Raw genomic sequence first — 54,399 nt, 5'->3', positions numbered from 1 at the left:
CGGCGTAGGCCGCCTCCAGCAGTTCTACCCGCACACGCCCGTCATCTCGTACCGCCTGCCAGCCTGGTTCAACGATCGCGTCGCGCGCTGCATCCCTGTTCACGTCACCAGCGTGCATGACGGACGCGGCATTACTACCCAGGATGGGGAACGGCTGGAAACGAAGAAGATCAGCGCGGCGTTGGCCAACCCGCAGCGCGACGACGTGGTGATAGTCGAACGCTTCCAGCTGGAGTACCGAGAGGGAGCTCCGGCCGAGCACCACCAGACGTGGACCATCTCCCGGGAGAAGGTCGTCACCGCCGTGCTCGGCTGGGCAACGGGCGAGCCCGACTGGAAGGCCGCCGCCCTGATGCCTGCTTCACCGGGGCCGCCATGGCGGCCCTGTTCCTGCTGCTCTACGCCCCAGGCTGCGACTGTCTGTGAGGCCGCTCGGCGCCACTGGCAGCCTGTGGCCACAGCCCCAGCTGGGCCCCGGCGGGTCTTTCGGCCTGTGCGCGACCGCGGAGAGGTGGGGCGGTGTGATCATCCGGCCATCACCATGATTGCGTGAGAGGTGACACCGAACGGGGGATCACCCATGAGCGAAGGCAAAGCCGCGGGCAGCGACGGCAGGGCCACAGGGGACGACCGGCTTCCGGAGCCGGACGAGGCGAAGCTTCCGCTGTCCCCGGACGAGATCGAGCGGCACAAGGTCCTTCCCGGTTGGGAGGGCCACTGCACCGCGCCGCCCGCGGACAGCACCGCCGACCCGCTGGACCGGCCGCAGCTGAGCCCGGACCCTCCCGGCCTCCTCCGGCCGCCGCCGCCCTCTGGCGGACGGCCGGTCGACCTGAAGATCGCACCGGGTGTGCTCAAGAAGGCCGCCGGCCGGATCGACGACATCTACGACCACTTCTATAAGCCGGCGGCCGCGTCGCTGGAGGAACCCGCGCTGAAGGCGGTGGGCGCGCTGGAGGGGCTGGAGTCGGCGCGGGCGGTCCGGCTCGCCCATCGGCAGTGGGAGCGGCAGGCCGGCACGGTCACGGCATGGCTCGCGCACATCGCCGAGAGCCTGCGCCTCAGCGACGGTACCTACACCCGGGCGGACATGGCTGTGGGGCAGACCGTCGGCCAGGTGCCGCTCCGCTCGGCGCTGGAGGACTACTGATGGCGGAGACCTTCTACCTCTCCCTGGCTGGCCGTGGACCTGACGGCGCTGGACGGCCTGGCGGACCGCGGGGAGAGCATCCACCGGGACATCAAGGGACTCGGCAAGCGCATGCACGACGAAGCGCTCACTCCGCTGCGCGACAAGGGCTACTGGGAAGGGGCGGCGGCGCCGTACGCCTGGAGGATGATCGGCGATCGTCACCGGCGACGAAGACCACCTGGGCGAGGCGTCCACCGGCTCGTACAACCTGAACTACACGGTCAAGGGCCAGGACCCCGACGGCTCGCAGGTGGTCGAGTACACCCTGAAGAACAACACCAGCAACGAGTCGTTCCTGCACTACATCGGCTACTACGACTGGCTGGAGAAGAACAACCGCGAGGAGGGCGTCTTCTCGTTCGTGGACCAGAAGGTCATCTGGACCGAGCGCATTCCGGCGAAGGAGAAGTGAGCCGGTGACCCGAGTACGTCTGCCGGCGGCGGCCGCCGTGCTGGCACTGCTGACCTGCTTGCCGGGCTGTTCGTCGGCGCCCACCGCCGTCGAGGGCTGCATGGGCAAGCAGGCGGTCGGCGCGACCTTGGGGCAACTCATCGGCACCTACCGGGGCGAGGGCGACGCGGAGGGCGTGACGCTCACGCTGAAGGCGTCCAAGAACAAGCCGGGCAGCGGCACGGTCACCGTGCACGACTGGCCGACCGGTGACTGGTACCAGAGTGAACTCGGCGAGACCTTCGACGGGTCCGGCATCTGGTCCGTGGTGCAGGGTGGCACCTCGGCCACCGAGTTCGCGCACGTGTCCCTCTCCTTCACCGCGCCGGAGCGCTTCCTGAACGGGGACACCCTCGACTCCCTGTCGATCGCCCAGGGCAACGGGCGCACCTACCTCTACGCGGACGACGACCCGGACGTCTGCCCCGCTTTTCGGCTGTGGCGCCAGGGCGGCTGAGGCCGTCGCGACCCGTGGCAGCCGGTGAGGGCACCCCGTCCCACGGGGCCCTCACCGGCTGCCGATGCCGGAGGCAGTACGTCAGGCGCGTACCAGCTCCCCGGCCTCTTTCCGGGCTCATTGAGTACCTGGTCGATGTGCCCGCGGTGCTCGGCAGGCACCCGGCACACGCCCCGGGTGCTAAGGCCGTGTATCGGAAGTGGATCTTGGACTGTGAATGATCTCGGGTTATGGGTCGGGGAGATCTCGCGGACGAGCAGTGGGCGGCGTCAGAACCGTTGTTGCCGAAGGGTGTCGTGGCGGGGCAAGCATCCGTCTGGCCTCGGCGGCAGTTGCTGGACGTCCTGCCCATCCGTCTCGCATGGATTCCCTATGTGCAAGAACTGCGGGACATGGGTGCCCGGCATGGTCAGAAAGGTACACACCGGATGAGGGTTGTTGGCACCAGAGCCTGCCCTGTGACCTCCGCCCACTGGTCGACATCGCTCACTGAAACGATCGACACAGTTACTCTCGGTCTCCACTCCAGCTTCCCCTCATAACCTGATTTTCGCCGATCTATTCGGCGAGTCCCAGGGCATTGTCGCTGCCAGCGACACCCGGCGAACAGCGGGACATGCGCCAACAACCGTGCCCTGCTCCACTGAGCGTTTTCCAACTCAGACTGACGGGCCCAGGGTCAGTGGCGGGTCTGGCAAGGTCAGCGCGAGCAGTCGGGAGGAACCAACACCAGCGAAAGGACGATGGTTTGATCGGTCACGCTGAGATCCGAATTGGCGACACCGTCGTGTTGGCCTTCGACCGACACGCACTGGCCCACCATGCCGAGCCTGCTGCGCGTGTTTGTCGCCGATGCGGACGAAACGTTCTCACCAGAGTCATTGTCAAGATCTGTGGATCGGTCCAGGCTGAGGCGGCTTGGTGGACATCCTGATCTTGATGTTGTTCTCGCCGTGACGATTGACTTCGTGCAGGCCCAGTCGCCGGTAGAGGGCCTGGGCCCGCTGGTTGACGACGAGGACGTCCAAGGTGAGGTCCCGGCCCTGCTGGCTGGCCTGGTGCAGGAGGCCGCGGATGAGCTGACCGCCGATGCCGCGTCCCTGGTGGTCGGGGTGGAGCTCGATCCGCGCCAGGTAGGTCTCGGTGGGCCGGTGCTCGACGTGCAGCATGCCGGCGTCCGTGCCGTCGACGGTGATGATCTGCCATCGGTCCGGAGCGAATACACGGGCGTGGAAGTCGCGTTGGGCCTGTTCGTCCCAGCCCCAGATGGCCGTGATGTAGGCGCCCATGGCGGCCTTGTGCAGCTGGAAGCAGTACTCGCTGTCCGCAGAGGTGGCCGGCCGCAGGCCGATAGCCGTCATGCCGCCCGCTCCTGGGGCCGTTCGATCAGCCGGCCGCCTTCGAAGCGCGCTCCGGCGCGGACGAGGGCGACGAGGCGGGGTGCGTTCACGGCCCGCCACCGCTGCTGGGCGGACTCGACGAGCTTGAAGACCATGGCCAGGGCGGCGGTGCGGGAGCCGGCGCCGCGGGTGACCTTGGTCCGCAGCAGGACGGTGGAGAAGGTGGACTCGATGGGGTTCGTGGTGCGCAGGTGAATCCAGTGCTCGGCCGGATAGTCGTAGAAGGCCAGTAGCCGCTCCTGGTCGTCGTCGGTGATCTTCTTGACGGCCTTGGGAAAATTCGCTCCGTAGAGCTCGGCGAACGTCTTGACCGCCGCCTCGGCGTGGTCGCGGTCCTCGGCGTTGCAGATGTCCTGGATGGCCTTCTTCGCGCCGGGCTGCGCGGACGTCGGCAGGGAGTCGAGCACATTTGCGGTCTTGTGCACCCAGCACCTCTGCTCGCGGGTTTCGGGGAACACCTCGGCCAGAGCCTTCCAGAAACCCAGGGCGCCGTCCGCCAGGACGGGGGCGCGCATGCCCCGGCGGGCGCAGTCGCGCATCAGGTCGGCCCAGGACTCGCCGGACTCGCGGTAGCCGTCCTGGAGCGCCACCAGCTCCTTGGAGCCGTCGGCGCGCACCCCGATCACCACCAGGACGCAGGCTTTGGCCTCCTCCAGGCGGACGTTGAGGTGGAGGTCGTCGGCCCACACGTACACGTAGTCGACCTCCGCGAGGTCGCGGTCCATGAACGCGGCGTGGTCGGCCTGCCACTGCTTTGTCATCCGGGTGACGGTGGCGGGCGAGAGCCCGGCCGAGCTGCCGAGGAACTGCTCCAGGGCCGGGACGAAATCGCCGGAGGACAGGCCGTGCAGGTAGAGCAGCGGAAGTACCTCGCTGATCTTCGGGGATGTGCGGCACCACGGCGGCAGGATGGCCGAGGAGAACCGCTCGCGCTCGCCCGTGGCCTCGTCGGCGTGCTTGTCGTTCACCCGCGGGGCCGTCACCTCGACCACTCCGGCCGCGGTGGTGACCTTGCTGGGCTGGTGGTAGCCGTTACGGACCACGAGCCACCGGCGGACATCGTCCCGTTGGTCCGCGAACTCGGCTGTACAAGCGTTCACTTCGGCCTCCAGCGCGGCGGCCAGCATCCTTCTTGCACCCTCCCGGACTATCTCGTCGATCAAGGAGGATCCGTTGGCGGTGACGGACCCGCCCAGGATCTCGTCGCTCACCGAGACGACCGTGCGCTCCTCCAGGCGCAGGTGGCGGCGGCGCCGCAGGTTCATGGGGTGGACCGGGGTCGCCTCGTAGAAGGGCCGGGCCGCGTTCGCGCGCCAGTCGACGAGCAGCGGCAGGTCGTCCTCCTCCGTGTGCAGTCCGATCCACCCGATGCGCAGGGCCATGCCGTCCGTCCAGTCGATTGCGCCCGAAGACCAGCCCCCTTTCGGCGCCCTCCAGCCGGCTGATTTCCTTGGTCGAACGCTCCGTGGCGATTTCTCTCTCGTATGCCTCGTCGGGGCTTTCCGGCGGGGCCTTCAGCGCACTGGCCCGCTGTTCTCGCGCCTCGGAAGTCCGCTCCGCGAGCACCTTGTACAAGAAGGACACATGATCCTGCTCCGACGCAACCGCACGCTCCGCGGGATCATTGATCGCCGACAACAGGGCTCCTTCGATATCGAGCCGTACGGTCAAACGTTCCCTGACCGATAATGGTGGAGCGAGGCTCGGGGCCGCAATCCTCTTCATGGTCCGGTTGCGGGGCTGGACCCTTCTTCTCCCCGGTCTTCTTTCCGACAGCGGAAAGGGCGATCACCAGCACGGCCGCGGCGAAGAGGGCGATGACCATGATCCAGACCGCGCCGACGTGCATGGCGTGAATGAACGCGTGATCGGCAGCCTGCGCGAGAGTGGGCCGGTCGAGGGTGGCGGCGACATGCCGAGCCTGTTCCGCGGAGATCCCGGCGCTGTCCCGGTAGGCCTCCGGGACCTCGTTCAGGGAGGGTTCGATCGCGCTCCGATAGGCGATCGACATGATCGTGCCGCCCACCGCGATGCCGATGACACTGCCGACCTGCCGCGCCGTGTTGGTGACGGCGGATCCGGCACCGGACCGTTCCAGTGACAGGCTGCTGATCAGTGCCCCGGTCACGGGGGCCATCACCATGCCGACGGACAGGCCCTGCGCCAGCAGCAGGATCTCGATCCAGACGAGAGGAGTGTCGAGCTCGAGGAAGCCGACCGCGCCGAAGCTGAACGCGGCCACAGTGAGCGCCGGCACCGCGACGGGGCGCAGCGACCACCGGGCGACCAGCCGTGCGCCCAGGGGCGCCCCCACGACCGCGCCGAGGGCGGTCGGAACGTTGGCCAAGCCGGCCTTCATCGGCGAGTAGCCCAATGCGCCCTGCATGTAGAAGGCGTTGTAGAAAGTGACGGCGGCCACACAGAAGAACAGCAGCGCCATGGACGCGTTGCCGGCGCCGAACATCCGCTGGGCGAGCATCCGGGGATCGAAGCTCGGTTCCCTGGTCCTCGCTTCGACGAGCACGAAAGCGGCCAGCAGGACGAGCCCGGCCGCGAGCGGTGCCCAGACGTCCGGACGGCTCCAGGCGCCCACCTGCCCCGCCCGGATCAGGCCGTAGGTCAGCGCCGCGAGTCCGCCGATGGACAGCAGCATCCCGGCGGGGTTCAGCGGCCGCACCGCAGCACTGCGGAAGTTGGGAACCAGCAGGACGATCCCGGCCAGTGCCAGCACGACGATGGGGACGTTGACGAGGAAGACCGAACCCCACCAGAAATGGTCGAGCAGCACTCCCGCCAGCACCGGGCCCGCCGCCATTCCGACACCGGTGGACGTCGAGGAAATGGCGATGGCGGTCGCCCGCCCGGGGCCGGTGAAGGTCCACAGCAGGATGGCGAAGTTGGCGGGCATGATCAGTGCGGCACCGACGCCCATCGCGGCCCGGGCGGCGATCAGCTGGCCCGCGTCGCCGGCGTACGCCGCCCCGATCGAGGCGCCGGCGAAGACCACCAGGCCGACCGCGAGCACATTCCGGTGGCCGAAGCTGTCGCCCAGTGCGCCGGCGGTGAGCATCAAGGTGGCGAAGATCAGGGTGTAGGCGCCCGTGGCCCACTGCAGCTCGGCCGGGCTGGCGCCCAGCCCTTGGACCGGGTCGGCGAGGGTTTCGAGGGTAATGCTGAGGACGGTGTTGTCGAGCCAAATCAGCAGCGAACACACCATGAGAACGGCAAGGATCGACCGCTGCCTGGACTTGGGCAGCGTGGGAGGCGCGGTCATGAATACCTTCGGATATCGATCGGCAGAAACTCGAACGACGGGGACTGTAAGCAGATCTCACAAGGGTGTCAAGCTTATGAATTCCGTCAAGGATCTTGCGATCGAACGGGGGTGTATGCCTCCGCCGGATTTGCGGCCCGAATCATTTTGTGCCTCAGCTGGATATGCGTTTCAAAGAATTTCACCTCCGGGATGGAGTTGCAATTGAGCGGAAATTTTGCCTTCGGTGAGCTGCCGCACCGCGTCCCGCGACCGGTGCGAGCGTCCCGTCCGGGGCAAGAGGCCGAGGGGCACCGCTGGAGGCGGCATGATCGACGGTCGGAGTCCCGCCGGGGAGTGGTGCCCCCGGTGCGGGGAGACGACCGACCGCGCGCCCGAGGTGCGCGGTCAGGGCGTGGGCGAGTCAGCCGTCGACGTCGGCCTGGACGTACCAGCCGGCTCGCCGGGTGAGTTCGTCCCGGACAGATTCGTCGCCTTCGGCCGACTCGGCCTGGTCCAGGGTGCCGAGCTCGCGCAGCGCCTGGAGCTCGTCGGCCCGGGCGGCTTCGCGCTGCTCGGCTCGGCGGGCGGCGGCCGCGGCTTCGGCGGCGAGCTCGGCGTGGACGAAGCCGTCGGTCTCCGGGTCGTAAACGGTGCCCGGCGCGTTGGCGAGCAGCTGGTCGATGCGCTCCCACTCCGCGAGCTCCGCCCGGCCGCGGACGTCGTCGGCCAGGACCTCGTGCCGGGAGGCCTGCCGCGCGTCGAAGCGTGCGTCCTCGAGGCCGCCGCGATGGCGCCCGGCGTCCATGCCCTTGGCCCGGCGGCGTACGACACGGCGGCCGATGCGGGCGGGGTCGACCGGCTCGCGGGGAGCGGCGACGCGCGGGGGAGCGGACGGCGGGCGGTGCGCCGGGGCGGCCAGGGCGTGGTCATCGGCGGCCTCGGCTTCGAGGTGTGGGTATGGGAACGGGCCGCCGCCAGAGCGCTGTACGGCGACCCGCCGGATACTGAGCCGAAGCTCAGGAGTTGTCACCGGCGACGCCGGATGAGCTGGCGGAGAGGACCGGTCGAGGCACGTTGGACGTCACCGATTAGGCATCCACTTGTCACAACCGCCCGTTCGGCAGACTTTCTGTCACCAGTACCGAAGATCCCTAGTTTCCGGATACCCCAGCGATGCCGTGCTCAGGGCTGAGCCCTTCCACAGCGAGGCGGAAGAGGCGGTCGGCCTGCGTCTCGGGGTCCTTGTGGTGCTCGGTGGCCAGGGCGATGCCGACGGCGAGGGTCAACAGGTCGTGAAAGGTGACGTGCGGTGCAACCGCCTTGTCGCGAATGGCCCGCTCGAGCAGGGGAGTTCCGGCCGCTGCGATTCTGTTGCCACAGGAGTGCGGGGAGGATTCCTCGGCGGGAGGCTCGTAGCTGAGGGTGTTGGCGAATCCGCGGGCTGAGACGGCGTAGAGGACGAGGGCGTGGAGCCACTCCAGGAGGGCAGTGCGGCCGTCCTCGGTCGCACTCAGCCGGTGGGCGCGCTCGCACAGGCCCTCGATGCGCTCCTGAAAGACGGCTTCGAGCAGGGCACGGCGGGTGGGGAAGTGACGGCGCACGGTCGCCGAACCGACGCCTGCGGTGCGGGCGATCTGCTCCTGGGATGCCTCGGCGCCGTGCGCGGCGACCTCGGCTTCGGCGACGGCGAGGATGCGCTGGTAGTTGCGTCGGGCGTCCGAGCGCTGACCGGTCATGATCTCCTCCTTGCTAAACGGCGGGCCCCGCCATATCTTAGCGGCAGGCAAAACGGCGGGCCCCGCCGTTTTCTTTCTCCGGTCCGTGAGGAGCAGAACCATGCCCATCGACAGCGATACAGTCCTGGTCACCGGAGCCACCGGCCAGCAAGGCGGGGCCACGGCCCGCGCACTCCTGGCCGCCGGGGTGCCCGTTCGTGCACTCGTACGCGATCCGCGGTCGAAGTCCGCCCAAGCGATCGAGGCGATGGGCGCCGAGCTGATGCGGGCGGATCTCTCCGACCGGGACTCCCTCGGCCCAGCGGTCGAGGGAGTCCGCGCGGTGTACTCGGTGCAGGTGCCGCCCATGACCGAGACCAGCGTGGACTTCGCGGGTGAGCTCGCCCAAGCCACGAACCTGGTGGACGCGGCGAAGGCTGAGGGAGTACGGCAGTTCGTGCAGTCCTCGACCAGTGGAGTCGGTGAGCACACCCGGGTCGCCGGCTGGGCCGAGGGCCGCTGGGCGGCGATGGCGGACTACTTCCACACCAAGCAGGCGATCATGGAGGCGGTGCGGGGTGCGGGCTTTGCCCGCTGGACGGTGATCAAGCCTGCCTTCTTCATGGAGAACCTGCCCCTGCTGGCACCCAAGGGGCCGCGCGGCGGACTGCTGACGGTACTGAAGCCGGAGACCGAACTGGCCCTGGTGGCCGTGCGGGACATCGGCACGGCTGCGGCGCACGCCCTTCGAGACCCTGACCGGTTCCACCAGGTGGAACTGGAACTGGCCGGTGACCTGCGCACGATGGAGCAGATCGCGCAGAGCCTGTCCGCTGCCTGGGGCGTGCCCGTGACCGCACCCTCCATGAGCCTGGAAGAGGCCCTCGACGCGGGCATGCCGACGTGGGGAGCCGGACACGAGTGGAACAACGTGGTCCTCCAGCCCGCCCGGCCCGAGTTTGCCCGGGAGCTGGGCATCCCGGTCACCACCTTCGCCGAGTGGGCGGACGAGCAGCTGACACCCGTGTCCGGCTAGGGCGTATCCGGCGCTGTTACGGAGTTTCGGGTTGCCGCCGTAGGCCTCGCCACCGGTGACTCAGCCGACGTGGTGTCCGGCGTCCAGGAACCGTTCGATCATCGTGCGGGCCAGGTCCGGCTTGGTCGCGACAACGGTGTCCTGACCGAGGCCGGCTGCCCGGCAGCGCTCCGGATCGCACGTCCAGGAGCGCGGGATCTACAGCTCCCGGTCCACCGCCGCGTGCCCGCGCATCCCGGCGTGGACGAGATGGACCGCGACCTGGGAATCCTCGATCCGTTCAGCCGCTCCAGCGTACTGGCGCTGGACCTCGACCGTGTGGCTGCCGTTCTTCACGTCACCGGTCTCGTCGACAACCAGGACCGCGGCGTCGTCATCGAGGTGTTCGACGACGTATTCGCGGACGTCATCACGGACGCTGTCGGCATCCCCGACGGCTCGGCACAGCAGATGTTGCATGCCGTGCGGGCTGGTCTCCCCGGGCCCATTCCGCGATGGTCCAGCAATTTCTTAGCGGCAGGTCCGACAGCAGGCCCAGCACCAGTCGGCCGGCTCGCAGCCGTGGTTCGACCCGGGCGAACCGGCCCGCGATCCGTCCCATGGCCACCTCGAAGGCCGCCCGCCACCGACCGATCCATGCTGTGGCCTGCGGCCACCGTCTCTTCGTCAGTCCACACAACTCACGATGATCAACGGTGTTCGCACCCTTCTCTGCGGCGGCCCCGGCCACTGACGAACCGGCCATCACATACGGTCTGCGGCATGACAGCAGAAGAGGTGAAGGCCCCCAGACCCCGGGTGCAGCTGGTCATCGGCATCATCCGCCGAGACGACGAGATCCTCCTCGTACGAGAGAGTCTCGGAACCGGCGGCGAGATGCTCTGGTCGCTGCCCGGCGGCGGGGTCGAGGACGGCGAGCTCCTGCACGAAGCTCTCCGGCGCGAGCTGCAGGAGGAGAGCGGGCTGCTGGTGGGCGACCCGGTGCGGACCGCGTTCCTCATGCACATCGACTCCGAGCAGCATCCCTCGGCATTGGCCGCCGCCTTCGAGATCGACGAGTGGGCAGGGGACCTCACGCCGCAGGACGACGACATCGAACAAGCCGCCTTCTTTCCCCTGCCCGACGCTCTGAAGCTGCTCGGCGAACTGGACAGTGCAACGCAGCGGGAGCCCCTAGTCGGCTATCTGACCGGGGCCATCGCGCCGGGGACCACCTGGCTGTACCGCAACAGGGGTGGGGAGGAGACACTTGTCGCTCGCTGGTGACGCCAGACCGCGGCCACCACATGAAGATCACGATCTACAGCTGGAGTATTACTGAGGTTTTCACGGCGGGGTCGGTGGGGTGATAGCCAGACCTGTGGCGGTCAGGCAGCCGTCGACCAGGTGGGGTCGGAGCTGGATCCTGCGTAACTCGCGGCGCAGGGTGCGGTCGAGGTCGGCGGGTGTGTCGAAGGCGGTGTTGGCCATCGCCCTGCGTACCAGCGACCAGACGGCCTCGACGGGATTGAGGTCAGGTGCGTAGGGCGGGAGGCGGACGGTGGTGAGCCAGTCGTGGCCGGCCTCGTACCGCTTCAGCCCGGTGGCCAGGTGGGTGTTGAGATTGTCCCAGACCACCACGATCGGGCCGTTGAGCTGGAGGTGTGCGCGGACCAGGAGGTCGCGGTAGTCCTGCCAGGAGAAGCTTTTGCGTGCACCCTTGAGGCGGAGGTGAGCGCGGGGCCGGTGGATGAGGCGGCTCTTCTCGCCGGGCTTGTAGCAGCACAGGGCGGCGATGGAAGTCCGGCGGCGGGACCTGCCGCGGACGCGGATGACGGGGGTATGTCCGCGTCGGCCCCAGGTGTAGGCGCGGGGCGGAGTCATCGAGAAGCCGGCCTCGTCCTCGAAGACGATCCAGGCACCGGACGCCGCCGCGAGTCTTTTACCTGCGGCCACACCTCCCTCTTCCACAGCTCCACCGCGTGCTCGTCGCGTTCGAGTGCTCTGCGGGCGGGTGCCTGCCAGGACCAGCCGTGCCGTTTCAGCAGCCGCCACACCGTCGCCACCGACAGGCTCACCCGCAGACGCCGGCGGATCACCGTCTGCACCCGCGCCAGGGTCCAGCGTTCGTCTTCGAAGCCGTGAGCTGCCGGTCCCTTGCCGAGTTCTTCCTCGAGCACGGCGAACTGGGCGTCTGTGACGGTCGGGGAGTTCGCCGGACCCGCCGAGCGCAGGGCTTCCATGCCGCCCTCGCGCCAGGCACGACGCCAGCGCTCCACGGACCGCACACTCACCCGCAGATGCTTCGCGATCGCGGCCGTCTTCTCGCCCGCCGCGAACCTCTCGCCGGCCTGAAGCCGGATCCCCTCACGAAACGCCCGCCGCTCAGCGGTCAGGCCCCCACCCTCTGGATACCTCACCTCATCGGCATACCGCGGGGATCATGAACCGTCACCACCCGACGACAACCCGAAAACCTCAGTAACCCGGCTGGGGACTGCCCGGACGAGCCGTAGGGGGGCGCAGGGCCGGGCGGTTCTCGGCGGTCAGGTGGGAACGCCGGCCCGGTTCAGGACGGCGGCCATCTCGTCCTTGGGGAGCGCCGGGTTGGCACCCGCGCTGGAGGCCAGTTCGGGGACATGGAGCGCCTCGCGGAGCCGGCGGAGTGGCAGGCGCGGGTCGTTGGCCGCCGCCTGGCGCGTCCAGACCGCGGGGTCATGACTGAGCCGTTCGATCAACGCGGGCGTGGCGGCCGGGTCCCGGACGGCCAGCCGACGGTAGTTCCCGTCCGGGTGGTCCGCGTAGCGCGCGGCGAGACCCTCGCGAGGAAAGCGGGGATGCGTCTCCGCCATCCAGGCGGAGAACGTCCCACCGAGCCTCGCGTACACACGCATCAGGACATCCTCAGGGGTGTCGGGGTGGTGCACACCCAAGAGGTCCTCCACCAGGGGGTCCTCGGTGCGCGCGAGCAGGCTCACGAGGTCGGGCGTCAGGTGGGGGCTCTGGGCGGCGGCGCGCCGGAGCAGCGGGTGGGCGGAGGCCGCGGCCCGTCGCAGCACCTCGGGGTCGGCGAGCCCGTCCCGTACCCACTCCACGTCCCCCCTGGCGAAGACCCCCACCGTGAAGTCGATCGCCATGCGCCGCGTCTCGTCCAGCTCGGGTCTGAGGGAGGTGGCGAGCCGTACGGCCTCGTCGGGGTCGACGGCGAGCCGCTCCACGAGGTCGGCGGGCAACGAAGGATTCTCAGCGAGGGCAGTCAGGTGCGTCCGCTCGGCGACACACCGTTCGGCGTCGGCGCGGACGAGGAGACCGCGGCGCAGCGCATCGGCCGCGGACATCGGATCGCGGAGGAGTTCGGCGGTGACGTGTGCGTACCGTCGGCACTCCCACAGCGCGGCGGCCCGCCGCACCTCCGGGTCAGGGTCGGCCAGCAGCGCCGACCGCTCGCCCGGCGTCAGGATCTCCCATGCGCGCACCGCGCTTCGGCGCGCTGCCGGATCGCGGTGCGTGGCCAAGGAGGCCACGAACGACGGCGCGAGATGGGGTGAGGCCAGCAGGGCCGTCCGTACGGAAGAGTCGGGGTCGTCGAGCAGGCGGGCGCACACGTCGTCCGGCAGCGGCGCGACCGTCGTACGCGGGTCACCCCACTCGGGTCCGTACGCGAGAGCGGCCCGCACCCTGGGCGAAGGGTCGTCCGCGAGCCGGGCTCGCTGCGCGGGCTCGGCCCTGGTGCTCATCGCGAACTCGATTCGAACGCCCGGGTTCGGGTGAGCCAGGATCACCGCGACGGCCGGCTCGGGGAGTCCGGCCCGCTGGAGGGCGTGACGGGGCGGGCCGTCACCGCCGCCGTCGAAGGCGAGCAAACACAGCAACAACGAGGTCGGCAGCGCCGGGTTGCGGGCGACTCCGTCCAGCGCGGACGCGTGGAACGCGACCATGATCCCCAACTTCCTTGTCTCCGTCGGCTGGTCCACGACCATGGTCCCTCGCCCGTCAGGCCGTCTGGCGGGCGGGCCGTGCTGAGAAATGGCGTTCTGAACGGAGGCCCTCAGCCGGGACGAGCCGGGCCCCAGCCGTGTCGAGCAGCGCGTCGACGGGGTCCGTGTCCGTTGCCGTGGCGAGCCGTACGCGGGTGTCGGCGGGGCCGGGCCAGCCCTTGCGTAGCCGGTCGGCGGACAGCCGCACTGGTCTGCTGCTGCCCTTCTTTGCGGTGCGCTTGGCCATGCACAGCCCTCTGGGGTCGGCGTGAACTGAGGCGACGCTGAGCGCCATGAGGATGCTGTCCGCCGCGAAGGTCGTTCAAGGACCGTTTCCCGGCCGAATGCTCATGTCCGTTGGCTAGTTGGGGCCGACCTCGAGGAATCACGGCGCACGTTCGCCCTCGCCGGGCTGTACGCGGTCCTCCAGAACTGGCAGGGCCGCCCCGCCTCCGCCCCGGCCGTCGACGCGTTCGTCGCCTCCGGCTACGACGACAGCGACTTCATCATTTGGCAACCAGCGCGATGGCGCGTGCACCGGAGGCTGGATCCGCCATCACGAGAACGACCCCGCATTCTTCCGCTGCGGCCGATGCGGGGCTTGCAGGGGCATGGAGAAGATCCCGGCCAGCGTCCTTCCGCCAGCACGACTGGATGGGCGGCAGACGCTCGCTGGGGTCGATCGCTGAACAGGGGAGGGCCGTTGCTCCGCAGAAGGACGAGCCGTAGCCGGGAGACGGACCACGGCGCTGACGATCCGCTGGACGCGGCCTCGTGATGTCCGCGTGCTCGCACTCCCCGGTGGCGTGCAGGGGCGGGTTCATGCAGTGGTTCTTGGAGGGCTCGCCGACAGGCTGCCGATAGTCCAGGGGCCGGCCGGTCGGGTTCTGCCCGTCGCGGGGCCGCGGTGCGGCTGAGGAGCGGTGGCGAAGGCTGATGTCGTTGACCGTGCCGTCGTCGACAATGCCCCCATGCCGGTCGGCACGGGCCTTGGACGGCTTGCGCGGGTGCTCGGTCACGTCGGTGACCGGCTTCCCGACCTGGTACGGGGTGTGCAGGTCCCAGCAGGCGATGACCGTACGCAGCGCCTGTTCATGGCCTGGCCAGGGCGCGCCGCCAGGCAGGTGAGCTGCGGCGGGTCCGGTTCCGGGCAGGTGGAGTCGATGTCTGCGCAGTGGTGCCGCAGGACACCGATCAGGGAGGATGACACGCGAACGCGACCCCTGTTCGCGATCGAAGGCTTCGACAACCTTGATCATCAGGAGTCGCGTCCACTGCTGCCGGCCGGGCCGTTCGGTCACTGCTCGATCTGTCGGGGTGAACCGCTCGTCACGCCTGAGAGCGCATCCGCCCCGGCTGCTCACGCCGCGGTGAACCGTTCAGCGGCATCCCAGAGTTCGCCTTCACGCCGCTCGTCGTAGGACTCCTCCGACGAGCGGGCCGCACGGCCGCGGTCGACGTAGGAACCGGTCGGTGCCTGAGTCGTGCCGAGGACCACGTCGGCGAGGTAGCGGCCCGCCGCGTTGCGGCTGGTGGCAAGGGGGGTGAGGGTCATCACCGGCAGGATGCGACGCATCGCGAACCGGGAGACGGGGTCTGCGTTGCGGGCGAGACCGGTGCCGGGGACGAAGCCCGGGTTGTAGGCGACCGCGTCGATTCCGGCCAGCAGGCGGCGCGCGTACTCGTGGACCAGGTAGATGGCTGCCAGCTTGCTCGTCGAGTACGCGGTGCGTCCGGCGGCCGTGGTGTCCGGCTTGGGGAAGGCGCCCGTGCGGGCGAGGGCGTCCGGGGACTTCCAGGCCGGGCCCGGCACCATGCCCATGTTGTGCTTGAAGTCGCCGAAGTGGGTGTCGCTGACAGTGATCACAATCCGGGCGGGGGCCGCGAAGCGGTCCTGGAGCAGGCGTATGAACAGGTGGTTGGCGAGCACGTTGACTGTGAACGTGGCTTCCAGTCCGTCGGGTCCCTCGGTGAGCGCGTTGGTGTACTGGATACCCGCGTTGCCCACGAAGCCGCGTAGGGGCGGCAGGTCACCGCGGTCGAGCCGGTCGCGGATCTCGGTGGCGGCCTGGCGGACGCTGTCCAGAGAGCCCAGGTCCGCCGGGACGTGCGAGACCGTGTGGCCGCCCGTAGCGAGTTCCGCAGCGAGCTGTGCGCCGGAGGATTCGCGGGCGACGACCAAGAGGTGTGCGTTCGGTGACCGGCGCAGGATGTGCTCCGCGGCGACGCGGCCGATCCCGCGGCTCGCGCCCGTCATCACGATGGTGTGCTTCATGGAAGGCTCCTTCACTGGTCAGCCGATGTCGCCCGGCTTGGGCACAGCCCCACGTTCGCCGCTTGCGCCACCGCCAACCAGCGCCGTCCCCGTCACTAGGACTGGCAGTACCCAGGCTGATGCGGCGCCGCACGGCGAGAATGAACCCATGGCTGCCTCCCGCTCCGATTTCGCCGCACTCCTGCGCGCCTGGCGCGACCGCCTCTCCCCGACCGACGCCGGCTTCACCGTGACCGACGGCCGTCGTGCCCCGGGACTGCGCCGCGAGGAGCTGGCGCAGCTGGCCGGGCTTTCAGTCGACTACGTCCTGCGCCTGGAACAGGGACGCGCGACCAGCCCCTCGGCCCAGGTCGTCGGCGCCCTCGCCCGGGCCCTTCAGCTCTCCCGCGCCGAGCGCGACCAGCTGTACCGAAGCGCCAGGCTCCTGCCGCCCCAGGACGGGACGGTCAGCACCCACGTCCCCGCGGGGATCCAACGGCTTGCCGCGCGCCTGAACGACGTCCCGATCGGCGTGTTCACCGCCGACTGGACCCTGGTGTGGTGGAACACCACGTGGAGCGCCCTCCACGGCGACCCCGCCGTCCTTCCGACCGCCGAACGGAACCTCGCCCGCGCACTCTTCGGCAACGGCGCCGCACGCGCCTCGATGCTTCCCGTCCGGTCCGAGCGCGGACCGGACGCCTTCGAAGCGTCCGTTGTCGCCGACCTCAAGGACGCCGTGTCCCGCTATCCCGCGGACGCCCAGCTCGATCGTCTCGTGCAGGAACTGCGAGGAATGTCCGACGCCTTCGCTCATCACTGGGCCACGCAGACGAGTGCCACCCCACACACGACTGACCGCAAAACGATCCGGCATCCGGAGGTCGGCGACATCCTGCTCGACTGCGACGTCCTCATCGTCCCCGGCGCGGACCTGCGCATGGTCACCTACACGGCAGCGACCGGAAGCAGCGACGCGGGGAAGCTGGACCTTCTTCGCGTCACAGGTGGCCGCCGTACCGCCACCGCGCTCCCCTGAGCGGCGACTGCTGGGCGGTTTCGCCAAACCGAGTGGGCGAGCCTCACCGCTGCCGCCAGCCACTGTCGGTCACGGACCGAGCACGCGCTCGACCTGCTCCATCTCGCAGTCTGAGAACGCATCAGCCCTGCTGCCGGTACCCCTCGCCGAGCTGATCGATGAGTTCGAGTTCGCGGCCGGGATGCAGCCGGCAGGTGATGCCTATGGCGGTCTGATCCCGGAGTTCTTCCGGTTCGGCCCGATGCAGGACCACTTCTTCGACCGTCACCGATACGATGACGCCTTGCGGGCCCTGATCGCGGTGATCGGCTCCGACGCCGACGACACGGGCTCATGAGCACTGGCGTCAGCCCGTCTTGCCGCAGACGGAGTCCAGGGGCAGAGAACAGCGGTGGGGGACTCGGCATCACCGTTCGGTGACGGGCGGGTTGTGCCACCAGTGGCCGCATCCGCCGGAGCAGACGCGTTCGCGGCGCCGTTCGTCCGCGACCGCGAGTACCGCGACCAGCAGTCGGAACGCCTTGCGTCGTTCATCGGCAGGGGTGAGGCGGGCGATCTTCCCCAGTTGCTGGTCGATCGGGCCGCGGCTGATCAGAACAGCGGGCGTGTGCGTCGGTCGCAGCCCGGCACGGCGGATGCTCTCTGGTCCGTCTTCGGTGACGGCGCGGGCCTGCACGCAGTGATGGCGCAGGAACAGGAGTATCTCGGCCTGCTCCTCCGGGCCGTGGGTGTCGAACCACTCGATGCCCTGTGACATCGGGCGCAGGCCTTGGGCGAGTTCGTTGAGGATGATGTCTCGCTCGGTCATGAGCGGTTCCCGCAGTCCAGCGCGACCAGGGCCTCAGCGGTCTCGTCGACGAAAGCGCAGAGCCGCTGCATGGCCTGCCGGCAGTATTGCGGGTCGGGGGCCGCCACGGCCCGGACCTCGAGCCATCGGTCCCGGGGGCCGCCCGGGGCCGTGAACCGTGTTGTGTACTTCGAGCCTCGCATCTCATCGAGGTACAGGAGCGTGCCAAGGACGAGTGCCTGGTCGTAGTCGAGGCCGGGACGCGACAAGTAGCGATCAAGGTATGCGCTGAGCAGTTCGGCATCGGCTGCACTACCGGACTTCGCAAGGGCGACGCAGTATGCCGCGCCCTCATACGGCCCCTCACCGCCCAGTAGGAGTCGGCCTATGAGGTCGCGTAACTCGGCCCTGTGGGCCACAGCAACCAGCCAGGCGGCAGTCTTGCGCTCGCGCCGTCCACCCTCCAAGAGGATGCCGAGTTCCGCCGGAGTAATGTCGTACGCAGCCTGAGCCAAATCCCGCGCAAACGCGGAGCGCTCGACCGGGCTCAGCTGCAGAAGGCCTCCGCCCAACCGAAGATATCGCCGATCAGGCGTGACGAACCGCCGAACCAGATCCTGCAGTTCGGGATCGCTCCGGACATGACGCATAGTCGCATCCTGACCTGGGCGGGTCCGCATGTGCCACAGGTTTGCCGACTGCCTCAACGGACCGTAGCTACTTGTTCAGAGAAGTGACCAGGCCGAAGCTGATGGCGCCGGACCAGATCGTTCGGGGCGTGGCACTGACCTACAGGACAGCCCGAGCAGGGCCAGTTGTAGGGTCTCAGGACTCGTGGCACAGTCTCACGGTTTTGGCCTCTCGTTTCAGTCTTTCTGAGACGGTCCAGGTCAGCGACTTGTAGCCTCGGCTGGCCATCGAGGAAGCTCAGAATCGTGGACGGCTGACGCGCAGTGGGTCACCCGGACGCTCCAGGCGGGAGTATTCGTTGGCAGACCGCGGCTCGTGGCTGACAGGGTGTGGTCATGAGTCCCGAGTCCAACGGCATGTCCGGCACTTCTTGGCTGGGTAACCAGATCGACGCGCGTGCACTGTTCGGTCCGGAACTCAGGTCGCTGCTCGATACCCTGCGTGGCCTGGCACCCTCCGACTGGAGCAGGACGGCAGCCGGGCGCTGGACGGTGCACGACGTTGCCGCCCACCTCCTTGGCGACTACTACGGCCGCCTCGGCCACGACTGGCGGAACGGCTTCGCCGATGGCGAGACGGTCGAGGCGTTCATCCACCGCACGAACCAGGAATGGGTCGACCTGCACGCGGACGACAGCCCTGCTTCGCTCATTGACGCCCTGGCGGCTGCAGGCACCCAGCTCGCCCAGCGGTTCGCCACAGCCAACCTTGACGCGACAGCCCTGGGCGTGTCGTGGGCAGGCGTCAACCCCGCGCCGGCGTGGCTGGACATTGCTCGGGAGTTCACCGAGCACTGGACTCACCGCCAGCAGATCCGCCACGCCATCGGCTGCAACACCGACACGGATCCACGTGCCCTGACCGTGGTCCTCGATACCTTCATGCGGGCCCTGCCTCACACGCTCCGACGTACGTCAGCACCCGTCGGGGCGCAGGTCCAGATGATCGCCGAAGGCCCCGCGGACGGCACTTGGACGGCGACTGCCACCGCGGACCGGTGGTCCTTGGCCGAAGTGCCGAGTAGCCGACCAACCGCAGTTGTACTGCTGGATACAGAGACCGTCTGGCGATTGGCTACGCGGAACATTGATCCTGCGGATGCCTTGTCCCGTGCCGATGTACAAGGAGATCGGCGGCTCGCCGAAGCCGCGTGCCGGATCGTGTCCATCATCTACTGATGGCGCTGCGCTCACCGGCTTCCACCGAACCTGACACCAACAGCGCCAGTGAAGGGCACCGAACACCACGCCGCTGTCCTGCGGCGGACTCTCACTGGGTTCCCACAGCACCCAGCCGGTCCGGCCGGGCGTCTAGAGGGTCACGTTCTTCTCACGCTCTTGGTGCGACCAGACCGCGACACTCCAGTGGCGGGGCGGAAGGAGCACCGCTGTAGCCGCTCCGGGCCGGGGAGGGCAGTCGCGGCGTGGTCTATGTGCCGGCCGGGGTGCGAGAGGTGAGTGGCAGGCAGTAGAGGGCGGTGTCCATCTCCCGTGGGGTCCAGGTGCGGGCCGGGTCGGGGGCATGGGGCAGGAGGCGGTCGATGACGGCGATGTAGCGGTCGTACCGGCCGGGGGAGTGGGTGAGCGCAATACCGAGGGAGCGCAGTGCGGCGTGGGCGCGGCGGTCGTAAACCGCCATAGGGTGAGGTGCGGCCGTGGTCAGGACGGCGGAGGCCAGGGCGTCGCCGGAGGTGAAACCGGCAAGTCCGGACAGGGCGGTCCGTCCCGCGCGGGCTGCTTCACTGCGACTGACGGAGGCATCGCGCACGGCGGCCGCGGCAGCCGCCGTGGCCGCCGCGCCTCGCTGTCCGCGACGGCCATGAGCGTGCCGGCCCAGCGGGTGTCGGCGTGCAGACGACCCTAGTACGTGACCGCCCTTCGGCAGATCACGGTCGTGGTGTACGTGGAGCCGTAGGGGCTTTTCGAGCCTGAGCAGCGCCCCGGACAACTGGCTGGTCCTGGGCGCTGCTGCGTCTGAGGACGCCGTCCGGGGGAGGCTGAAGGTACCCAAGGACTCGGCCGAACCCGGGAGTCGGCTCGCCGAGAGCTGTGGCGAGTGTGATGTGCCGGTCAGCTCAGCTGAGCTCCGGCGGCAGTACCCTGGTGAGCCAGGCGAGTTCGTTGTCCCGGATGAATATCGAGGCACTTGCCGCTGGATCCACTGGCCAGGGGTGAAAGTCCTCCAGCGCCTGCACGTATGCGTCGGCGCTTTCTCGGCTGGGTTGGGTGATGAGTTGTCGAGCGAGGCTGCTGTATCCGCCCGGTATTCGGTCCAGCGTGGCGAGGGTGGCATCGAGGTACCTCGGCCCGCGAAAAAGCGTCCGATTCAACGCTAGCAGGGCCCGCCCGCCGGCGCTGACCGTGTGTACAGCGGCGTGATGCAGCAGGAACGTGTTGTCCAACGCGATAGCTTGCGGCAGAAAGTCGGTTCCGTGCCACCGTACCTCGGACATGAACGAGATGGCTCGGCTCTCCCAGGACTTCGGCGGAAGCACGGGGATCGAGGCGACCCGCCCGGCGATGTCGTAGCCATTGCGGACCCAGGCGACACGGGCGTCTTCGAACGATGCGCGAACAGGATCGTCCCCGCGCTCGGCGGCAGTATCCAGAAACGCGACGGTGGCGAGCTTGACGTCGACACAGCCGCCTGGATACGTCACGTCGGAGCGTTCGTCGAAGATTACGCGATGAGCGGCAATGGCCGCATCGAATACGTCGTCGGGCACGACTAGATATACGTCGACGTCCGAGTCGGGGCGTTCCGTACCACGCGCCACCGACCCCACAAGGATGACCGCGATCGCGTTCGGGTCGGCCGCCGCCCTGCGGACGTATGCATCCAGCGTGTCCTCATGATGCTGCATGGAAGATTCCAGGTATCCGGAGGGCCTCTCCCGGTACAAGACCGGGCCCGCACGCGCGGACTGCGGGGGAGTCCTCCCGAGGATAAACCCAAGCGGTCAGCGACGCCGAGCGCCGCAGTAGACGGTCCCGAAACAGGAACTGAAAGAGCGTTTTATCTCGGCAGGACTGTTTGATAACTCGGGCCACGAAGCCGCTTGGATCGGGTGATTGTGCGTGTGACGATCGGGCCGTGTGGGCCCATGGTGCCTGCGGTTGCAGGTGGAACCGCCCGTAGAGGCAAGGAGGGGTGCCGGGCATGGTCACCGAGGAAAGAGTGCGGCTGTTGCTCAGCAACGGTGGTGAGGCCGCGCTGGAGTTGACCGTAGAGACCATCGGCCCGAATCGGTCACGGTGTGGGTCAACGGCAACTGCTTCCACCTCAGCGGCACGGAGGGGCACGTGATCGACTCGGCCGACTGGCACTGCCCTACTCAGGGTTGACTTGGCGTATTTGGAGGTTGTTTCTCTCGATGTTTCATCCCGGAATCAGTGTTTGATCCTGCCGTGTCGGGTCGCGCCAGGAGATGGTGGCTTCGCCGGTGAGGAGGCGGGCCATCAGGTCGGTCGGTCAGGGCGAGCTGGATTATGGCTTCGGAGCGGGCGAACAGGGATTCGTTGTCGCGGGCCAGGCGGCGGTGGAGCATCAGCCACCCGTAGGTCCGCTCCACCCGATTGCGCCCGCGTCGGCGACGCGTTGTCCCAGGCGGTCGTGCGCGGGCTCGCCGGTGACGCCGGGGCGGCCATGTGGGACGCGCACCACCAGGATGTCGCCCGTCGTGGTGGATACGGCGTCGACGACGAGCTGGTCGGCGACGGTTGCCGCCGTGTCCACCCAACGGTGCCCGTTGAGCTCCTAGCCACTGGTGGTGAGCGTGAGGGCCGGTGCGGTGTGGTCGGTGGTCGCTGCGACGGGGCGGACGGCGCCGGTCCAGAGCCACTGGGCGCGAGCCGAGTCGGCTTCACCGGCGTCCGGTTTGGCGGATGTGCCGTAGAAATGGCTGCTCCAGGTGTGCACGTGGTGGCGTGCGAGCATCTCGCCGATCGAACTGTCTGCTGTGGCGATCTCACGGTGGCGGCGCTGCGGTGGGCCAATGCGTCCCGTGGCCAAGCCGCGGTGGGGTCAGCGCTGCCAGCAGGCCGACATCCATCGGGAAGAGGCGGCGTCCATGGGCGGCGGCTGGTGAAGGACGGCCGCCGGCCGGTGTCACCAGCTCCAGCCCACGGCCGGTCGGCCGGCGCCGGAATGGGATTCAGGGGGTCGCGGGCCCAACGCCCGCCCCGGCCTGCGTCATCGAAGCCTGACCGACATCACCGTGCACGTGACCGACTCCGTATCGTCCTCGCGCCGCTCACGTGACCGACCGGCCGACGACCGGCCTGCACGGACCTGCGGCACGGATGACTGCCGGCACGACCACGGATACCCACTTCCGGACCGGAGGCCCGGCCGCGGTCTGGTCCGGACAGCCGCGGGAAGGAACGGGCGGCGGCCAGGAAGCCGAGTGTCGTCAGCACGAACGGCCAGGTGAAGGCGTGCCCGCCGGACGGTGAGAGCAGCGCGGCGACGGTGGGGGTCAGGGCCGTCGCGGTCGCGGCGCCGAGCAGGGCGTAGAACAGCGTGGCCGGCGCCGCCGGCAGGAACACCCCACACAGGGCGAGCGCGACCAGCACCGCGTTGTAGCCCATGGTGCCGTTGGCGATCTGCTCGGCCGGCGCACCGAGAGCCCAGGCGGTCACGATCCCCGTCACGCTGCCCGCGCAGGCGATCAGTCCGGCCGTCCGGCTTGCGACGAAGACGCCCGCGAGCAACAGCGCCCCCACGTGCCACAGTTCCAGGAAGAAGAGCTGGGACACGTTGTGGAAGAACGCCGGCGCCAGCTCGTCCAGATGCAGGGCGGTCCGCCCGGAGGCCGAGCCGGGCAGTGCGGCGAGGCTGTCACCGAACGGCCAGATCCGCCGGAAGGCGGGCGCGGCCACGGTCACCGCAACCGCCAGGAGGCAGTACGGGAGGGTCAGCGGCGGCAGTTCCCAGACGCTCAGCAGACGCACCGCCGCCGCCGTGCCGATGGTGACCACGATGCAGCCCGCGGCGGCGAGCAGTGCCGTGGCAGGCCGGTCCCGGCCGAGGAAGACGGCGAAGCAGAGGGCGAGCAACGCGGAGTTGAAGCCCTCGAGACCGGCCTCTTGCCGGTCGCGTGACCCGCCGAGCGCGCGGGCGGTCCAGGTGCCCAGGGCTGCGCCCCCCACCGCATACGCGGCGAACCGCCAGTCGGCCAAGCACAGGGCCGCGGCGAAGACGGCCCCCGTCCACGCGTTCGCCTGGAACGCCACTTGGCCCAATCCGCGCAGCACCTGCGCGCAGAAGCCCGGCTCGTGTGCTGAACGCCCCCACCACCGGGCTCGTACCGACCGTCGCACGTCCCGCCCCCCAATCATTCTGCGAAGCGATATTTAGTTTCCGCAATACGGTATCTGGTGACCGCGATGAGAAGCAGTTTGGGGCGCCGGGTGGACGTGGCAGGCTTGCGCGGTGATCGTTGACCTGGCTCCTCGCTTCTTGGCCTGGGACGACGTGGACCCCGCCCGCCATGCTTTCGACGGCGCGCTCGTGGCCCGGACGGTACGCTCGCTCGGTCCAGCCCGCCGTGTCCCCGTCCGCCCGGACGTCCCCTACTCGATGACCATCAATCGATCACTCGGGAAGGTACGCCCTTCGCGTGCTCCCCGAGCTCGATCCACAGGTCTCGAGCATTGCTCGCGTTTCTTTGGCTGCCTACGGTTGTACGACTGGTGACAAGGCGACGGGGGGCAACGATGCGCATCGCGGTGACTGGGGCGGCGGGCAGCCTGGGCGGGCGGATCGTGCGGTTGCTCGCGGACCGGGCCGACGTGGACGTCGTAGCGATGACCAGGAGGAGGCTGCCTGCCGAGGCGTTGCCGCCGCAGGTGGAAGTCGCCGTCGCCGACTACGCCGATCCGCCGGCGCTGCGTGCGGCGCTGAAGGGCGTGGACACTCTGGTCTTCGTCTCCAGTGACGGGCCCGATGCACGGGTGCTGCTGCACCACCGCAACGTTGTCGCCGCCGTGGCGGCTGAGCGTGTCGGCCATGTCGCTGCGCTGAGCAGCGTTGACGCCGACATGGCGTCCCCGTTCTGCTATGCAGTAGTCAACCGGCTCACCGAGGATCTGCTTCTGGCTTCCGGCGTCCCGTGCTCGTTCGCCAGGGCTTCGCTCTACATCGAGTTCTTCCAAGCCTGGCTGACCGAGGCGCGCGCGACCGGGCTGCTGCGGCTTCCGGCCGCGGATGGCCGGGTCTCCCTGGTGGCGCGCGACGACGTGGCGCGTGCACTGGCCGCCCTCGCGGTGGGTGAGCCGACCGGCCGTCACCATGACATCACAGGGCCCGAGTCGGTGGACCTGGCAGGCATCGCCTCGATCACGGCGGAGGCGTGGGAGACGCCTGTCGTCTACGTGGACATCCCGGCTGACACATACTGTGCCGAGACTGCGGCGAACGGCCTGGATCCCTGGTGGCTCTACGCTTTTTCGTCCATGTTCGCCTCGGTGCGCGAGCAGCGCTGGGATCGAGTCCGAAACGACTACACCCAGCTGACCGGCCGCGCCCCTCTCGCTCTCCGCGACGTCCTGTCAGCACACGGGTGAGCGCCGGACACCGCCGAGCGGGCCACGAACAAGGTTGAGCAGGACCGACTCAAACACTCAGTCACAGGTCGGTGCACGTGCCAGCGCAGAGTGGGAGGTGGCTGGTGGAGGCTGAGGACTTCCGCTGGCACTGAGCCCCTCTCTCGGTGTCACAGTGATGCCGATAGCGGCGACAAGCTGCTTGCAGAAGCTGGTAGCTGGTGAGGATCAAACTCTGGACGTTGCTGGAGATGGTCGCTGCCGCGCGGTGGCCAAGACCGGAAGCATCCAGCGCTGCAACCGCTGACCACGGTGCTTTGTCGTATCCGTCATGATGCCCAGGCGAAGATCACGGTCACTGAATGAACGCGAGCTGAGGCTGCGGAAGGCCGGCCGAGCTTTGACTCTGGCCTTCGTTGTGGCGGTCGTAGTCGCGGGTGGTGTCTTCTACAGCCTGGTGGTCCTGCTGGACTTCCAAGGTCGTCGCCTACCGTCGCCAGCGCGTAGACGAGACACGTGCTCACCGCGAGGCCACACGGCTACACACTGAGCGTTTCTCCCAAGCCGTCGACAAGTTCGGCTCGGATTCCCCGGCAGTACGGCTCGGAGGCGTCCACGCCCTGGCTGGCCTTGCCGACGACGCCCCTGACGATAGCCTCCGCCAGATCAGCATCGACGTCCTGTGTGCCTTCTCCAACTCCCCTACACCCTCGACCTCGGCGACGAAGCCGCCCACCAAGAGGAACACCACCGCTACCGGGCCCTCCGCAAGGTCCGGCACACGATCCTCCGCCTCATCGGCGACCACTACCGACGACCACAAGGAGCCCACCGCTCTTGGCAGGGCTGCGACCTGGACCTCACAGGCGATGTCATGGGTGCGGTAGTCGTGGCCGCGGCCCGCGTGGAAGGTGCCACGGGTCGGGCGCTCCGTCGAGGCGCTCCACCAGGCCCTCGGTGCGGAGGAGGCCGAGAGCCTGGCGGACCGTGTTGCGCGAGGCCCGGTACTCGGCGGCGAGGGTCGACTCGTGCGGCAGGGTGCCTGCCGGGAAGCCCCCGGAGAGGAGCTGGTGACGCAACAGATCGGCGAGCTGGCGTGCCTGATCCGCGCGCAGCCGACACCGCGTGCGCTGGGCGGCGACGGTGGGCGCGCCCTGGCCGGCGTGGTCTCGGACGCGGTCGGTGGGTGGCACGTTCGGAACCATGCCGATCCGGTAGGGATAGTGGTGTTGCCGAAGTGTTGCGCCGCCTGACGCCTCGACGAGTGCTGCGCTGACCTGGGCTTTCGGTGGAAGGGAGGCGACATGTGCCACGTGAGTGGTCCACGCGCGGTGTCGTCCGGAGCCGGCCCCAGCCCGTCTCGGCCGGTACGTGTCGTCACCGCGCCGCGGTGGGGCGCGACCTCCAGCGCCGCAGGCACGCTCCCACCCCCGCTTCCGGGCCCAGCCCGCCCCACACGGCACCGAAATCCACTTGCTCCCGCCACCGTCTCGTGCAAGCCTCTCCACGCACCTGTCGTCGTACCAAGGAGCAGACATGCTCGACCGGGACGCTCGCCCGACCCCGCGGTCCACCACGGCCGCCCCGCTCACGAACGTCCCGGAGAGCCTCCTTGCCCACGCAGATCAGCGCCCGCGCCGTCAGGAAGTCGTACAACGGCCGACTCGTCCTTGACGCCGTCACCTGCGCCCTGACCGCCGGTGAACGCACCGGCGTCATCGGGGAGAACGGATCCGGCAAGTCCACCCTGCTCCGTCTGCTCGCCCGCGTCGAACGGCCCGACAGCGGCGAGATCACCGTCCGGACGGAGGGCGGTGTCGGCTACCTCCCGCAGGACGGCCGGCTCCCGCCGCACCACACCGTCCAACAGGCCGTCGACGAAGCGCTGAGCGACCTGCGCGCCATCGAGTGCCGCATGCGGGCGCTCGAAGCCGCCATGTCCGGCGGCGCGGGCGAGGACCGGGTCCTCACCGAGTACGGCGACCTGACGACCGCCTTCGAACTGCGCGGCGGCTACGAGGCCGACGCCCGCGTCGAACGCGCCCTGCACGGCCTCGGGCTGGCCCATCTCCCGCGCGACCGCGCCCTCGGTGACCTCTCCGGCGGTGAGCAGGTCCGCCTGCGCCTCGCCGGCCTGCTCGCCGCCTCCCCCGAGGTGCTGCTCCTCGACGAGCCCACCAACCACCTCGACGCGAGCGCCTTGGCGTGGCTCGAGGAGCATCTGCGCACTCGGCGCGGCACCGTCGTCGCCGTCTCCCACGACCGGGTCTTCCTCGAACGCGTCACCACCACCCTCCTGGAGGTCGACGCCGACCGCCGTACCGTCACCCGCTACGGCAACGGCTACTCCGGTTACCTCGCCGAGAAGGCGGCGGCCCGCCGGCGCTGGGTACTGGATCACGCCCGCTGGGAAGCCGAGGTGGCCGCCCAGCGCGAGGCCGTCGCGACCACCGCCCGCCGCGTCGCCCCCGGCCGCGCCATGACCGACGGCAACAAGATGGCCTACGACCGGGCCGGAGGCCGCGTCCAGCAGTCCCTGGCCGGCCGGGTACGCAACGCGGAGGAGCGACTGCGGCGTCTCCTCGCCGAGCCCGTCCCCGCCCCGCCCGAGCCGCTGCGCTTCACGCCGGTCCTGCGGTCCGGGCCGCTCGCCGGCACGGTCCTGGACGCCACCGGCGTCGCCGTCGTCGGCCGCCTGGCACCCACCGACCTCACCGTCAAGGCAGGCGACCGCCTCCTGGTCACCGGCGGCAACGGCACAGGCAAGAGCACCCTGCTGCGCGTCCTGGCCGGCCGCCTCGCCCCCGACGAGGGCCATGTCACCCGGCGCGGTCGCATCGGGCACCTGCCCCAGGAACCCGGCCCCGGGCGCCCCGGCGAGACCCTCCTCTCCGCGTACGCCCGCGGTTTCCCCGGCACCCCCGAGGACCACACCGCCACGCTCCTCTCCCTGGGCCTGTTCACCGAGGACCGCCTCACAGCCCGCGTCACAGAACTCTCCACGGGCCAGCGGCAGCGACTCTCCCTGGCCCGCCTGCTCAGCCGACCCTGTGACGTCCTGCTCCTCGACGAGCCGACCAACCACCTCTCACCGGCGGTCACCGAAGACCTGGAGGAGGCCCTGGCCGCCTACTCCGGAGCCCTGCTCCTCGTCTCCCACGACCGCCGCCTGCGCGAACGCTGGCAGGGCGACCATCTCGCCCTGACGGGCCGGGGCGTGGACCGCTCCCTCGCCCGGTGAAGTGCTCGGGGCGCGACCACCCCACGGTCACGCCGTAGCCGGCGGTTCTCCCTTCCCACCCCTACCCAACTGGAGGAAACACGATGACCGACACCCCGCAGGACAACACGCCCGAGACCGAGGCCCCTGAGCCCGAGACCCCTGCGGCTCCCGAGGCCGACGCCAAGCGCAAGTTCCAGGAAGCACTGGAGCGCAAGGCCCGTATGGGCCGGGCTCAGCAGGCGCACCAGGACGGGCGGCAGAAGATCAAGGGACTCAACGGCCCCAAGGGCCAGACCCGCAACTTCCGCCGCAAGTCCGGCTGACCGGCGCCCCACCCCGGAACGGCCGCCCGATCCACACCCCGGACCGAGCGGCCGTTCCGGCACCAGTTCCGTGGGCCTGGACCATCCCGCCCGGATCCGCCAGGAGCCGACGCTCCTCGCCCCGCCCTAGAAGCTGCCGCCGTACCTGAGAAACCACCGCGCACTGGTGCGACACCTGAACCTCGAAACAGCCAACCTGCCGGGGCTTATGGCCGGTGCACGCGCTGGGGCCGGAAAGGTGGTCAAGCCGCTGACGCCGGGGCCGGGCCGTTGGGGCGAAGGCGCTCGTCCCGGGTCAGGAAATGCACGCCGCACGCCGGCGGCGCAGGAGGCGGCCGACGACCTGACGGACAGCGACGAACACCACGACCGGCACGAAGCCGATCGCCTGGAACAACCAGGGGATCTCGTCACCCTCCCACTCCGACCCGAAGTCAAGGACGAGCCCCGACACCAGCATCACGAGGAACGAGCCTCCGGCCAGGACAATGGCCCACACCAACGCGGATTCACGTGCCGAAGCGCGGTGCCGAGCCGCCAGGACGAAGGCATCGACCGGAGGCGTCCAGCCCTCGCCACGGGACCGCACCCATCTGTCCTTGATGGCTCGTACCTCCTCGGGTTGCGCCCCCACGCCCCCTGGCAGCGCGAACAGTCGTCCCTCTCGATCGAGCAGCATCGTCCTGGGGGAAGCCGAATTCTCCTCGCTCTCGATGCTCATCACGTCGGACCACGCCGTCCTGCGGGTCCGGAAGAGCTGCCGTACCGCGAGGTGGTCCCGGTGGACGAGGGTGGCCGCTCGCCAGAACCAGATGATGCCGAGATACACCGTGCTCAGCAGTACGAGCATGCTCACCTTGAGCGTCACGGGCAGGTTGTCCTCCGGCACGATCCCCCGCGCCAACGGGATGCCGGGCAACCCGAGAGTGAGGGTGACGAACACCAACGGCGCCGCGCGAAGCCGGTACTTGCGGATCACCCGGCCATCGGTCCCTGCCTCCACTGCTCCTCCCGTCAGTCGGAGATCGGCGTTTGGGGACACCACGGTATCGCCGGGCTGCGCAATGGTCCCCTCCTCGGAGAGCCGAGCCCCGGGCGAACTGGAAGACGACGCAGCTCGGAGCAGCCCGCGTCGTCATGGTGGCGACGGCCGGCACGAACAATCACGGAGCTCTGCACGGGACGCGGGCCACAGCCCTCTGGTCGTGGCATCCGTCGGTCTCGTCGCCGGCATGAGGCCAACTACTCCGGGACGTCGGAGGTGGTGGCCGGCTCGAAGTACGCGCGGGACCCTCCAGCCGAGCGCCTGCGCCCAGAACTGCCCGAGTGCCGAGTCGTCGGGGACGAGCACGCCTCGCACGCCCCGGGTCGGGATGCGGCGGTGTGATTGGCTTGAACCATGGCAAAGCATGCACGGGTCCGCGCCCCTGAGCTGGTGGGCAGGGGTGGCTGGATCAACACCGGCGACCGGGAGCTGAGTCTCGCGGCGCTTCGCGGACGGATCGTGATCCTCGACTTCTGGACGTTCTGCTGCATCAACTGCCTGCACGCCCTGGACGAACTGCGCGATCTGGAGGAGAGGCACAGGGACACCGTGGTGATCGTGGGTGTGCACTCGCCCAAGTTCACCCACGAGGCCGAACACCGGGCCGTCCTGGACGCCGTCGAGCGTTACGGCGTCGAGCATCCCGTCCTGGACGACCCGGAACGGGCCACTTGGAAGCAGTACGCCGTACGCGCCTGGCCCACCCTCGCCGTGATCGATCCCGAGGGCTACGTCGTCGCCCAGTACGCCGGCGAGGGACACGCGCCCACCATCCAGCGGCTGCTCGAGGAACTCGAGGCCCAGCACGCGGCCAAGGGCACCCTTCGGCGCGGCGACGCCCCGTACGTGGCACCGGAGCCGGAGCCGACGACCCTGCGCTTTCCCGGCAAGGCCGTGCCGCTGCCCTCCGGCACCTTCCTGGTCAGCGACACCACCCGGCATCAACTGGTGGAGCTCGCCGAGGACGGGGAGAGCCTCGTGCGGCGGATCGGCAGCGGGAGACGGGGCTTCGCGGACGGCCCGGCCGAGAGCGCCTCGTTCAGCGAGCCGCAGGGACTCGCCCTGCTCGACGACGGCTCGGTCGTCGTCGCCGACACCGTCAACCACGCACTGCGCCGGTACGAGCCCGTCACCGGCGAGGTCACCACCCTGGCCGGAACCGGCAGGCAGGGGAGGCCGGGCGAGCCCACCCGCGGAGCCGCCCGTGCCGTCAGTCTCTCCTCGCCCTGGGACGTCGCCCTGTGGAACGGCCGGGTCTGGATCGCCATGGCCGGGGTGCACCAGCTCTGGGCCTACGATCCGCGGGACGGCAGTGTCGCCGTCACCGCCGGCACCGGCAACGAGGGGCTCGTCGACGGGCCCGGCCGCGAGGCCTGGTTCGCGCAGCCGTCCGGGTTGTCCGCGACCGAGGACCGGCTCTGGGTGGCCGACTCCGAGACGTCCGCCCTGCGCTGGGTGGACCTCGAAGGCACCGTCCGCACGGCGGTGGGCACCGGACTCTTCGACTTCGGGCACCGCGACGGCCCCGCCGCCCGGGCACTGCTCCAGCATCCCCTGGGCGTCACGGCCCTGCCGGACGGCTCGGTGGTCGTCGCCGACACCTACAACCACGCTCTCCGCCGCTACGAACCCCCCACCGGGGAGGTGAGCACGCTGGCGACCGATCTGCGCGAGCCCAGTGACGCCGTGGTCGTCGGCGACGACATCCTGGTCGTCGAGTCGGCCCGGCACCGGCTGACCCGGCTTCGCCTGCCGGAGGAGGCCCTGGGCGCGAGGGCGGGCGACGGCGTACGGCGGGAGACGACGGAGGCGGCGCCGGGCACCCTGCGCCTGGAGGTGGCCTTCCGGGCCCCCGCCGGTCAGAAGCCGGACCTGCGCTACGGGCCCGCGACGCGGCTCCTGGTCTCCGCCACCCCACTCGAACTGCTGCGTGCCGGCGAGGGAGCGGGCACCGACCTGTCCCGCTCCCTCGACCTGAACCCGTCGGTGCCCGAGGGAGTGCTGCACGTCTCCGCGACGGCCGCGTCCTGCGACGACGACCCGGACATCCCGTACCCGGCCTGCCACGTCCACCAGACGGACTGGGAGATCCCGGTCCGTCTCGTCGAGGGGGCGAGCGACCGTCTTCCGCTCGTCCTGACCGGCGTCGACACGGCCTGACCGGTCGGGCGGGTCGCCGCAGGAGGGTGCCGCTCGGTTCCCCCCAGACGCTCGGCGTTCGCCGCATCGCGGGCACCGGCGGCCCTCCGAGGGCGCGCCACGCGCTCAAACCGGCGCTCGGCGCACGGGCAGGGCGCTCGGTGGCGTCGCTGTGACACCTCGCGCTCTCACACGCCGATGGGTGGCCGACGCGCGTGGACAGCATCCTTTCAGCACCGCGAGAGAAAGGGCTTGCGATGGCCAGTGAGTTTCAGCGGACCAAGCTGCAGGACATGTTCGATGCCTTCGACGTGAACGGCGACGGCTGCCTGGAGGAGGCGGACTTCGCGGCGCTCGCGTCCCGGTGGAGCCGGCTGCCCCGCGTTCGGGCGGACGGCGAACTGGCCGCGCGGGTGGAGGGCGTGTTGCTGGGGTGGTGGAGGCACCTCTCGCAGGCCGTCGACACGGACAACGACGGCAGGATCGACATGGACGACCTCCTCGGCATGGTCGACCGGCTGCCCACCATGCGGGACGCGGTGGCCGCCACCGCCGACACGGTCTTCGACGCGGTGGACGAGAACGGTGACGGCTGCATCTCGAGGAACGAGCACCAGCGGCTGATCGACCTGTGGCACGGGCAGGGGGTCGCGACCGGAGACGTCTTCGACCGTCTCGACCAGGATGCCGACGGTTATTTGAGCCGATCCGAGTTCGCCGCGCTGTGGACCCAGTTCTGGATCAGTGACGACCCCGCCGAGCCGGGCAACTACGTGTGCGGGCCCGTCGCAGGGCATTCCCTTCGTTGACCCGCAACCCCTGCCGGGCGGGCGGCAGACGGGACCGTCCGCCGCCGGTCAGCCGTTCTCCGGAGCGACCAGCCACGCCACGAGGGTGCGCCACCGCTCGGGCCGGTCGGTGTCGCGCGGCCCCACGAGGTACACCTCCTCGACGAGGTCCTGCGAGCGCAGGGCGTTGCGGGCGGCGAAGGAGCCCACGGCGCCGTAGGTCAGGTCGAGGTCGTCGTGCGGCCCCTGATGGGTGGCGACCGCGGCCGTCCGCCGCGGCAGGCGCAGCTCGCGCACCGTGCCCGGCACATCCGGTGGCAGCGGTGCGTCGAAGGGAAGGTACACGGTGGCGCGGCCATGGCCTTCGGTGAACAGAGTGTGCTCGTACCGACCGCCCGGTGGGAGGACGGAGCGTTCTCCGGCTGCCGCGTCGAGGTTCCGCATGGCTTCGTCGTACCAGCCGAGTCCGGCTCTCTCCGGTACGTCAAGGGACACCGCCAGGACGCGCTGGGCGGGGAGTTCCTCCAGCGCCACCGCCCGCTCCGCCTCCGGGTCGAGGAGTTCCCGGAGCGCTTCGACGGCCCGCTGGGTGCGGCCGAGCCGGTCCTCGAGCCGGCGGAGGTGGGCCGCGACGACCTGCTGCGCGGTGCCGTCGTCCGGCCCGTCCGCGGACTCGGCAGCGAGGAAGCGCCGCAGGTCCGCCAGCGGGAGGTCCAGGTCGCGGAAGCGCCTGACGGTCAGCGCCGGCCGGATCTGCGTGGGGGAGTAGTAGCGGTAGCCGGTGTCCGGGTCGACCTCGGCGGGGACGAGCAGGTCCTGCTCGTGGTACCTGCGGAGCATGCGGATGCTCAGGTGCGTGATGCGGGAGAACTCTCCGATCGTCAGTCTCTGCGCCATGGTGCGCTCCTCCTCGTGGGCGGCCCGTCGTCCGGCCGCCCGTGGTCAGGGGGTGATGGTCAGCACGGTGATCTTCCCCCGCGCGTCGCGCTCGAAGGCGAAGCGGAGGATGACCGGGCTGCCGGGGAAGTCCCCGCAGACCCGCGCGACGGCTCGGCAGGCGGTGGGAGTGCCGGCCACCTCCAGCAGGTCGTAGTCGACGTCCGGCGTCTCCTCGCGCCAGCGGCGCACTTCCGTGAGCCCTCTCAGGCTGCGCCCGTCGTCGTACACGGCGGCGTCGTCGTGGAACAGAGCGACGTAGCGCTCGCGGTCGGGACCCGTCGCCGCGGCGACGTACTCCTCGACGAAGGCACGGATGTCCTGCATGGCTGTCTCCCATGTCGTGATGGTGGAGGTTCACACGGTGCGGATGGTGCCGCCGTCGACCACGTGCTCGGATCCGGTGATGCCACTGGCCCGGTCCGAGACAAGGAACGCGATCGTTTCGGCGACCTCTTCGGGCTCCGCGGGCCGTCCCAGCGGGATGCCGCCCAGTACCCGCATCAGCTCTCCGAGCGCGGCCTCGCGGGTGATGCCGCCCTCACGCATCCGGCGTGCCAGAAGACGCTCGGCGCCGTCGGTGCGGATGAAGCCGGGAGCGACCGAGTTGACCCGGACACCCGCCGGGGCCACCTCGTTGGCGAGACCCTTGCTGTACGTGGCCAGGGCACTCTTGGCCGCGGCGTAGGCCAGGGTCGAGTCGTGCAGCGGCATCCGGCGCTGGATGGAGGTCACGTGCACGACCGCGCCCGAACCACGAGCCACCATGCCGGGGACGATCGCGCGGTCGAGGCGGACCGCGGGCAGGAGGTTGAGTGACAGTTCCTGCGCCCACCGTTCGTCGTCGAGCGCCGCGTATCCACCCGCCGGAGAGCGGGAGCCGCCCACGACATGCACCAGGATGTCCGGCACCCCGACCAGCTCGGCCACGGCCTCGGACGACGCCGTGACGCCCTCGGGTGTGCTCAGGTCGGCGGGCACGAAGACCACGTCGGCCGTCTCCGGAGCCGTGCGGGCGATGGTGACGACCCTCGCCCCCGCCTGCCGCAGCAGTCGTGCCGTCGCCAGCCCGGCTCCCTTGCTGCCGCCCGCCACCACGGCGACGCGTTTGTCGAGATCATTGCTGTTCATGTCCGCCAGCGTGGACCCTCTCCCGGGGAGAGACTCAAGCCCGCCGCGGCACCCGCCCGCGCTTCCGGTCACGGCGTCGCGTCGACCGGGGGCCGACGGGGACGGCCGACGTCATTGCCGGAGCACGTGAACGCCGTACGAGAGCGGGAGGCGGCCGAAGTGCGCGCGAAGCGGATCGAGAAGGCGGTTCGGCCCCGGTCCGGGCGTTCAGGTGGTGGACTTCTCCTTGAGACGTCGGGAGAACGCTGTCACGGACGCGCGAGACGCCTGTTCTACGATGCTGATGCCGACCTCCTGGGTGCTGCAGCCGTTGAGAAGTACCGCCATCAGATAGACGTGGCCCTCATGTTGTATCCGACCGATGCTGTTGACGTCCCATTTCTGGGTCTGCGTCCGCTTGAGCCACCCGTTCTTCAGTGCGGTCGTGCCCGAGTCGGCTGCTGCGGACACGCCCCAGACCTGGCTTCCCACGACGTGCCGCATCAGGTCCTGGATGTAGGTACGCGACGCCTCGCTCAGGGGCGACTTGTCGCCGAACACGGACTGGAGCAGGCGTATCTGATCTTCCGCTGTGGTTTGGGTGATGCCCCAGACGGTCCCTTCACCGCCCTGTGTCTCGGACAGGCCGAGCCGTTCGTTGGCCGCGTCGAGCCCGGGGGCACTGCCTATCCGGGTCCACAGGGCACTGGTGGAGTCGTTGTCGCTCTTCTGGATCATGGCAGCGGCCTGGGCGCGCTCCTCGGTGCTCAACGTCCGCCCCTGGTCCTGGGCCTGGAGCAGCAGGGTCGCCAGGATGTTCACCTTCACGATGCTGGCGGTGTCGAAGGCGTCGTGTCCGTACGTCGCCATGGCACCGCTGTTGACGTCCAGCATCGCCACGGACATCCGGTTGTCGCCGAAGAGCGCGGTCACGGGGGCCAGAGCCGGTTCGAGATCGAACGGCTTCTGCGTCGGGGTGGGCGACGGCAGCGGTTCCGATGCGTCCGCGGACGCCTCGCCCGCCTTCGCCCGGGCCGAGACGGCCGGTGGGGACGGAGCCTTCGCCCGGGCGGACGAGGACGACTCACCGGAGTCGCTCCCGGTGATGGCATAGGTGGTGGCGCCGCCGATCAGGGTCACAACCGACGTCACGGCCCATATCATGCGGCGTCGTTTGGCCTTGCGGCGACGTCGTTGCTCCCGGCGCGAGCGGCCGCGTCGTCTGGCAGGTGGGTTCGCATCCACGGGTGAGAGGATAATCGAATCAAGATTCGAGATCGCCAGGCTTCTCGGCAGCGCGTCCGTTCCTGGTCGTCGACTGTTTCAAGGCCGGTCAGGGCGCCCTCCGGAGCGTGGCCATGGCCACTGGTGCCGCGCGGCCACCAGTCCACCCGGACGCGCTCCGACGCGTAGACGAAGCACAGTCCCGCCCGGCCGGGGGGAGTGGGACTCGGTGTGCCCGGACCGCACGGGTGACGCAGGAAATCGCGGATGGGCAGCGCCCGGGTCAGGATGCGCGACGGTGTCGCAAAAGGCGCTCTGCCGTCCGGTGTCGGGTCCCGTCGGCAGCTTGCGTCTGGGGGACGCCGGGGGCGCTGCACGGACGCCAGGGGGGGATTGCCGTGGTCACCTGGCCCCACAAGACGCAGTACGGGCCCGCGGCCAGGCCCATACCAAGCTTCGCTCCCAGCTCAGAGAGTTACCTGCAATCCTCGATGCTCTTGCCCAGCAGAAGCACGGATTGTGTTCGAGGGAAGTCCGAGCCATCCTGGCCGCAGCACCGACTCCTGCCATGGCCGAGGAGTTGACACGGCGACGTCTGCAGACACTGCTCGAGCAGGCTGACCGGATCCGCGGCGAAGGGCTACCACAGCTACCACTTCAGACAGACCGAGTGCTCTTCGAGGGCGTGGACGTCTTCGCGCTTCCAGCGCGCGAGGTCGTCCGGCGCATCAGTGCGTTCACCTCCCTCGAGGAAGACCCCGACGACGCTGCTTCCTTCGTCGCCCAGGATTTGCTGCTGAGCTTCTGGCGCCCGTCCGCGGCCGACGACGAGCCCCAGGAAGAGCAGGGCTACTACTTCACTCCGTCCTGGTGGCGCAGCCTGGCTACCGGCCTTGCCAGCTCGATGGCCTCGAGCGTGTCGCGCGCGCAGTGGATGCTGATCATCAGCCTGCTGGGACGGAAGATGTGCCGCCCCGGCTGATCGGACTCCGACACCGCGGAAAGATCGCGGAGCGAGGCCAGCGCGGTACTGGCCGCGTTCCGCGTCATGCCGAGTCGCAACGGGCCAACGCCGGCAGGTGGGGCGAGGTCGAAGTCCATGCGGGGATGATGCCAAACAGGTCTGTCACCAGCGTGGGCGCCTTGGTGGGAGGTTGTCTTCCCACTCAGCGGCCCGACCTTCAGCACGATCATGGTCCACTGGTCCACCTGTCGTCGACGCACTTCCGTCCTTGCCGTCCTCCGGGCCCCTGCGGCGGCTCGCCCAGCGAGCCGCGGGCCCGGAGGGCGGCAGCGGATGCTAGACCTCCGCCGGGACCTTCTCGGTCGCCTGCTCGGCCTTGTCGCTCGCGGGCTCGCCCCCGGCGGGCGAGAGCGTCGCGGTGGCCGCGGGCGTGTCGGCGTGGGCGGTGTACATGACGTTGCCCTGCTGGCGGGTCTTCTCGGCGAGGTTCTTCGTGACCAGGGTCTGCAGGCCGTTGCGGACCGTCTGCGCGGACGTTGCCCGGTCGGGGTGGTCCTTGGCGAGCTGGTCGCTGACCTCGCGGGCCACCAAGGGCTGGCCCGGTGTCTTGCGCAGCACACCGAGGAGGAGCTCCCAAAGCGGCGGCCCACCGGCCGCGCCCTTGCCCGCCGGAGCCTTCGTGGCGGCGGCCTTCGGCGACGCAGCCTTCGAGGTGGCGGCCTTGCCCGCCGAAGCGTTCGCGGCAACGGCCTTCGGCGATGCAGCCTGCTCGGCCGCCGTCTTCTTCGCAGCGGACTTCTCGGCCGCCGGCGCTGTCTTCTTGGCGGAGGTCTCCTTGACCGGCGCCTTCGCGACCGCCTTCTTCACCGTGGTCTTCTTCTCGGCCGCCGACTTCTTCGCCGCCGGCTTCTTCGCCGCGGACTTTCTGGCGGCGGGCTTCTTCGCCTGGGCCGCCTTCTTCGCCGTCTGCTTCTGCCGCTGCGCCGGAACGGTCTGCGGCGCCTCGACGACCGTCTCTACCTGCTCCACCGTGGCCGCCGACGGTGTCTCGGCCGCGCTGCCGGACGCGCCGTTCGCGGGCTCGCCCGTCGTGGGCAGGCTGCTTTGCGCCTGTGTCAACCACGTCTCATCTGCGCGGAGTTGATCGAGTCGCTGCTGCAGGGCGGCGATCTGCCCGGTGAGCTCTTCCTGTTCTGCGTGGTTGGCCGTGAGCTCGTCGGCGAATCGCTGGCGTACACGTTCTTGCACGGGGGTCGTCTGGGGCTCGTCGGCCACGACAGCACACTCCTTCTACCTGGGATGTTGCTGACGGATGCTACTCACTCCAAACGCCCCATAGGTACAGTCCGGCCCGATCGCCATCCTTGCGGACAGCTGAGGACTGATCGGCCGTGACCTGGGCATAGGCTCGGTGCCGTCGCCGAACGCGACGGGGGAGGAACATCATGACGACCGTGAAGTACTGGCAGGAGGACGCCGCCTGCCGCGGCGCCGATGCGGACGAACTGTTCGCGGAGAGCACCCGCCAAAAGCGCGCCAAAGCTGTCTGCGAGCGCTGCCCCGTACGCATCGACTGCCTGGTGGAAGCCCTCGACAACCGCATCGAATGGGGCGTGTGGGGCGGCATGACCGAACGCGAACGCCGCGCGCTGCTGCGCCGCCGACCGGGCGTCGCTTCCTGGCGGCACGTCCTGGACAGCACACGCGTCAAGCAGCAGCAGCCGCAGCCCAGCTGACCAGGGGGATGGTCTCTCAGCGCTGATCTTGCCGGAGCGGGGCGCCCGATGGCCAGGTCCTCCTCGAGCTTCGCCACCAGGCGGGCAGCGAGAGCCGGGGCGTGCTGGGCCGCCCATTCTTCGACCGCAGCCAGAAAGCCGACGAGCTGCTCCCGCACGGAGCCCGGCAGCTCCGGCAGCTGGGCCAGAGGCAGATCGGTGAACCTCTCTCGCGGATGGTCCTCGTCCGGCCACAGTCGGACACTCGCTCCGAGGTGCTCGATGTGCGGCCTCGGATCGTGACCGAGCCTCGGCTCCGCACCGGTCACCAGGCCGAGCCAGTCGCGCCAGTCCTCCAACCCGGAGCAACAGCCAGGCGACACCGTGACTCCGGTCGCCGTGTCGCGGATACGCAGTCCGCCGGGAGCGATGACCCGCTCCGCCGTCATCAGATGACCGACCCTGCCGGCAGCGCCGTCCGCAGAGCCTCCCCGGCCCTCGTGATCGCCGTCGTTGTAGCTGGTCAACACTGCCATGGCGGTGCCCGACTCGTTCGGCGCCATCCGGCCCGACAGAGCCAGCAGGTGACCTGCGGACGGGTCCGCAACGGGCCACAGAACGACGTCGGTGGCTTCCTGGGGTGCGCTGTTGCGGGCCCGCGGCGTGGCGGTCTGTGCTGGTTCAGATGCCGCTCGCCCGGGCTGAACGGGGCCGAGCGCGCAGGGCAGGCAGCCGAGCACAGTTTTCCGCTCCGGCCAGGCCTTCGCTCAGGGCCAGGAGAGAGAGGATCCGCACTGGCCTGTCGACCGTGGCGGCGGCCTCCAGTTTGTGATGGCCGTCGAGGAGGAAGTGGGTCAGGCCCCAGTGCTGGTACTGGTCGATCGGCATCCCGGCGGCGGGCTCGCACAGGTCGAGCGTGGAGATCGCCACCGCCGTAGGGACTGTTCCCTTCTCCATGCGCGTGGCGTACTCCTCGACGCGTTCCCTGTCGTTCCATGTGGGGGCAACCATGGGCACGACGAACTCGTAGAGGTGGGCGTCCGCATCGACGGCGGTCTCGAACGTTCGGTAGTACGGGGTGTGCGGGTACTCCGGCAGGCCCCAGAACTGATCGATCCCCCACGTCGTGACCTGCTCGCCGCTGAAATAGTCGCCTTCTCCGCCGGGAACGACCAGCCGGGGTTGCACACTCAGGAGCAGTGGCAGGTACTCGCCTTGCGGCAGCAACGTGCCGAACGCATCGATCACTCCAGCGTCGTCGACATCGCCCAGCGCGCCGGTCAGCCGTTCCTGCACGTCCTCCAGGGACAGCTTCTGCCTTGAGGTCTCCAACCGGCGGAACAGGAACGGACACGTTCCGCAGTAGAAGCTGAGCTCGAATGCAGGCTCGTCGTCGACCATGAGCAAGCGGCGGCGCGGCCCGCCGCCGATCTCGTGAAATTCCGTGTCGAAGCGCAACCGCGCCTCGGAGGCAGGAAGGCCGAGGGTGCGCGGGGCACCCGAATTGATCATCACGGGTAGACCGTACGGGACGGAGGGGCGCACCGTGCACGAGTGGTGACCCCGACCCCTCGTTGCCGACGGCAACCGAGTGGGGAGGAAGAGCGGCACTGGCTGTTTTCACACATCGTCATCACCTGATGGCGCTCCTTGAAAACGGCCATCCCTGCTCGCCGTTCCCACTTGATTGCTGGGCTCCACCGAGGGCTGGCGGCTGTACGCCTCCGGCTCCCTCCGAGATGACGGGGGCGTGCAACTGCACACCGGACACGGCCGGCCCACCGGCCGACGGCAGGGGCGCGGCGCGCGCCGAGGGCGCCGGTGGTCCGCGCTGCGGGCCGGAGTCGATTACCTGCCAGGTCATGGACCCCGGCGCGTCTGGATGCCACGATCATCTGCGTACGGAGCCCGTCCGACCGGAAGGACGCCATGCCCGCCTACGCCATAGCTCACCTGCAAGAGGCCGCTCCGCACCCGGAGATCGCCGAGTACATCGAGCGCATCCCCGCCACCTTCGAGCCGTACGGCGGCCGTTTCCTCGTGCACGCCACGCAGCACGAGGTGAAGGAGGGCCGCTGGCCCGGGCACGTCGTGATGATCGGCTTCCCCGGGATCGCCGAGGCGCGTGCCTGGTGGGACTCACCCGCCTACCAGGAGATCGCACCGCTGCGCTCGCGGCACATCGAGGGCGACATCATCCTGGTCGAAGGCGTCTCCGAGGACTACGACCCGACTGCCACCGCAAAGGTTATGCGGGAGGCCCTGCCTGCCGATTAACCCGGGCCCGGGCTACAGCAGGCCCCGCCCTCCGTCAGTGATCTGTCGTCGAATGCGCGGGGTTGGCGACGTGCGCCGTGGTGAGGCCAGTGAGGATTTGGTCCACAGTCTGGTCAGGCGTCTGATGCGACGTGTCCAGCCATAGCCCGCGGCGCGGGGTGTTCTGGCGTAGGGCCTGGTCGAGGATGTCGACTGTCCAGGGACCCCCGTAGCCGTGCTTACGGCGGCCGGCCTCTCGTTGTGCGACCGCTTCCGGGGTGGGAGCGAGGACGACCAGGTAAAGCGGCCTGGTCGTCACCCAGTTGAGGTAGGCGTCGAGGTGCTCGCCCAGCACGACGTCCTGGGCGACGACCGTCCAGCCCGCCCCCGCGTACAGATCCGCAATCGTTGCGGAAGCCTGGTATCGCAGACGCAACTGCGCCGTCGCCTCGTCGGACGGCTGTGGAGTGAACTCCTCGCCACCGGACACGATCATTCGGCGGAAGCTGTCGCCGCGTAGGTGCACGGAGCGCGAGAGCCGCTCGGCGAGCAGTTGCGCGACGGTGGACTTACCGGACGCCATGACCCCGGTAATGAGGACCACCGCGGAACCGAGTTCCTGCACTACTGACCCCTGTCGTAGCCACCTGGGCGGGAATGGCCGCGAAGCCCCTGGTAGGACGGTTCTTCCTCATAAGATCGTCCGATGAACCAGAGGTTCACGATGGTCACCCATGTTGCCACGCTCGACGTCCCGTGCCACGTCGTCGAGTTCCTCGCCTGCCTGCTCGCTGCACATCGCCGCGGGTCGGCACCCCGCGCCGATCGAGGGCGCTGGGGCGGTTCCGACAGGCTGTGCTGGTCCTTCGCTGGTTTCGGGAGTGGGGCTGAGGGACATCGCTGACGAGTCCTTCGTCGACATGCCCACGGGATTCGGGCAACGCCAGATCGTGGAGGACGCGTTCACGAGGGCGGAGCTGTCCCGGCGCGTACTGATCGAGGTCTCGGACATCACGACGATCGCGGACTACGTGGCGCACGGCCTGGGCGTGGCCCTGCTGCCGCCCGACTTCGCGGAGGCGGCCGGGGACGCGGTGCGTGTCGTCCCCCTCGCGGACGCCCGTCTCTCCTGGACGCTCAGCGTGGTCGCCTCGGCGACGCGCCCGCCGACGCGGGCGCTGCACGCCTTCCTGGACCTGATTCCGCACCACATCCGACGCGACCGCGTCTTCTGAGCGGACGTACGCGGTCGCGTACGGATCACTGCACGGGAACCGCCGAGCTCTCACGGACCGGGTGCTTGCTCATGACCGAGACCCGGTTGAACGCGTTCATGGTGATCGCGACCCAGATCACCGCGGATATCTCGTCGTCGGAGAACGTGGCGCGGGCCTCCGCGTAGGCCGCGGTCTGGGTGCCGGCGTCGGCGGGGCGGGTGGTGGCCTCGGCCAGGGCGAGCGCGGCGCGTTCCCGGGCGGTGAACAGGTCGGTGTCGCGCCAGGCCGCCAGAACGCCCAGCCGCTGGGTGGTCTCGCCCGCCCGCAGCGCGGCGCGGGTGTGCAGGTTGAGGCAGTAGGCACAGGCGTTGAGCTGGGACACGCGCAGGTTGACCAGTTCGACGAGCCTGCGGTCGAGCCCGGCGGCGGCCGCCGCGTCCTTCGCGGCCTGCGCCGTCGCGGCGAGCGCGCGGTAGGCGTCGGGGTGCTGCTTGTCGACGAAGACCCGGTTACCGGGCCTCACCGCCGCCGTCTCGGTCATGTCGTCTCCTTCATCGAGCGATCATTCGCCGCCCGCCCTATCATCGACGCATAATTGTTGAAACTCAAACATTCATTGGTGAGAGGGCTGCGACCGTGAGCAACACCGAAACACAGCCTGCCGAGCTGAGATGCGGCGGACCGGCCGGCGACGGGGCGGCCCCGGCCGTCGAGGTCCTCACCGCCCGGCAGGTCCCGCTCGGCGGCCCTCGGGCCATGCCGGTGCGGCGTACCCTGCCCCAGCGCGCCCGCACACTGATCGGAGCCTGGTGCTTCGCCGACCACTACGGCCCCGACGACGTGTCCACGACGGGCGGCATGGACGTCGCACCGCACCCGCACACCGGTCTGCAGACCGTCAGCTGGCTCTTCGCCGGGGAGATCGAGCACCGCGACAGCCTCGGCAGTCACGCCTTCGTCAGACCCGGTGAACTCAACCTCATGACTGGCGGGTCGGGGATCAGCCACACGGAGGTGTCCACCCCGCGGACGACTGTCCTGCACGGCGTCCAGTTGTGGGTGGCGCTGCCCGACGAACACCGCGACGCCGCCCGGGACTTCCAGCACTACGTACCCGACGCGGTGCGGCTCGACGGCGGCACCGCACGGGTCTTCCTCGGCACGCTCGCCGGCGACACCTCCCCGGTGCGCACCTTCACGCCCCTGCTCGGTGCGGAACTGTCCGTGGAGCCGGGCGCCACGGTGACCCTCGGCGTCGACCCGGAGTTCGAGCACGGACTCCTGGTGGACACCGGCGACGTCCTCCTGAACGGCACCGCCCTGAAGCCCGCCGAACTCGGCTACGCCGCCCCCGGACGCGCGACGCTCACCGTCGCCAACGAGGGAACCGGCACCGCACGGCTGGTACTGCTGGGCGGGCCCCCCTTCGGCGAGGAGATCGTCATGTGGTGGAACTTCATCGGCCGCACCCACGACGACATCGTCCGGGCCCGCGAGGACTGGGAGAACGCCTCCGACCGCTTCGGCCGGGTCGAGGGGTATCCCGGAGACCGCCTTCCCGCCCCCGCACTCCCCAACGCCACCCTCACCCCCCGCAGGAACCCCGCCCCCGCCACGAAGGACGCACGATGACAGAGCAGGCACCGGCCACCGTTCCCACCGTCCGTCACGTGCCGGACCGGTTCCGCTACGAGATAGAGGTCGACGGCCGGACCGCCGGCTTCACGGCCTACCGGGACCGCGGGGAACAGCAGCGGGTCTTCTACCACACCAAGGTCTACGAGGCGTTCGCCGGCCGGGGACTGGCATCCCGACTCGTCCGCGAGGCCCTGGAGGACGTACGGGAAACGGGCAGACGAGTCGTTCCCGTCTGCCCTTACGTCAAGGGGTTCCTCGAGAAGCACGAGGAGTTCGCGGACATCGCCGAGCCCGTGACACCGGACGTCGTGGAGTGGATCGAGGCGGAGCTGAGGTGACGCGCCGCCCGCGGACGGTCGGGTGACCGGTCGCGGGCGCCGCTCGGCGGTGTGCCGGGAAGCACACCGCCCGACAGCGTCGCGTTTACCGGGGGGAGGGGCCGGACCCGGCCCTTCCCCCCGGCGATCCGGGTCAGCGGCCCGCGCTCTGGCCACCGTCGACGTGCAGGATCTCGCCCGTCACGAGGCCGGCCGCCTCCAGGTAGAGCACGGCGTCCACGATGTCGCTCGTCTCGCCCATGCGGCCGACCGGGTGCAGACCCGCGAGCGTCTCGTGGGCCTCGGCGGGGTGCAGCGGCGTCTTGATGATGCCGGGCGACACCGCGTTCACCCGGACGCCCTTGGACGCGTACTCGATCGCGAGGGACCGGGTGGCCGCGTTGAGGCCGCCCTTGGTCAGCGACGCCAGGACGGAGGGGACCTCAGCCATGGGGTGGTCGACCAGGGTGGTGGTGATGGTGACGATGTGACCGCTGCCCTGCTTGGCCATCGGCTCGGCGGCGGCCTGGGAGATGTGGAAGAACCCGTGCAGGTTCACTCCCAGCATCGTCGCGAAGTCCTCGGCGGTTACTCCGTGAACGGCTTGGCGATGAACACACCGGCGTTGTCGATCAGGGTGTCGACGCGGCCGAACCGCTCGAGCGCCTCGGTGACGACCCGCGCCGCGGTCGTCGGGTCGGCGATGTCACCCGCCACCGTCACCAGATCCCGGTCCTCCGACGGCTTGACCGACCGAGAGGTCCCGACCATCCGGTAGCCCTTCTCCCGGTAGCCCTTCACCAGCTCGGCGCCGATGCCCTGCGACGCACCGGTGATGATCGCGACCTTCTGATCGTTGCTCATGACTGCTCCTGTCGGTTCCTGGCGGTGCCGCCTCCGACCGGTCGTCGGGGGCGGCGTCTGCTGACACGGCAAGAGTCGTCGATCGCGGGTGCCGGGGAATCCGTCAAATGACCCACTGGGCGACTGCGGCGCTCACCGCCGCACGACGAAGCCTCCCGTCAGCGGTCCGGTCCCGACGGAGTAGGACCCGGCCGTCTCGCGGCGCACGGTGAACCGTACCCGAGCCTCCTCGCCTGGGCGGACCGTCACGGCCAGCCGCTGCTCGGTCTCGCCCGCCACCAGCAGGACGGCGGAGTAGGTGCCCTTCGCCTCACCCACGTTCCTCACCCGTGCCGTCACCCGCACCGGTGTGCCGGGGCGCGCCCGGGTCGGGGTCACCGTCAGGTCGCTCAGCGCGAAGCGGGCCTCGGGGCCGGCAGACGGGGGACCCGAAGGAGGCCGGGCACGGGAGCGCGACGTAGTCCGATTGCGCGGTCGCCGGGCGCGGACCGGCCCCGCTACACGGTTCCGGGAGGGGGCCAGCGTGGTGGACGCAGAAGTACCGGGTTCCTGACGACTTCGAATGCTGGTGGTGCGGCGGTGTCAGCACCAGTCCGCACTGCCGTGGACGCCGGCGGACTGACGCAAAGCCGGGCCCAGTCCTGGGGCTTTGAGGGCCGCTCTCCGGCGGCGAACTCCTTCAACTTCGTCTCCGAGGCGGCCCTCGGCGGCCGTCTGCCGCAGACCGGGCTGCTGAAACCGCTGCATGCCATCCGTTCCACATGGCGGCCGTGTCTGCGCCAAACGGTGTCGTGTCCGGCTGGGTCGCCACCGTCGTACGGTCGTTTCACGGCTCCTTCGGCAGCACGCGTATGAGGGCGGTGTCGAGAGGCCGACGGCCGCTTCCCCGCCGGACGACATGCCCACTCCGGCGGCATCGAGGATGGTCAGGCAACCGTGGCGGCCGGCGGGGTCCACCGGCGGGTGCTCGGTACCGTGCTGGAGATGCCGTAGTCCTTCTTGAGCTGTTCGGGGATCGCGTAGTGCATGACGCGCCCGCGGGTGAGGGACGACAACTCGAAGACGGTGGTGAGGTGTCCGAGCCGGTCCAGGGCCCAGGCACCGAGGGGGGAGCGGTCCTCGATGCTCTCCAGGACGCCGAGGAGGTGGGGCACGGCCTTGACGACGCTGTCCCAGGGGGTGCGGGGCACCTGCAGCCAGTCGGCGCAGGTGTCACCGATCAGGTAGCGGATGAGGGCGGAGACGATCGGGTCGAAGAAGGTGCCGGGTACCACCTCTTCGTAGAGGTCGATGAGCTGCCGGGTCAGGTGGGCGCCCTCCTCGGACGGGCCCATGTGCCGGATCATGTACAGGTCGAGGAAGCGGCGGGCCTCGTCGAGGGTCTTGGGGACGGCGTCCTGGTCGACGCCGAGCATGGCCCCGACCACGCGCCAGGCGTAGTAGTAGGCCTCGGCGCCTTCTGCCGACATGTGGATGCCGAGGCGGTGCAGGCTGTCCAGCACCAGCAGGGAGAAGAACATCTGCCCGCCGATCATGTCCTCCTGGCAGATCGGCGCTCCCAGAGCCCGGGTGTCCCACCGGTCCTCCCGCTGGAGGTGGTGGCGGATGGATGCGTGCAGGAGGCGGACCTTCTGGGCTGCGGGAATAAAGCGGCTACCCGCTTCGAAGGCGTCGGGCTGCATCAGGTAGACGGTGAACTGACCGGTCTCCGCCATGCGCTTGGAGGGGTAGTTCAGGCCGTGGGTGGCCGACAGCAGCCTGGCCACGTGAGGGACCAGATAGCACGCGGGCATGGAAGCGAAAGACAGTGCGGTGGAGATGTGCACGTTGTTGTCGATGAAGAACAGCCGGGCCTTCTCCATCTCCGCCCAGTCCACCCAGGCCGGTGGCAGTCGGGTGGCCTCGAGGTACTCACGCGCCACGTCCGGCAGACCGTCCGGCAACGGGGCACCGGCGGTGGAGACGTAGCGCATCAAGGTGTTGAACATGCCGACCTGGCCGCGTTCGAAGAGCGCGGCGACGGTGGCGTCGGCGAGTTCGTCACCGGCCTGCCGCAGAGCGTCCATCGATGCCTCGGTGTAGGTCATGGCAGAACTCCTCAATTTCGTCGAAACGGCAGACGACCGCCGACCAGCGGTCTGAAGAGGCATGGGACCGAGGCCCTCCGGGGGCGGGATTGCTTCACGACGCTCGGTCCGCTGCCGACTGCGCCAGTGAGGCCAGGGCACCGGCAGCGTGCGCCGGTACGTCCAGCTCGTGGAGCGCGCCCAGCGCCTCCTCGACCCGTGCGCTGATCATGCGTTCGATGCGGTCGGGTGCCTTCAGCCGGCGCATCACCTCGCGGACCGCGTCCAAGGCTTCCGCGTTCGGACGGCGCCGGCCCAGTAGAGCGCGCAACCGATCACGGTCGTCGTCGGCGGCCAGGCGCCAGGTCTCTGCCAGCAACGCCGTAGGCCGCTGGCCACGCACATCGTCGGCGTTGGCCTTACCGGTACGCTCCGGGTCCCCGAACAACCCCAGCAGGTCGTCCCGCAGCTGGAAGGCCTCGCCCAGCGGCAGCCCGTACGCGGTGTAACCCTCGCGCAGCCGCCCGCCGGCCCCGGCCAGGAAACCCCCCATCAGCAGGGGCTGCTCAACGGTGTACTTGGCCGTCTTGTAGCGGATCACCTTCAGCGACGCCTCGGTGTCCGGACCAGCTCCGGTCCGCAAGATCTCCAGGCACTCGCCCGCCACCAGTTCCCGCGCCATCACCGACCACAGCGGGCGGGCCCGGGCCAGGTACGCCGCGGGCAAGCCACTGGTCGCGAACAACTGTCCCGCCATCGCCATCAACAGGTCTCCCACCAGCATCGCCAGCGACCGCGCGGCGGCATCCGCCCGCGGACGGCCCCGCACAGCACCGCGCAGGGCCACGTGAGTCGTGGGCCGCCCGTGCCGCAGCGGGCTGTCGTCGATGAGATCGTCGTGCACGACCGCCGCGGCGTGCACCAGCTCCAAGGAGGCCGCCGCCCGCACCAGCGCAGCGCTGTCCGGCTGTCCCACCGCGCGCCAGCCCCAGTAACAGAACGCCGCCCGCAGCCTTTTACCGTCTGCGACCGCAGCCTCCACCTGCGCGGCCACCGGACTCAGGAGCGGATCCACCGCAGCGAACTGGTCGGCCTCCTGAGTGATGAACTGGTGCAGAACCTCGTCGATCCGCGCCTTGAACGCGACCGGATCCCACCGCTCAGACATCGGCAGTGCACTTCTGAGCCAGGACGTGCCGGGCGAGAACCTCCAGGTGCGCCGGGGGCACAGACGCATGCCGGTCCAGCACCAGACGCCCCCGTGCGACCAGCTCCTGCTCGGCCTGCGCAGCCAGCTCCGCTGCGTCCGAGCGACGCAGCAGCCCTCGCGCCATTCCCAGGGCCGAGCCCAGTGTGCTCGCAGCAACGTCGGCCAGCCCCGCCGCCAGCAGCACCGCCTGCTCGTCCAGGCCCGCGCGGCGTCCCGTTTCTCGCGTCATACTCTTTCCCCACCCACGCACATTTTGGAACGGCGCCGGTCATGCGCCGTCCCTTGTGAGCATTGCGTCGCTTCGGCGGCCAGAGGGGAGGAACTCACGATCGAGTGATCACATCGCGCGGCAGTACGGATCGACGCCGCCCGAGAGACCGGCGTCGTGCTGGCCACATGGCCGCAGGAGACGTGACCGGCCCCGCTGCCGTGAGGCGCCGCAACGGCGTTGTCACGTTGGCTGACCGGTCTGGGATGATCTTGGAGTTGGTTGTGCCGGGGAGGGGTCGCTCGTGTCGTCCGCGTCGCCGTCGTACAAGGGGCACCGGTACCCGGTCGAGGTGATCGCGCACTGCGTGCGGCTGTACTTCCGTTTCCCGCTCGGCTTCCGCGAGGTTGAGGAGCTCATGCTCAAGCGTGGTGTGCTCGTCTCTCACGAGACGGTCCGGCGCTGGTGCGCGAAGTTCGGGCAGATCTATGCGAACGGCCGGCGGCCCCGGCCGGACAGGCAGGAAGCGGCTCGTAACCTGGCTGCGCAACCGCAAGGTCCTGCGCGCTGACCGACTCGCCGAGACAGCTCTAGAGGCCGCCGGACGCCAGCACACCAGCCTGCCCGGCGAAAAACTGACCGCCCAGCTGGTGCACACCCTGGCGGCGGAGGTGCTGTCCCTCAACCAGCAGGTTGCCGAGCTCGACAAGGCGATCGAGGCCCGGTTCCGCGAACATCGGGACTTTGAAGTGATCACCAGCATGCCCGGCCTGGGCGTGATCCTCGGTGCCGAGTTCCTGGCCGCGACCGGCGGCGACATGAGTCTTTTCGGTACTCCTGACCGCCTCGCTGGCTTCGGCGGCGTTGCTCCCGTTCCCCGCGACTTCGGGAAGATCAGCGGCAACCTTCGCCGTCCACGGCGCTACAACCGCCGGCTCAAACGAGTGTTCTACATCTCCGCGCTGTTCAGCATTCGCCACTGCACTGAGTCCCGCCGGTTCTACGAACGCAAACGCTCCGAGGGCAAGCGCCACATCCAGGCCGTCCTGGCCCTGGCCCGCCACCGCGTCAACGTCCTCTGGGCGCTTCTACGCGACGGACGGACCTACGAGGCCGTGCCTCCCACCGCTCTCACGGCTTGACAGACAGCATTAGGAATCACTGGCTCAGGAATCGATCCCGTCCTGGTTGGCCCGGGCGGCGAAACCGACTGGCAACACTGATCATCGCCGCAACCGACACCGTTGCGGCACTCACCTGTTGCAACGACCGCTGGAATCCGCCCTACAGGCCCGACCACGACAGGTCACCGCCCCGCCGCGTGGGGAGTCAGCTGACGGCCACAGCCCTGCGGCTCCCCTCGAGAACCCAGTACGCGCCGTGCAGCTCTCGCTCACGGCCACCGCAGTGTTCCTGCCATAGGCGAGGTGATAGGAAACTGGTCAGCCATACCGGCGAGCATCGGGCCCACTGCTTCGGAGAGAGCCCGGGGAGCTGCCTTCGCCGCGGACTACCTCGCCGACGCACTCGTAGACGCCATCGGCGGGAACGGCATGAGCTGCGCAAGGCGGGAAACCTGGCGGACAGGCCGGGTCGGCGGCCTGCATTCCTGGGGGCCGAACCCGGCCGGGCTTCCCCCCGGGTTCGGTCATGAGCCTGGGGGAAGCCGCCGGACCAGCTCAGATGCTGCCGCGTTCGATGATCTGGCGGGCGACCTCGCGGAGTTTGATGTTGTTGTCCTGGGAGTAGCGGCGCATGACGTCGAAGGCCTGGTTCTCGGTGAGGCGGCGGCTGCCCATCAGGATGCCCATGGCCTCGCCGATGAGGTGGCGGGTGGTGACGGCTTGTTGCATCTGGGCGTGGGAGCGGGCCCCTGACAGGGCGACCGCGGCGTGGGAGGCCAGCAGCCAGCCGGCTGTTTCGCTGTTCTCGCCGAACGCGCCGGGCCTGTGGGAGTAGATGTTCAGGGCGCCGAGTTCCTCGTCCTAGGTGTAGAGGAGGAATCCCATCATGCTGCCGATGCCCAGCTCGTGGGCCTGGGGGCCGAAGGCGGGCCAGCGGGGCGTCTGCTCGGTGAAGTCGGCGATGCGGAAGACTCGCTCCTCTTGTCCGGGTCGGGCGGCATCGAAGCACGGGCCCTCGCCCAGCCGCTCCTGCAGTCGGTCGCTGTCGATGACCAGCTGGCCCGTGGGAGCCAGGGACGTCACCTTCCTGCCTTTCAGGATGAGGATGCCGGCCTCGTCGCAGCCCTCCACCAGTTCGGTAGCGGCCTGGGTTATCCGCTCCAGCGTGGCATCCACGGATTCCTGAGCGAGCAGATCCCGCGCCAGCGACGCCATCTGCTGCGCGAAGTAGCGCCAGTCCATGCCGTCCTCCTCCCGCGCCCATGCGAACCGGGGCCGCTTGCCCCAGCGTCGCACACGGTGATCCGCATGCCACCGCATCCGCCGGGGTTCGTGTCCGGGTGGCGGCCCTCATGCCGTGCTCAAGACGGCCACTCTGCCCGGCTGCGAGGAAGAGGCGAAGCGGTGCAGTCAGCCGAACGCGGACCAAGCGGGCTGACAGGACGGGGGCCGTGTACTCCATCTCCCGTTCGACGGCGTGGGTGCAATCGACCTGCCCGTGACGGGCACCGGCTTCTCGGCACAGAGAACGGACCACGCCCCGTCAACCGGAGCCGAAGCGCTCACACCCCCGAGGGGCGGGTTCCGGGTGGTGCCGCCGGGTGCCATTCGAACAGGACGATGGTGGCGTCGTCGGTGAGCTGGCCTTGCTGTTTGTGGGTGAGGAGGGTGTGCATGAGGCGGCGCAGGGCTTCGGGGGCGGGTTCGCCGGCGGCCATCGCGCGGATGATGAAGTCGGCGAAGCCGCCCTCTCCGAATCGTTCACCGGTGTGGGTGCGGGCGTCGGTGACGCCGTCGGTGTGGAGCAGGACCCGGTCGCCGGGTTCGAGCTGAAGGTGGTGGAGGGTGCGGGGCATGTCCGGTCGGACAGCGCCCAGCCCCAGGGGCAGTTCCCCGGCGCGTTCCATGGCTGAGGGCACCACTTCCGCGCCGCGGATCAACAGCGGGGCGGGGTGGCCGCAGTTGATCCAGGTCAGGTGTCCGGTGACCAGGTCGAGGTGGGTGAGGACGGTGGTGGCGTACCGGTCGGGGAACGCGTCGGACACGGCCTGGTCGATGGCGTGGGCGGTGTCGGTGAGGTCGGTGCCGCGGCGGCGGGAATTGCGGCTGGCAGTCAGCCCGACCGAGGAGGTCAGACCCGCCTGCAGGTCATGGCCCATGGCGTCGAAGACGGCCGCGTGGAGGAAACGGCCGACGATGCCGTGTTCGAACGCTTCCCCGCCCATCTCATAAGCAGGCTCCAGAACCGCGCTGGAGGTGACCTGACCGGTACCGATGGTGCGCGGCGGCAAAAAAGCCCACACCATTTCGGCGGGCAGACTCATCGGCCGTGCCCGCATAGCCGTCGCGAAGTCATCGCTGTAGCCGGCCTTGTCCAGGACGATGAGGGTGATCAGTGATGCCAGGGATTCGCTGAGCAGCATCGTAGGCCTGTCGAAGCTCGGGGCCTGGACTTTCAGGACTCCGACACGTTCGACGCCGTCCAGGAGCGGCAGCCACAGCGTCAGCCCGTCCTCGTCCTCATCCGCGGTGATGCGCGGAGAGACACTCCGGTACGTCCAGCCCGCCTGGGTTCCCTCGATCGGCAGAGCACTGACCGGGTTGGCCTGCGCGTCCGGCATCGCCACCAGCACGTTCTCCTGCAGATCCGCCAAGTACACCGTCAAACCGGTCACGCGCAACGCCGCGTAGTGCCCGCGCAGCACCTCGGGTAGGTCGGTGGGCGCCATGTCGTGGATCTGCCGCAGCAGCCGGCCCAGCACCGCATCATCAGACACCGCCCTACCTCACTCCCACCGCTCACCGGACCCGCCAGCCGCCCAGGCCATCGGTCCTTCCAGTGTCGAGGCAGACCACCACGACGGCATCAGCACGGCGTGCCTCCCCTGGGCGTCGACGGGAGTCGGGCGTCGACTGGGCTTGATCGCCGCTGTGGGCCCGCGGCGCCGGCCTGTACGAGACCCAGGGGGCCCTGATGGTGCTCCGCTGATGTCAGAGCTGATGTCAGACAAACGGGATGAGGTCACTGCCACGGACACGGCATCTCGCACAACCGCCGGAGACGCCCTCTGCCGCCCCGGCGGACCGCCGCGCGGCCAGGTCGGCGGGACCTGGCCCAGGACCTGGCCCGAGACGGTGTCGGTCAGGTCGGGGAAGCGGCCCCCTCGCGGCAGGCCCTGGTCGGTTGCGCGGACAGGCAGCGGCACATCGGCCCCTGTCCTCGTTCTCGATGCCCTCTACGCCGGTTCGGTCGACGTCAGAGGTCCATGCCAGGCGCTGTCGGCTGGCCCGGCCGCTGATCTGCAATCTGCATCCCGACGACGACCAGGACGACGCCGTCAGCGGCGGCACCCGGGTGGGCACCGCGTTGGCGGACACCGGCCCGGCCGGCCGCGGTGAAGGCGTGCACCGTGACGACGTGGACCTTGCCCAAGCCGATGCTCACCACGGCCGTGGAAAGCCCTGACCTGCCCGCCGGGCACGCGGCGGAGGTCAAGTGGGACAGCTTCCGCGCGGGGCTGTCCGTCGACGCAGGCCGGGTCGTACTGCGGTCCAGGAACGGCACCCAGCCGGCGCCCGTGTTCCCTGAGATTGCCGCCGCAGCCGCGCAGCTTCCCGACGCGTCAGCCCTAGGGCCTGTCCGACGGATCACGCTGGAGGACATGGTGCCCGTTACAGCGCACCCGGCCCACACCGAGCTGGCCGCAAGGCCCCCTCGACGCGACAAGACCCACCGTGCCCGGTGGGCATCCCCCGGGCTTCACCGGGGGCCAGCCGGGGGGCCGAGGGGAGGACAGCTGGATGGGCGTGGGCTTCCGGTGTTGGTGGGATAGGAGAAACGGAAGGGGAAACACCATGCGCGTACCTGTTTCACGCCGGGCTGTCCTGACCGTCGGCATGGCCTCGGCCCTGGTGGGCTTCACCAGGGGGCCGACGGCGGTGTCAGCACCCGCCTCCAGGGGCCCGGCCACACCCGCAGCCGCCGCGACGAACGGCGATCTCCGCCGGCAGGTGAACGCGATCCTGGCCACCGGCGTCGCGGGAGTCGGCGCGGAGGTGATGTCGCCATACGGCCGGCGCCAGGCGCTCGCCGGGACGCCGCGCGAAGGGCGGTTCCGGATTGGGAGCCTCACCAAGACGTTCACGGCGGTGGTCGCACTCCAGCTTGCCGACCTGAGACTGGATACCCTCGTACGGCACTGGCTGCCGGAGGTTGCACGGGACATCACCGTACGCGACCTGTTGCGCCACACCAGCCGCCTGCTCGACCCTGAGATCCCGGCGCTGACCAGCGCAGAGGGCTACCAGGCGGAGCGGCTGCGGAGTTATGCGCCGGAGGAGCTGGCAGGTGCGGCGTTGCGGCTCGGGACGGCACCCGAGAAGTGGTCGTACGCCAACACCAACTACCTGCTCACCGCGATGATCATCGAGCGGATCACCGGCCGGAGCTGGGCCGCGGAGATCACCGACCGGATCATCCGCCCCTTGGACCTCGACGCCACCAGCGCCCCCGGTGAGTCACCGTTCGTCCCCGGCCCACACGCGCCCGGCTGGGCATCGTTCGGCACCGAGACGCCGCTCGACGTCACGCTTCTCAACCCCAGCATGGCTGTTGGCTCTGGTGCCCTTATCAGCAGCGTCCGCGACCTCAGCGTTTTCTACGCCGCGCTGCTCGGTGGGGAACTGCTTCCCCCGGCGCGGCTCGCCGAGATGACCGCCACCGTCCCAGCGTCCGGGATCGGCATCGAGGGTGCGCGGTACGGCCTCGGCCTCGCCGAACTGCCGCTCCCCGGCGGGGGCAGCTTCTTCTCCCACTTCGGCGAACTGCTCGGCTACCACGCGTGGGCCGGTGTCACGGCGGACGGCTCGCGCACGGCGGTCGTGTATGTCACCGGGGATGTCACCGGGGCGACCATGGGCGCGATGTCCGCACTCATCGAGGGCGGCGTCGGCGACACGCGCTGACCCCTGATGGGGGCACGGTCGCCCCCAGCCGAGCCCCTCCCGGGCCGTGCAGCTACCGGATTCGACAGCTCCTTGTGGGACGTGAGGGGGGCTGTCGACGCGTGCGTACTCAGCGAACTTCGCCACCACTACCGGGTGCCGAGGACCTCTGAGTCGGGGCACTTCACCCCGGAACCCGGACGACGAACTCGCCTCCGAAGTACGGGAAGAACTCACCACCGAGCCCGCCCACTACGCCCGTTACGGGCGTGAGTACCTCAGCTGGGGCGTCTTCGCTCTCATGAAGCGC

At 69.6% G+C, this 54,399-nt stretch carries 55 protein-coding genes and 9 pseudogenes (2 of these 64 cut by a window edge); 25 read left to right on the top strand and 39 right to left on the bottom strand.

Translation table 11 applies throughout. The annotated features are described in order from the left end of the window. Positions 1 to 34 carry the beginning of a DUF6193 family natural product biosynthesis protein gene (locus ACIGO6_RS37985; RefSeq protein WP_399884725.1) on the bottom strand. 287 nt of this gene lie to the left of the window's left edge, so the window shows 34 of its 321 coding nt (coding positions 1–34); it begins with the start codon at positions 32 to 34; its stop codon lies beyond the left edge, outside the window. On the opposite strand from ACIGO6_RS37985, the gene ACIGO6_RS37980 reads away from it, so the two are divergent. From ACIGO6_RS37980 to ACIGO6_RS37960, 5 genes and pseudogenes are all read left to right on the top strand, one after another. Further along, positions 1 to 553 carry the 3' portion of a hypothetical protein gene (locus ACIGO6_RS37980; protein ID WP_399884729.1) on the top strand. The gene continues 50 nt to the left of window position 1, outside the view, so 553 of the gene's 603 nt are visible here — the last part of the coding sequence; its start codon lies off the left edge, out of view; its stop codon occupies positions 551 to 553. The genes ACIGO6_RS37985 and ACIGO6_RS37980 overlap by 84 nt on opposite strands. Positions 554 to 580: 27 nt before the next feature. Continuing rightward, a complete protein-coding gene (locus ACIGO6_RS37975; protein ID WP_399884701.1) occupies positions 581 to 1,150 on the top strand; it encodes a hypothetical protein in 570 nt (189 codons plus the stop codon). Positions 1,151 to 1,442: 292 nt separating this feature from the next. Then, the gene (locus ACIGO6_RS37970) at positions 1,443 to 1,604 is read left to right on the top strand and encodes a hypothetical protein (RefSeq protein WP_399884700.1); all 162 of its coding nucleotides are present in this window, start codon (positions 1,443 to 1,445) and stop codon (positions 1,602 to 1,604) included. A 4-nt stretch (positions 1,605 to 1,608) separates the two neighbouring features. After that, positions 1,609 to 2,100 carry a hypothetical protein gene (locus ACIGO6_RS37965; RefSeq protein ID WP_399884698.1) on the top strand — a complete coding sequence of 164 codons (492 nt, stop codon included), beginning with the start codon at positions 1,609 to 1,611 and terminating at the stop codon, positions 2,098 to 2,100. A gap of 739 nt (positions 2,101 to 2,839) precedes the next feature. Beyond that, a pseudogene (locus tag ACIGO6_RS37960) lies at positions 2,840 to 2,972 on the top strand (VOC family protein); the annotation flags it as partial. 12 nt (positions 2,973 to 2,984) lie between these two features. Here the strand turns inward: ACIGO6_RS37960 and ACIGO6_RS37955 are convergent. The 5 genes from ACIGO6_RS37955 to ACIGO6_RS37935 form a co-directional block, all read right to left on the bottom strand. Further along, positions 2,985 to 3,461 carry a GNAT family N-acetyltransferase gene (locus tag ACIGO6_RS37955; protein ID WP_399884696.1) on the bottom strand — a complete coding sequence of 159 codons (477 nt, stop codon included), beginning with the start codon at positions 3,459 to 3,461 and terminating at the stop codon, positions 2,985 to 2,987. After that, positions 3,458 to 4,765, bottom strand: a complete 1,308-nt coding sequence (locus tag ACIGO6_RS37950; protein ID WP_399884723.1) for an IS256 family transposase — start codon at positions 4,763 to 4,765, stop codon at positions 3,458 to 3,460. The genes ACIGO6_RS37955 and ACIGO6_RS37950 overlap by 4 nt, the downstream gene beginning before the upstream one ends. Positions 4,766 to 5,121: 356 nt before the next feature. Then, on the bottom strand, positions 5,122 to 6,774 hold the full coding sequence (locus ACIGO6_RS37945) for an MFS transporter (RefSeq protein ID WP_399884694.1): 1,653 nt from the start codon (positions 6,772 to 6,774) through the stop codon (positions 5,122 to 5,124). A 403-nt stretch (positions 6,775 to 7,177) separates the two neighbouring features. Continuing rightward, a complete protein-coding gene (locus ACIGO6_RS37940) occupies positions 7,178 to 7,786 on the bottom strand; it encodes a hypothetical protein (protein WP_399884692.1) in 609 nt (202 codons plus the stop codon). Between the two features lie 121 nt (positions 7,787 to 7,907). Then, positions 7,908 to 8,492, bottom strand: a complete 585-nt coding sequence (locus ACIGO6_RS37935; protein WP_399884690.1) for a TetR/AcrR family transcriptional regulator — start codon at positions 8,490 to 8,492, stop codon at positions 7,908 to 7,910. A gap of 100 nt (positions 8,493 to 8,592) precedes the next feature. Between ACIGO6_RS37935 and ACIGO6_RS37930 the strand changes: the two genes are divergently transcribed. Beyond that, positions 8,593 to 9,507: an NmrA/HSCARG family protein gene (locus tag ACIGO6_RS37930; RefSeq protein WP_399884688.1), complete on the top strand. Its 915-nt coding sequence runs from the start codon at positions 8,593 to 8,595 to the stop codon at positions 9,505 to 9,507. On the opposite strand, the pseudogene ACIGO6_RS37925 reads toward ACIGO6_RS37930, so the two are convergent. Further along, a pseudogene (locus ACIGO6_RS37925) lies at positions 9,502 to 10,108 on the bottom strand (IS701 family transposase); the annotation flags it as partial. The gene ACIGO6_RS37930 and the pseudogene ACIGO6_RS37925 sit on opposite strands and share 6 nt — an antisense overlap. A gap of 161 nt (positions 10,109 to 10,269) precedes the next feature. On the opposite strand from ACIGO6_RS37925, the gene ACIGO6_RS37920 reads away from it, so the two are divergent. Next, complete coding sequence (locus tag ACIGO6_RS37920; RefSeq protein ID WP_399884686.1) at positions 10,270 to 10,773, top strand: NUDIX hydrolase; 504 nt, start codon at positions 10,270 to 10,272, stop codon at positions 10,771 to 10,773. Between the two features lie 60 nt (positions 10,774 to 10,833). On the opposite strand, the gene ACIGO6_RS37915 is transcribed toward ACIGO6_RS37920, so the two are convergent. The 6 genes from ACIGO6_RS37915 to ACIGO6_RS37890 form a co-directional block, all read right to left on the bottom strand. Continuing rightward, on the bottom strand, positions 10,834 to 11,370 hold the full coding sequence (locus ACIGO6_RS37915) for a transposase (RefSeq protein ID WP_399884721.1): 537 nt from the start codon (positions 11,368 to 11,370) through the stop codon (positions 10,834 to 10,836). After that, complete coding sequence (locus ACIGO6_RS37910; protein ID WP_399884684.1) at positions 11,367 to 11,906, bottom strand: winged helix-turn-helix domain-containing protein; 540 nt, start codon at positions 11,904 to 11,906, stop codon at positions 11,367 to 11,369. The genes ACIGO6_RS37915 and ACIGO6_RS37910 overlap by 4 nt, the downstream gene beginning before the upstream one ends. Positions 11,907 to 12,032: 126 nt before the next feature. Then, positions 12,033 to 13,424 carry a Mucin-2 gene (locus tag ACIGO6_RS37905; RefSeq protein ID WP_399884682.1) on the bottom strand — a complete coding sequence of 464 codons (1,392 nt, stop codon included), beginning with the start codon at positions 13,422 to 13,424 and terminating at the stop codon, positions 12,033 to 12,035. 55 nt (positions 13,425 to 13,479) lie between these two features. Next, a complete protein-coding gene (locus tag ACIGO6_RS37900) occupies positions 13,480 to 13,710 on the bottom strand; it encodes a hypothetical protein (protein WP_399884680.1) in 231 nt (76 codons plus the stop codon). 259 nt (positions 13,711 to 13,969) lie between these two features. Next, positions 13,970 to 14,764, bottom strand: coding sequence for a hypothetical protein (locus ACIGO6_RS37895; RefSeq protein ID WP_399884678.1), 795 nt, complete (start codon positions 14,762 to 14,764; stop codon positions 13,970 to 13,972). Between the two features lie 59 nt (positions 14,765 to 14,823). Further along, positions 14,824 to 15,738 carry an SDR family NAD(P)-dependent oxidoreductase gene (locus tag ACIGO6_RS37890; RefSeq protein WP_399884676.1) on the bottom strand — a complete coding sequence of 305 codons (915 nt, stop codon included), beginning with the start codon at positions 15,736 to 15,738 and terminating at the stop codon, positions 14,824 to 14,826. Positions 15,739 to 15,886: 148 nt separating this feature from the next. On the opposite strand from ACIGO6_RS37890, the gene ACIGO6_RS37885 reads away from it, so the two are divergent. Further along, positions 15,887 to 16,756 carry a helix-turn-helix transcriptional regulator gene (locus ACIGO6_RS37885; protein WP_399884674.1) on the top strand — a complete coding sequence of 290 codons (870 nt, stop codon included), beginning with the start codon at positions 15,887 to 15,889 and terminating at the stop codon, positions 16,754 to 16,756. Beyond that, positions 16,725 to 17,093 carry a hypothetical protein gene (locus ACIGO6_RS37880; RefSeq protein WP_399884672.1) on the top strand — a complete coding sequence of 123 codons (369 nt, stop codon included), beginning with the start codon at positions 16,725 to 16,727 and terminating at the stop codon, positions 17,091 to 17,093. Before ACIGO6_RS37885 ends, ACIGO6_RS37880 begins: the two co-directional genes overlap by 32 nt. A gap of 69 nt (positions 17,094 to 17,162) precedes the next feature. On the opposite strand, the gene ACIGO6_RS37875 is transcribed toward ACIGO6_RS37880, so the two are convergent. After that, the gene (locus ACIGO6_RS37875) at positions 17,163 to 17,564 is read right to left on the bottom strand and encodes a DUF5958 family protein (RefSeq protein ID WP_399884670.1); all 402 of its coding nucleotides are present in this window, start codon (positions 17,562 to 17,564) and stop codon (positions 17,163 to 17,165) included. Further along, positions 17,561 to 18,193: a DUF6000 family protein gene (locus tag ACIGO6_RS37870; RefSeq protein ID WP_399884668.1), complete on the bottom strand. Its 633-nt coding sequence runs from the start codon at positions 18,191 to 18,193 to the stop codon at positions 17,561 to 17,563. The genes ACIGO6_RS37875 and ACIGO6_RS37870 overlap by 4 nt, the downstream gene beginning before the upstream one ends. Before the next feature lie 375 nt (positions 18,194 to 18,568). On the opposite strand from ACIGO6_RS37870, the gene ACIGO6_RS37865 reads away from it, so the two are divergent. Further along, positions 18,569 to 19,411 (top strand): maleylpyruvate isomerase family mycothiol-dependent enzyme, encoded by an 843-nt coding sequence (locus ACIGO6_RS37865; protein WP_399884666.1) that lies wholly within the window; start codon positions 18,569 to 18,571, stop codon positions 19,409 to 19,411. Between the two features lie 250 nt (positions 19,412 to 19,661). On the opposite strand, the gene ACIGO6_RS37860 is transcribed toward ACIGO6_RS37865, so the two are convergent. The 6 genes and pseudogenes from ACIGO6_RS37860 to ACIGO6_RS37835 form a co-directional block, all read right to left on the bottom strand. Then, entirely contained in the window at positions 19,662 to 20,000 is a 339-nt protein-coding gene (locus ACIGO6_RS37860) for a hypothetical protein (RefSeq protein ID WP_399884664.1), read from the bottom strand. Positions 20,001 to 20,307: 307 nt separating this feature from the next. Beyond that, complete coding sequence (locus ACIGO6_RS37855) at positions 20,308 to 21,096, bottom strand: nucleotidyltransferase domain-containing protein (protein ID WP_399884662.1); 789 nt, start codon at positions 21,094 to 21,096, stop codon at positions 20,308 to 20,310. A 515-nt stretch (positions 21,097 to 21,611) separates the two neighbouring features. Beyond that, a pseudogene (locus tag ACIGO6_RS37850) lies at positions 21,612 to 21,804 on the bottom strand (IS5/IS1182 family transposase); the annotation flags it as partial. After that, on the bottom strand, positions 21,780 to 21,968 hold the full coding sequence (locus ACIGO6_RS37845; RefSeq protein WP_399884660.1) for a hypothetical protein: 189 nt from the start codon (positions 21,966 to 21,968) through the stop codon (positions 21,780 to 21,782). The pseudogene ACIGO6_RS37850 and the gene ACIGO6_RS37845, both read right to left, overlap by 25 nt. 21 nt (positions 21,969 to 21,989) lie before the next feature. Then, positions 21,990 to 22,169, bottom strand: a complete 180-nt coding sequence (locus ACIGO6_RS37840) for a hypothetical protein (protein ID WP_399884658.1) — start codon at positions 22,167 to 22,169, stop codon at positions 21,990 to 21,992. Positions 22,170 to 22,444: 275 nt separating this feature from the next. Beyond that, on the bottom strand, positions 22,445 to 23,467 hold the full coding sequence (locus ACIGO6_RS37835) for an urea transporter (RefSeq protein ID WP_399884656.1): 1,023 nt from the start codon (positions 23,465 to 23,467) through the stop codon (positions 22,445 to 22,447). A 483-nt stretch (positions 23,468 to 23,950) separates the two neighbouring features. Between ACIGO6_RS37835 and ACIGO6_RS37830 the strand changes: the two genes are divergently transcribed. Then, positions 23,951 to 24,799 (top strand): NAD(P)H-binding protein, encoded by an 849-nt coding sequence (locus ACIGO6_RS37830; protein WP_399884654.1) that lies wholly within the window; start codon positions 23,951 to 23,953, stop codon positions 24,797 to 24,799. Positions 24,800 to 25,707: 908 nt separating this feature from the next. Here ACIGO6_RS37830 and ACIGO6_RS37825 read toward each other — a convergent pair. Beyond that, positions 25,708 to 25,983 (bottom strand): annotated as a pseudogene (locus ACIGO6_RS37825) (winged helix-turn-helix domain-containing protein); the annotation flags it as partial. A gap of 407 nt (positions 25,984 to 26,390) precedes the next feature. Here ACIGO6_RS37825 and abc-f point away from each other — a divergent pair. Beyond that, complete coding sequence (abc-f, locus tag ACIGO6_RS37820) at positions 26,391 to 28,019, top strand: ribosomal protection-like ABC-F family protein (protein WP_399884652.1); 1,629 nt, start codon at positions 26,391 to 26,393, stop codon at positions 28,017 to 28,019. A gap of 83 nt (positions 28,020 to 28,102) precedes the next feature. Next, positions 28,103 to 28,324 (top strand): DUF5302 domain-containing protein, encoded by a 222-nt coding sequence (locus ACIGO6_RS37815; protein WP_399884650.1) that lies wholly within the window; start codon positions 28,103 to 28,105, stop codon positions 28,322 to 28,324. A 295-nt stretch (positions 28,325 to 28,619) separates the two neighbouring features. Here the strand turns inward: ACIGO6_RS37815 and ACIGO6_RS37810 are convergent, their stop codons facing one another. Continuing rightward, positions 28,620 to 29,327, bottom strand: coding sequence for a PH domain-containing protein (locus tag ACIGO6_RS37810; protein ID WP_399884648.1), 708 nt, complete (start codon positions 29,325 to 29,327; stop codon positions 28,620 to 28,622). Between the two features lie 396 nt (positions 29,328 to 29,723). On the opposite strand from ACIGO6_RS37810, the gene ACIGO6_RS37805 reads away from it, so the two are divergent. Both ACIGO6_RS37805 and ACIGO6_RS37800 read left to right on the top strand, forming a co-directional pair. Beyond that, positions 29,724 to 31,529 carry an NHL domain-containing thioredoxin family protein gene (locus ACIGO6_RS37805; protein WP_399884646.1) on the top strand — a complete coding sequence of 602 codons (1,806 nt, stop codon included), beginning with the start codon at positions 29,724 to 29,726 and terminating at the stop codon, positions 31,527 to 31,529. Between the two features lie 236 nt (positions 31,530 to 31,765). Continuing rightward, positions 31,766 to 32,317, top strand: a complete 552-nt coding sequence (locus ACIGO6_RS37800; RefSeq protein ID WP_399884644.1) for an EF-hand domain-containing protein — start codon at positions 31,766 to 31,768, stop codon at positions 32,315 to 32,317. Between the two features lie 48 nt (positions 32,318 to 32,365). On the opposite strand, the gene ACIGO6_RS37795 is transcribed toward ACIGO6_RS37800, so the two are convergent. The 4 genes from ACIGO6_RS37795 to ACIGO6_RS37780 form a co-directional block, all read right to left on the bottom strand. After that, positions 32,366 to 33,193 (bottom strand): MerR family transcriptional regulator, encoded by an 828-nt coding sequence (locus tag ACIGO6_RS37795; RefSeq protein WP_399884642.1) that lies wholly within the window; start codon positions 33,191 to 33,193, stop codon positions 32,366 to 32,368. 45 nt (positions 33,194 to 33,238) lie between these two features. Next, positions 33,239 to 33,559 (bottom strand): nuclear transport factor 2 family protein, encoded by a 321-nt coding sequence (locus ACIGO6_RS37790; RefSeq protein WP_399884640.1) that lies wholly within the window; start codon positions 33,557 to 33,559, stop codon positions 33,239 to 33,241. Positions 33,560 to 33,589: 30 nt separating this feature from the next. Further along, positions 33,590 to 34,363: an SDR family oxidoreductase gene (locus ACIGO6_RS37785; protein ID WP_399884638.1), complete on the bottom strand. Its 774-nt coding sequence runs from the start codon at positions 34,361 to 34,363 to the stop codon at positions 33,590 to 33,592. 207 nt (positions 34,364 to 34,570) lie between these two features. Continuing rightward, positions 34,571 to 35,587, bottom strand: coding sequence for a serine hydrolase (locus ACIGO6_RS37780; protein ID WP_399884636.1), 1,017 nt, complete (start codon positions 35,585 to 35,587; stop codon positions 34,571 to 34,573). A 547-nt stretch (positions 35,588 to 36,134) separates the two neighbouring features. Here ACIGO6_RS37780 and ACIGO6_RS37775 point away from each other — a divergent pair. Continuing rightward, positions 36,135 to 36,548 carry a hypothetical protein gene (locus ACIGO6_RS37775; protein WP_399884634.1) on the top strand — a complete coding sequence of 138 codons (414 nt, stop codon included), beginning with the start codon at positions 36,135 to 36,137 and terminating at the stop codon, positions 36,546 to 36,548. 318 nt (positions 36,549 to 36,866) lie between these two features. Here the strand turns inward: ACIGO6_RS37775 and ACIGO6_RS37770 are convergent, their stop codons facing one another. Then, positions 36,867 to 37,805: a hypothetical protein gene (locus ACIGO6_RS37770; RefSeq protein ID WP_399884632.1), complete on the bottom strand. Its 939-nt coding sequence runs from the start codon at positions 37,803 to 37,805 to the stop codon at positions 36,867 to 36,869. A gap of 170 nt (positions 37,806 to 37,975) precedes the next feature. Between ACIGO6_RS37770 and ACIGO6_RS37765 the strand changes: the two genes are divergently transcribed. Beyond that, the gene (locus ACIGO6_RS37765) at positions 37,976 to 38,266 is read left to right on the top strand and encodes a WhiB family transcriptional regulator (protein ID WP_399884630.1); all 291 of its coding nucleotides are present in this window, start codon (positions 37,976 to 37,978) and stop codon (positions 38,264 to 38,266) included. Positions 38,267 to 38,926: 660 nt separating this feature from the next. Here the strand turns inward: ACIGO6_RS37765 and ACIGO6_RS37760 are convergent. Next, positions 38,927 to 39,757, bottom strand: coding sequence for a hypothetical protein (locus ACIGO6_RS37760; RefSeq protein WP_399884719.1), 831 nt, complete (start codon positions 39,755 to 39,757; stop codon positions 38,927 to 38,929). A 417-nt stretch (positions 39,758 to 40,174) separates the two neighbouring features. On the opposite strand from ACIGO6_RS37760, the gene ACIGO6_RS37755 reads away from it, so the two are divergent. Next, positions 40,175 to 40,522, top strand: a complete 348-nt coding sequence (locus ACIGO6_RS37755; RefSeq protein WP_399884628.1) for a DUF1330 domain-containing protein — start codon at positions 40,175 to 40,177, stop codon at positions 40,520 to 40,522. A gap of 34 nt (positions 40,523 to 40,556) precedes the next feature. Here the strand turns inward: ACIGO6_RS37755 and ACIGO6_RS37750 are convergent, their stop codons facing one another. Then, the gene (locus ACIGO6_RS37750) at positions 40,557 to 41,126 is read right to left on the bottom strand and encodes an AAA family ATPase (RefSeq protein WP_399884626.1); all 570 of its coding nucleotides are present in this window, start codon (positions 41,124 to 41,126) and stop codon (positions 40,557 to 40,559) included. 109 nt (positions 41,127 to 41,235) lie between these two features. On the opposite strand from ACIGO6_RS37750, the gene ACIGO6_RS37745 reads away from it, so the two are divergent. Beyond that, on the top strand, positions 41,236 to 41,736 hold the full coding sequence (locus tag ACIGO6_RS37745) for a LysR substrate-binding domain-containing protein (protein ID WP_399884623.1): 501 nt from the start codon (positions 41,236 to 41,238) through the stop codon (positions 41,734 to 41,736). A 25-nt stretch (positions 41,737 to 41,761) separates the two neighbouring features. Here the strand turns inward: ACIGO6_RS37745 and ACIGO6_RS37740 are convergent, their stop codons facing one another. Next, complete coding sequence (locus tag ACIGO6_RS37740; protein WP_399884621.1) at positions 41,762 to 42,259, bottom strand: carboxymuconolactone decarboxylase family protein; 498 nt, start codon at positions 42,257 to 42,259, stop codon at positions 41,762 to 41,764. 95 nt (positions 42,260 to 42,354) lie between these two features. Between ACIGO6_RS37740 and ACIGO6_RS37735 the strand changes: the two genes are divergently transcribed. Both ACIGO6_RS37735 and ACIGO6_RS37730 read left to right on the top strand, forming a co-directional pair. Then, positions 42,355 to 43,350, top strand: a complete 996-nt coding sequence (locus ACIGO6_RS37735; protein WP_399884619.1) for a pirin family protein — start codon at positions 42,355 to 42,357, stop codon at positions 43,348 to 43,350. After that, positions 43,347 to 43,694, top strand: a complete 348-nt coding sequence (locus ACIGO6_RS37730; RefSeq protein ID WP_399884617.1) for a GNAT family N-acetyltransferase — start codon at positions 43,347 to 43,349, stop codon at positions 43,692 to 43,694. Before ACIGO6_RS37735 ends, ACIGO6_RS37730 begins: the two co-directional genes overlap by 4 nt. Positions 43,695 to 43,827: 133 nt before the next feature. Here ACIGO6_RS37730 and ACIGO6_RS37725 read toward each other — a convergent pair. The 5 genes and pseudogenes from ACIGO6_RS37725 to ACIGO6_RS37705 all read right to left on the bottom strand — a co-directional run bounded on the left by ACIGO6_RS37725 (position 43,828) and on the right by ACIGO6_RS37705 (position 48,042). Then, positions 43,828 to 44,537, bottom strand: a pseudogene (locus ACIGO6_RS37725) (SDR family NAD(P)-dependent oxidoreductase). A gap of 132 nt (positions 44,538 to 44,669) precedes the next feature. Then, a complete protein-coding gene (locus ACIGO6_RS37720) occupies positions 44,670 to 44,915 on the bottom strand; it encodes a CARDB domain-containing protein (RefSeq protein ID WP_399884615.1) in 246 nt (81 codons plus the stop codon). 548 nt (positions 44,916 to 45,463) lie between these two features. Next, entirely contained in the window at positions 45,464 to 46,624 is a 1,161-nt protein-coding gene (locus ACIGO6_RS37715; RefSeq protein WP_399884613.1) for an oxygenase MpaB family protein, read from the bottom strand. Between the two features lie 94 nt (positions 46,625 to 46,718). Next, positions 46,719 to 47,771 (bottom strand): polyprenyl synthetase family protein, encoded by a 1,053-nt coding sequence (locus ACIGO6_RS37710; RefSeq protein WP_399884611.1) that lies wholly within the window; start codon positions 47,769 to 47,771, stop codon positions 46,719 to 46,721. Continuing rightward, entirely contained in the window at positions 47,764 to 48,042 is a 279-nt protein-coding gene (locus tag ACIGO6_RS37705; RefSeq protein ID WP_399884609.1) for a polyprenyl synthetase, read from the bottom strand. Before ACIGO6_RS37705 ends, ACIGO6_RS37710 begins: the two co-directional genes overlap by 8 nt. A gap of 283 nt (positions 48,043 to 48,325) precedes the next feature. Here ACIGO6_RS37705 and ACIGO6_RS37700 point away from each other — a divergent pair. Together ACIGO6_RS37700 and ACIGO6_RS37695 are read left to right on the top strand one after the other, a co-directional pair. After that, positions 48,326 to 48,535, top strand: a pseudogene (locus ACIGO6_RS37700) (IS6 family transposase); the annotation flags it as partial. Next, a pseudogene (locus ACIGO6_RS37695) lies at positions 48,534 to 49,163 on the top strand (transposase); the annotation flags it as partial. The pseudogenes ACIGO6_RS37700 and ACIGO6_RS37695, both read left to right, overlap by 2 nt. Positions 49,164 to 49,700: 537 nt before the next feature. Here the strand turns inward: ACIGO6_RS37695 and ACIGO6_RS37690 are convergent. From ACIGO6_RS37690 to ACIGO6_RS37680, 3 genes and pseudogenes are all read right to left on the bottom strand, one after another. Continuing rightward, positions 49,701 to 50,387 (bottom strand): annotated as a pseudogene (locus tag ACIGO6_RS37690) (GAF and ANTAR domain-containing protein). Positions 50,388 to 50,707: 320 nt separating this feature from the next. Continuing rightward, entirely contained in the window at positions 50,708 to 51,922 is a 1,215-nt protein-coding gene (locus ACIGO6_RS37685) for a PP2C family protein-serine/threonine phosphatase (RefSeq protein ID WP_399884607.1), read from the bottom strand. A gap of 479 nt (positions 51,923 to 52,401) precedes the next feature. Continuing rightward, on the bottom strand, positions 52,402 to 52,590 hold the full coding sequence (locus ACIGO6_RS37680) for a hypothetical protein (RefSeq protein WP_399884605.1): 189 nt from the start codon (positions 52,588 to 52,590) through the stop codon (positions 52,402 to 52,404). Between the two features lie 410 nt (positions 52,591 to 53,000). On the opposite strand from ACIGO6_RS37680, the gene ACIGO6_RS37675 reads away from it, so the two are divergent. Together ACIGO6_RS37675 and ACIGO6_RS37670 are read left to right on the top strand one after the other, a co-directional pair. Continuing rightward, complete coding sequence (locus ACIGO6_RS37675; RefSeq protein ID WP_399884603.1) at positions 53,001 to 54,110, top strand: serine hydrolase domain-containing protein; 1,110 nt, start codon at positions 53,001 to 53,003, stop codon at positions 54,108 to 54,110. A 172-nt stretch (positions 54,111 to 54,282) separates the two neighbouring features. Further along, positions 54,283 to 54,399, top strand: a pseudogene (locus ACIGO6_RS37670) (SAM-dependent methyltransferase); the annotation flags it as partial.

The sequence above is a fragment of the Streptomyces sp. NPDC053750 genome (genome assembly GCF_044544295.1).
Lineage (GTDB): Bacteria > Actinomycetota > Actinomycetes > Streptomycetales > Streptomycetaceae > Streptomyces.
This window is presented reverse-complemented; position numbering and strand designations above follow the sequence as displayed.

Bases quoted from the DNA above. Each gene is read 5' to 3' on its own strand.
- ACIGO6_RS37975 (WP_399884701.1), top strand. From the start codon at position 581: ATGAGCGAAGGCAAAGCCGCGGGCAGCGACGGCAGGGCCACAGGGGAC.
- ACIGO6_RS37955 (WP_399884696.1), bottom strand. From the start codon at position 3,461: ATGACGGCTATCGGCCTGCGGCCGGCCACCTCTGCGGACAGCGAGTAC.
- ACIGO6_RS37950 (WP_399884723.1), bottom strand. From the start codon at position 4,765: ATGAACCTGCGGCGCCGCCGCCACCTGCGCCTGGAGGAGCGCACGGTC.
- ACIGO6_RS37945 (WP_399884694.1), bottom strand. From the start codon at position 6,774: ATGACCGCGCCTCCCACGCTGCCCAAGTCCAGGCAGCGGTCGATCCTT.
- ACIGO6_RS37935 (WP_399884690.1), bottom strand. From the start codon at position 8,492: ATGACCGGTCAGCGCTCGGACGCCCGACGCAACTACCAGCGCATCCTC.
- ACIGO6_RS37930 (WP_399884688.1), top strand. From the start codon at position 8,593: ATGCCCATCGACAGCGATACAGTCCTGGTCACCGGAGCCACCGGCCAG.
- ACIGO6_RS37920 (WP_399884686.1), top strand. From the start codon at position 10,270: ATGACAGCAGAAGAGGTGAAGGCCCCCAGACCCCGGGTGCAGCTGGTC.
- ACIGO6_RS37915 (WP_399884721.1), bottom strand. From the start codon at position 11,370: ATGACTCCGCCCCGCGCCTACACCTGGGGCCGACGCGGACATACCCCC.
- ACIGO6_RS37905 (WP_399884682.1), bottom strand. From the start codon at position 13,424: ATGGTCGCGTTCCACGCGTCCGCGCTGGACGGAGTCGCCCGCAACCCG.
- ACIGO6_RS37900 (WP_399884680.1), bottom strand. From the start codon at position 13,710: ATGGCCAAGCGCACCGCAAAGAAGGGCAGCAGCAGACCAGTGCGGCTG.
- ACIGO6_RS37890 (WP_399884676.1), bottom strand. From the start codon at position 15,738: ATGAAGCACACCATCGTGATGACGGGCGCGAGCCGCGGGATCGGCCGC.
- ACIGO6_RS37885 (WP_399884674.1), top strand. From the start codon at position 15,887: ATGGCTGCCTCCCGCTCCGATTTCGCCGCACTCCTGCGCGCCTGGCGC.
- ACIGO6_RS37875 (WP_399884670.1), bottom strand. From the start codon at position 17,564: ATGACCGAGCGAGACATCATCCTCAACGAACTCGCCCAAGGCCTGCGC.
- ACIGO6_RS37870 (WP_399884668.1), bottom strand. From the start codon at position 18,193: ATGCGTCATGTCCGGAGCGATCCCGAACTGCAGGATCTGGTTCGGCGG.
- ACIGO6_RS37865 (WP_399884666.1), top strand. From the start codon at position 18,569: ATGAGTCCCGAGTCCAACGGCATGTCCGGCACTTCTTGGCTGGGTAAC.
- ACIGO6_RS37855 (WP_399884662.1), bottom strand. From the start codon at position 21,096: ATGCAGCATCATGAGGACACGCTGGATGCATACGTCCGCAGGGCGGCG.
- ACIGO6_RS37840 (WP_399884658.1), bottom strand. From the start codon at position 22,169: ATGCTCGCACGCCACCACGTGCACACCTGGAGCAGCCATTTCTACGGC.
- ACIGO6_RS37830 (WP_399884654.1), top strand. From the start codon at position 23,951: ATGCGCATCGCGGTGACTGGGGCGGCGGGCAGCCTGGGCGGGCGGATC.
- ACIGO6_RS37815 (WP_399884650.1), top strand. From the start codon at position 28,103: ATGACCGACACCCCGCAGGACAACACGCCCGAGACCGAGGCCCCTGAG.
- ACIGO6_RS37805 (WP_399884646.1), top strand. From the start codon at position 29,724: ATGGCAAAGCATGCACGGGTCCGCGCCCCTGAGCTGGTGGGCAGGGGT.
- ACIGO6_RS37800 (WP_399884644.1), top strand. From the start codon at position 31,766: ATGGCCAGTGAGTTTCAGCGGACCAAGCTGCAGGACATGTTCGATGCC.
- ACIGO6_RS37795 (WP_399884642.1), bottom strand. From the start codon at position 33,193: ATGGCGCAGAGACTGACGATCGGAGAGTTCTCCCGCATCACGCACCTG.
- ACIGO6_RS37790 (WP_399884640.1), bottom strand. From the start codon at position 33,559: ATGCAGGACATCCGTGCCTTCGTCGAGGAGTACGTCGCCGCGGCGACG.
- ACIGO6_RS37785 (WP_399884638.1), bottom strand. From the start codon at position 34,363: ATGAACAGCAATGATCTCGACAAACGCGTCGCCGTGGTGGCGGGCGGC.
- ACIGO6_RS37775 (WP_399884634.1), top strand. From the start codon at position 36,135: ATGGCCGAGGAGTTGACACGGCGACGTCTGCAGACACTGCTCGAGCAG.
- ACIGO6_RS37765 (WP_399884630.1), top strand. From the start codon at position 37,976: ATGACGACCGTGAAGTACTGGCAGGAGGACGCCGCCTGCCGCGGCGCC.
- ACIGO6_RS37760 (WP_399884719.1), bottom strand. From the start codon at position 39,757: ATGATCAATTCGGGTGCCCCGCGCACCCTCGGCCTTCCTGCCTCCGAG.
- ACIGO6_RS37755 (WP_399884628.1), top strand. From the start codon at position 40,175: ATGCCCGCCTACGCCATAGCTCACCTGCAAGAGGCCGCTCCGCACCCG.
- ACIGO6_RS37745 (WP_399884623.1), top strand. From the start codon at position 41,236: ATGTTGCCACGCTCGACGTCCCGTGCCACGTCGTCGAGTTCCTCGCCT.
- ACIGO6_RS37740 (WP_399884621.1), bottom strand. From the start codon at position 42,259: ATGACCGAGACGGCGGCGGTGAGGCCCGGTAACCGGGTCTTCGTCGAC.
- ACIGO6_RS37730 (WP_399884617.1), top strand. From the start codon at position 43,347: ATGACAGAGCAGGCACCGGCCACCGTTCCCACCGTCCGTCACGTGCCG.
- ACIGO6_RS37715 (WP_399884613.1), bottom strand. From the start codon at position 46,624: ATGACCTACACCGAGGCATCGATGGACGCTCTGCGGCAGGCCGGTGAC.
- ACIGO6_RS37710 (WP_399884611.1), bottom strand. From the start codon at position 47,771: ATGTCTGAGCGGTGGGATCCGGTCGCGTTCAAGGCGCGGATCGACGAG.
- ACIGO6_RS37705 (WP_399884609.1), bottom strand. From the start codon at position 48,042: ATGACGCGAGAAACGGGACGCCGCGCGGGCCTGGACGAGCAGGCGGTG.
- ACIGO6_RS37675 (WP_399884603.1), top strand. From the start codon at position 53,001: ATGCGCGTACCTGTTTCACGCCGGGCTGTCCTGACCGTCGGCATGGCC.